Source organism: Lentzea sp. NPDC060358, from assembly GCF_042725365.1.
In the GTDB taxonomy this organism is placed as follows: Bacteria; Actinomycetota; Actinomycetes; order Mycobacteriales; family Pseudonocardiaceae; genus Lentzea.
On the sequence record NZ_JBHXCW010000005.1, the window covers coordinates 1 to 55,886 of the forward strand.

Sequence of the window (55,886 nt, forward strand, 5' to 3'; positions counted from 1 at the left end):
GTGGGGGCCTTTCTCGTGCTCTCGGGGCGTCACGGCGCCGGGCGGAACCCGGCCTTCTCCGCGTCGGCCTCGGTCCGGAACCAGACGTCGGCGCGGGTGTCGCCGAAGTTCGACGACCCCTCGGTGTAGTAGCGGCGGCCGGTCAGCGTCGCCTTCACCGAGAAGTCCGGCGCCGGGGCGTGACCGTCGGACTTCGGCAGCACCGAACCGGGACCGAACGGCGAGCGGGGGTTGAAGCCCTCCGGCTGCTGGAAGCGGGCCGAGCCGGGCGCCGCGCCGTTCGGGCGGCCGCCGGTGGACGGCGAGAAGCCGACCGGGCGCGGACGGGCCGGCAGCGCCGGGGCGGGCGGGGCCTCCGCCTTCGGCGACTCGAAGGCCTGGAACGCCGGGAAGCTCTGCTGCCGCTGCGGGGTGGTGCGCCGGGCCTCGCGGATCGGCAGGCCCGCCTCGGTCACGCGCTGGGGCAGGTCGGTCGCCACCGGCTCGGGCTCCGGCTCGGGCGGGGCGGCGAGCAGGGGCTCGCCGCTCGGCACGAACTTGGGCACGAACGGCTGGTCGTTGCTCGTGTCCGGCAGCGTGCGGGTCTGGCCGAGGGGCGGCAGCGGCTCGTCGGCCTCGAGCAGCGGCTCGAAGATCGAGCGCGAGCGTTCGACCTTCGGCGCGGCGGGGGCCGGCGCCGGGGCCGGGGTCTCCGTCGCGTGCGAGAACGCGGCACCGACGGCCCGCACCGAACGCTCCTGGGTGTCCTCGACGTCCACGCGCGGCTCGAACGCCGAGAACGGCGCGGGCGGCGGGGCGCCGGGGGCCGTGAACGGCTGCGAGTAGGCGTGCCGGGGCTCCCACAACTCGGGCTCGGGCTCGACGAACTCCTGCAGCACCGGCTCGGGCTCGGGTTCGGGCTCCGGTTCCGGCTCGGGGTCGCGCAGGGAGTGGGCGGACTCCCGCTCCTGCTCGCGCAGGGAGTGGGCCGACTCGGTCTCCTGCTCGTCCTCGTCCGTGCGCTCCTCGGCCAGCGTCGACTCGAAGACGCCGTTGCGCGAGTGCGGCTCGTCGGCGTCGATCGGCTCGATCAGGCCGGTCTGCTCGGCGGGCGTCTCGGGCTCGGTGAACCCGTCCAGGTCACCGGAGATCTCGTCGCGCAGGCCGGGGTACTCGCCGGTGAGGTCGTTGTCGGGCCAGCTGCTCTCCTCGACGGCGATGAACGTCGTCTGCTCGGAGCGCGTGCCCGCGGGCTCGTCCTCCTGCTCGGCGGCCTCGTCGAGGAACGTCTCCTGCTCGTCGTGCGCCCAGACCTCGCGCGGCTGGTAGACGAAGTCGTCGGCCGGCTCGTGGACCTCCGGCGGCGCGGTCGGCCTGCTGACCGTCTCCCCCACCTCGGCGACGGGCTCGACCGTCGGCACGTACGACGTCTGCTCGGCGGGGAGCTCGGGGTGCTCGTCCTCGAAGTCGGCGGCCCCTAGACCGGAGCGCGGCAGGACCGTCGTCATCTCCGCCGGCGTCTCGGCGGGGACCTCGTCCTCCGGCGCGAGGCGCTCGAAGAGCGAACGCGGGCGGTCGTCCTCGGAGTCGGCCAGCGCCTTCTGCTCGGCGAGCTGCTCCTCGAAGCGGCGCTGCGCCTCCTCCGGCTCCAGGTACTGGCGCACCGGAGCGGCGGGCTCCTCGTGCTCCTCCTCGTGCTCCTCCTCGACCTCTGCCTCGGCCTCGGCCGGCTCCTCCACGACGGGGGCGAGCGGGGGCGGCAACGGCACCGGGAGGGGCGCGGGCGCCTTCACCGGCTCACCGAAGTAGGCGGGCGGCTCCGAGTAGGGCGCGGGAGCCGGTGCGGGGGCGGGAACCGGCACCGGGGGTGCCAGGACGGGCGTGGGCGGCGTCAGCACGTCGTCGCTCAGTGACCGCGGCGGCGTGTCCTCCCACTCGTCGACCTCGAAGTCGTCGACGCGGTTCTGCGAGGCGATCGGCGGCGCGGACTTGCGCGCGTCCCGAAGTTGATCTTCGAGGGAGGCGATCTGCTTGCGCGCCGGGCGGACCAACACCACCTGGGTGAGGACCACCCCCGCGACGAACGCCAGCAGAGTCCACAGCCAGACCTGCCCGAAGATGTTCACGGGTAAGACCCTTCTACGACCACACGCCGACCCACTCACTCGGAAGGGTGAGCATGGCCAAACTACAGTGCCTTTGATGATGCTCCGTCACTACGCCGTTCAGCGCAAACAGCCAGCGGAAAGCCCAGCGTAGAGTGGGATTTTGTGCCCCCTCTGACGACCTCGGCCACCACTTCGCCAGAAGTTCACACCCAGGGGCGAGGGGTCACCTACGGCGTACTGGCCTACGTCCTCTGGGGACTGTTCCCGGCGTACTGGCCACTCCTCGTACCCGCCCAGCCGATCGAGGTGCTCGCGCACCGGATCGTCTGGTCGTTCGTCACTCTCGCCGTCGCCGTCGTGCTCCTCCGGCGCTGGCGCCCCCTTCTGGACCTGTCCGGAAGGGGCTGGCTCATCGTCACCGCGGCCGCCGTGCTGATCACGGTGAACTGGGGTGTCTACATCTACGCGGTCAACAGCAACCACGTCGTCGAATCGGCACTCGGGTACTTCATCACGCCGTTGGTCAGCGTGGCACTAGGCATGATCTTCCTCAAGGAACGATTGCGTCTCGCTCAGGTCATCGCGATCGGAGTGGTCGTCGTCGCTGTGATCGTGCTCACCGTCGACTACGGCAGGCTTCCCACGATCTCCCTGGTCCTGGCCGTCTCGTTCGGCGTCTACGGACTGCTCAAGAAGAAGGTCCCGCTCGACGCCGTTTCGAGTCTCACCGCGGAGAGCGCCGTGATCGCCCCGGTCGCACTCGTCTACCTGCTCACACTGGGCGGCGCGAACACGTTCGCGAGCGAGGGCGCCGGACATGCGCTGCTGCTCCTGAGCACCGGCATCGTCACGGTGATCCCGCTGCTGCTCTTCGGCGCGGGCGCCCGGCTCATCCCGTTGACCACCATGGGGATGCTGCAGTACCTCGCGCCGATCCTGCAGTTCGCGTGGGGCGTGTTCGTGGTGCACGAGCCCATGCCGGCCAGCCGGTGGGCCGGGTTCGCCCTGGTGTGGCTCGCCCTCGCGATCTTCATCACCGACGCGCTGAGGAACCGGCGCAGGCAGCAGCCCGCGCCGGTCGCCGACTAGCGGGTGCGCTCGACGCAGTAGGTCGCGAGCTCCTCGAGCGCGTCGCGCGCGGCGCACGGCGGCAGCTTGTTCAGCTCCGTGCGGGCCCGGTCCGCGTACTCCTCGAGCGTCTCGCGCGCCCGGTCCATGCCGGAGGACTTGCGCAGCAACGCCAGCGCCTCGTCCACGAGCTCGTCGTCGGTGATCGGTCCCGCCAGCAGCTCGGCGAGCCGCGTCTCGGCCGGGTCGGTGAGCGCGTAGAGCATCGGCAGCGTCTTCACGCCCTCGCGCAGGTCGGTGCCGGGGGTCTTGCCGGACTCGACCGACGGCGAGGCGATGTCGATCACGTCGTCGGAGATCTGGAAGGCCGCGCCGATCACCTCGGCGTACGCGCGCAGGGCGTCGATCTGCTCGTCGGTGGCGTCGGAGAACATGCCGCCGAACCGCGCCGCGGTCGCGATCAGGACGCCGGTCTTCTCCTCGATCACCTTGAGGTAGTGGGAGATCGGGTCCTCGCCCGGCTTGGGGCCGACCGTCTCGCGCATCTGGCCGGTCACCAGGACCGAGAAGGTCTCCGCGATGATCCGGGCCGCGTCGGTGCCCAGGTCGGCGGTCAGCCGCGACGCGTGGGCGAACAGGAAGTCGCCCGTGAGGATCGCGATGCTGTTGTCCCACCTGGCGTTCGCGGACTCCGCGCCGCGCCGCATGGTCGCCTCGTCCATGACGTCGTCGTGGTAGAGCGTGGCGAGGTGGGTGAGCTCGACCACAGCGGCCGCCTTGATGACGTTCTCGCGGTCCCAGTCGGCACCGAACTGCGAGGCGAGCAGTGTGAAGAGCGGGCGGATCCGCTTGCCGCCCGCCTCCACGAGGTGGAGCGAGGTCTCCGTGACCGGGTGGAACTCGCTCTGCACGACGTCGTGCAGGGTGCGCTCCACCTCGGCCAGGCCGTCTTGGACTACCTCGGTGAGCACGGGGTCCACCAACGCGAACCCCGGTCCCACATGCTCGCTACTGGTCACACCAGCAGACTACGTACACCTAGCTGAGGAACGTGCCGGTACCCGCCCAATCGAGCACCAACGTGGGCCACAAACCGAGCACGAGGGTCACGACGGCACCCAGCGTGATCGCGATCGTGGTGAACGCGCCGGGCACCGTGACGGTCGGGCCGTCCGTCGCCGGGTCGCTGAAGTACATCAGCACGATCACCCGCAGGTAGAAGAACGCCGCGACGGCCGAGGCCACCAGGGCGATCACCACGAGCGGCGTCAGGCCGGCCTCGATCGCCGCGCTGAACACGACGAACTTGCCGATGAAGCCCGACGTCAGCGGGATGCCGGCGAGCGCCAGCAGCAGGAACGTGAAGGTGCCCGCCACGATCGGCGACCGCTTCGCGAGACCCGCCCACTGCGACAGGTGCGTCGCCTCGCCGTCCGAGTTGCGGACCAGCGACACGATGCCGAACGCGGCGATCGTGGTGAAGCCGTACGCCAGCAGGTAGAACATGGTCGCGCTCACACCCTCGCCGTCCGGCACGAGCGCGATCGAACCGATGAGCAGGAAGCCCGCGTGCGCCACCGACGAGTACGCGATCATGCGCTTCACGTCGGTCTGCGTGAGACCGAGCACAGCACCGATCACCATCGAGACGACGGCGACGCCGTAGAGCACGCCGCGCCACTCCCACTGGGTGTTCTCGAACGCCACCGTGAGCACGCGCAGGATGCCACCGAACGCGGCGACCTTCGTGCACGCGGCCATGAACGCCGTCACCGGCGTCGGCGCGCCCTGGTACACGTCCGGCGTCCAGGCGTGGAACGGGCCGACGGCCGCCTTGAACAGCAGGCCCACCACCAGCAGGCCGAAGCCCGCGAACAGCAGCGTGTCGGAGCGGTCTGTGCCGCCGGCGGCGGTCGCGATCGCCGAGAGCTTCACCGAACCCGCGTAGCCGTAGAGCAGGGCCACGCCGTAGAGGAAGAACGCGGACGCGAACGCGCCGAGCAGGAAGTACTTCACGGCCGCCTCCTGCGAGAGCAGGCGACGGCGGCGAGCCAGGCCGCACAGCAGGTACAGCGGCAACGACAGCACTTCCAGCGCGATGAACATCGTCAGCAGGTCGTTCGCCGCGACGAAGGTCATCATGCCGCCGAGCGCGAACAGCGTGAGCGGGAAGACCTCGGTCTGCATGCCGGTCTTCGTCGCCTGCGCGCGGTCCTGGACGGTGCCGGGACGGATCGCGGCCTGGGCCACGAACGCGCCGCCGGGCTCCACCGAGCGGTCGGCGATCAGCAGGATCGACCCGAACGCCAGCACCAGCAGCGTTCCCCACAGGAACAGCGACGGCGTGTCGACCGCGATCACACCCGCCAGCGTCGCCACGCCCTGCGCGGGCTTGCCGTCCGAGTTGGCGTAGAGGACCAGCGTGCCGGTCGCGGCGACGAGCGCCACGAGCGACAGCACGAGCTGCACGGCCCACCGCTGGTGCTTGGGCAGCAACGCTTCCAGCAACACGCTGACGCAGGCCGCGCCGAGCACGATCAGCACCGGCGCGATGGCGCCGTAGTGGATCTCCGGCGCCTCGATCTGTTGCGCCTGAGCGACGAGAAGGTTCACGTCACTTGCCTTCCTGCACGGAGACCGGGTCGGTCACGCCGACCTCGGTCAGCGTCGCCCCGACAGTCGGGGTGATGACGTCGAGCACCGGCTGCGGGTAGAACCCGAGGGCCAGCACGATGACAACGAGCGGCGCCAGCACTGCGATCTCACGCCTGTTGAGGTCGCCGATGGCCGTCTTGCGCTCCGGGTCGCCGACGGCTCCCGGACCGGCGGCGGCACCCAGGAGGGCGTCTCCGCGCAGCGGGCCGGTCATGACCCGCTGGTAGAGCCACAGCACGTACAGGGCCGCGAGCACCATGCCGACGGTCGCGATGATCGTGAACACCGGCTGCGTCGGGAACGAGCCGATCAGCACCAGGAACTCCGAAACGAACGAGTTCGTGCCCGGCAGCGACAGCGTGGTCAGGCCGGAGAGCAGCAGCATGCCCGCGAGCAGCGGCGCCACCTTCGACATGCCGCCGTAGTCGGAGATCAGCGACGAACCACCGCGCGCGATCACCATGCCGATCACCAGGATCAGCATGCCGGTCGAGATCGAGTGGTTGAGCATGTACGACACCGAGCCCACGCCGGCCTGCGACGTGAACGAGAAGATGCCGAGCGCGATGAAGCCGAAGTGGGCGATCGAGACGTAGGCGAGGAACCGCTTCATGTCCCGCTGGCCCGTGGCGAGCAGCGATCCGTAGAGGACACCCGCCACCGCCAGCACGAGCACGAACGGCGCCAGGTCCTTCGACGCCTGCGGGAACATCGGCAGCAGGTAGCGCAACATGCCGAACGTGCCGACCTTGTCGAGGATGCCGACGACGATCACCGTGACGCCGATGGGCGCCTCGGCCGCGGCGTCGGGCAGCCACGTGTGGAACGGCACGAGCGGCGCCTTGATCGCGAACGCCAGGAAGAAGCCGAGGAACAGCCAGGTCTGCGTCGTCGAGTCGGCGTCGCTGACCACCTTCACGAGCGTGGCCCAGTCGAACGTGCCCTTGCCCAGCTCGTCCGACGCCATCGCGTAGGCGCCGATCGCGGAGGCCAGCATGATCAGGCCGCCGAGGAACGAGTACAGGAAGAACTTGACCGCCGCGTACTGCCTGCGCGCGCCGCCGTAGCCGCCGATCAGGAAGTACATCGGGATGAGCATGACCTCGAAGAGGACGTAGAACAGGAAGACGTCGGTGGCGGCGAACACCGCGACCGTCACGGCCTCCTGCACCAGGATCAGCGCGAGGTAGCCGCCCTGCGACCGGCCGGCCGGCAGCTTCTCCGTCCAGCCGGCACCGATCACCAGCGGGATCAGCAGCGCGATGACCGCGATCATCACCAGCGCGATGCCGTCGATGCCGAACTGCAGCCGCACGCCGAACGCCGGGATCCAGTCGACGCCGGTGGCGAGCTGGATGCGGTCGCCGTCCGGGTCGTAGGCGGTCCACAGCAGGACCGCGAGCACGAGCTCGACGAGCGAGAACGCCAGCGCGGCGAGCTTGGCCGTGCGGTCGTTCTTGCGCAGGAACGCCACCACCAGCGCGCCGGCGAGCGGCACCACCAGCAGTGCGATCAGAACCCAGGTCACGAGAACCTCACCACCAGGAGCGCCCCGAGCACGAAGATCGAGCCCAGCAGCATGGACAGTGCGTAGGAGCGGACGAACCCGGTCTGCAGCCTGCGCAACCGGCCGGAGCTACCGCCGAGCAGCGCCGCCGTGCCGTTCACGACACCGTCGACGCCCTTGAGGTCGAGGTACACCAGCGCGCGGGTGAGCCAGGTGCCCGGCCGCGCGAAGAGGGCCTCGTTCAGTGCGTTGCCGTAGAGGTCCGCACGGGCCGCGCGCACCGGGAACGACACGCGCTCCGGGCGCTCGACGGCCTGCTTGCGGCGGCCGAAGAGCAGGAACGCGAGTCCGGCGCCGAGGACCGCGAGCACGACGGTCAGGATCCCGACCATGCCGTGGGAGATCACGCCGTGCTCCTCCTTCAGCTCGCCCAGCGAGGGCTCGAGCCAGCCGGCGAGACGCCCGCCGGAGGAGAGGAACCAGCCGCCGCCGATCGAGCCGACCGCGAGGACGATCATCGGGACGGTCATCGTCAGCGGGGACTCGTGCGGGTGGTAGTCCTTGCCGTTCTCCGCCTTCAGGTCCTTCCAGCGGGGCTGGCCGAGGAAGACGAGGATCAGCAGGCGCGTCATGTAGAACGCGGTCAGCGCGGCGCCGAGCAGTGCGACACCGCCGAAGACCCAGGGCCGCCAGCCCTCTCCGGTGAACGCCGCCGCGATGATGGCGTCCTTGGAGAAGTAGCCCGCGAACGGCGGGATGCCGATCAGGGCGAGGTAGCCGAGCGTCCAGGTGACGAAGGTGATCGGCAGGAACTTGTAGAGCCCGCCCATCCGGCGGATGTTGCCCTCGTCGTTCATGCCGTGCATGACCGAGCCGGCACCGAGGAAGAGCCCGGCCTTGAAGAAGCCGTGCGTCAGCAGGTGCATGATGCCGAGCGCGTACCCGATCGGGCCGAGGCCCACGGCGAGGATCATGTAGCCGATCTGCGAGACCGTCGAGTACGCCAGGACCTTCTTGAAGTCGTCGTAGGCGCAGCCGATGATGCAGCCGATCAGCAGCGTGACGCCACCGATGATCATGACGACCAGGCGGCCGTCCTCGCTCAGGTTGTAGAGCGGGTTCGAGCGGGCGATGAGGTACACGCCCGCGGTGACCATCGTCGCCGCGTGGATCAGGGCGGACACCGGGGTCGGGCCGGCCATCGCGTCCGGCAACCAGGCCTGGAGCGGGAACTGGCCCGACTTGCCGCAGGCGCCGAGGAGCAGCAGCAGCGTGATCGCGAGGACCTCGGCCGAGGAGAACTCGCTGACGCGGCTGAAGACCTCGGTGTACTGCGTGGTTCCGAGCTTGTTGAACATCAGGAAGATCGCGATGGCGAGGCCCAGGTCGCCGACGCGGTTCATCAGGAAGGCCTTCTTGGCCGCCGACGCCGCTTCCGGCTTGTACTGGTACCAGCCGATCAGCAGGTACGAGGCGAGACCGACGCCCTCCCAGCCGAAGTACAGGGTCACGAAGCCGTTGCCCAGCACCAGCAGGAGCATCGCGGAGACGAAGAGGTTGAGGTAGGCGAAGAACTTGCGCCTGCCCTCCTCGTGCGCCATGTAGCCGATCGAGTAGATGTGGATCAGCGAACCCACACCGGTGATCAGCAGCACGAACGTGAGCGACAGCGGGTCGATCCGCAGTCCGAACTCGACGGTCAGCGCGTTGACGTCGATCCAGTCCCACAGGTGCAAGTTCTGCACCCGCTCCTCGGCGTCGGAGATGTCGACGGTCGAGAAGAACAACGCGAGCGCGTAGCCGAACGACGCCAGCAGCGTGGCGCTGCCGAGCAGGTGGCCCCACTTGTCAGCGCGCTTGCCGCTGACCAACAGCACCGCCGCACCGAACGCGGGCAGCGCCAACAACAGCCAGGCGAGAGAAGCGACCCCGCTGGCGGCAACAGGTTCCGTCACCGGTGACCCCTCAGTACTTCAGCAGGTTCGAGTCGTCGACCGAGGCCGAGCGACGCGTCCGGAAGATGGACATGATGATCGCGAGGCCGACGACGACCTCCGCCGCGGCGACGACCATCACGAAGAACGCCATCACCTGACCGTCGAGCGAGCCGTTGATCCGCGCGAACGTCACGAGGCTCAGGTTGACCGCGTTGAGCATGAGCTCCACGCACATGAAGACCACGATGGCGTTGCGGCGCACCAGGACGCCGACCGCGCCGATGCTGAACAGCAGTGCCGACAGCAGCAGGTAGTACGTGGGGGTCACGACTCACTTCCCTTGAGCGCGTGCGAGTCGGGCTGGTGCCCGGCGCCCGCGACGCCGGAGACGTCGTCGGACAGCGTGGACCTGTCGGTCGCCTCGATGACGTCGAACAGCGACTCCTCCGCCACGGTGCCGTCGGGCAGCAGCGCGGGCGTGGCCACCGAGTTCGCGGTGGCGAAGACACCGGGGCCGGGGATGGAGCCGACCCGCTTGCCGTCCTGGAAGCGCTCCTCGACGAGCTCCTTCTGGGTCTTCTTGGCGGGCTTGCCGTCCCTGCCGACGAAGGCCAGGATCATCGCGCCGAGCGCGGCGGTGATCAGCAGTGCCGAGGTGAGCTCGAACGCGAACAGGTAGTCCGTGAAGAGCTTCTGGCCGATGTTGCCGACGTTGCCGCCGTTGGTGGTGTTGGCCTCCGCGAGACCGGCGGGCTCGACCGAGGTGAGCGCGCGGCCCACGGAGCCGACCATCAGCACGGCGAAGCCGATGCCGAGCAGCGCGGCCGCGAGCCGCTGGCCGCGGATGACCTCGACGACCGAGTCCGAGCTGTCGCGGCCGACCATCATCAGCACGAACAGGAACAGCATCATGATCGCGCCGGTGTAGACGATGATCTGCACGAAGCCGAGGAACGGCGCCTGCTGGATCATGTAGAGCACACCGAGGCTGAGCATCGTGACGACGAGCCACAGCGCGGAGTGCACGGCGTTGCGCGCGAACAGCATGCCGAGCGCGCCGGCCAGCGCGAGCGGGCCGAGGACCCAGAACGCGACGGCCTCGCCCGTGGTGACGGTGTCGACCACGCGCTGCACGGGCTCCGGCTGCTGGGCGAGGAAGGTCAGGAGGCTCACTGCTGAGCCTCCTTGCCCTCGTGGGCCACCTTCGCGAGCTGCGGGCCGTTCACGTAGTAGTCCTGCTCGTTGTCGCCGAGCCGCATCGGGTGCGGCGGCTGCTCCATGCCGGGCAGCAGCGGGGCGAGCAGGTCCTCCTTCGTGAAGATCAGGTCCTGGCGGTTGTCGTCGGCGAGCTCGTACTCGTTCGTCATCGTGAGCGACCGGGTCGGGCACGCCTCGATGCACAGGCCGCAGCCGATGCAGCGCAGGTAGTTGATCTGGTAGTCGGCGCCGTAGCGCTCACCGGGGGAGAACCGCGCTTCCTCGGTGTTGTCGCCACCCTCGACGAAGATCGCGTCCGCGGGGCAGGCCCACGCGCACAGCTCGCAGCCGACGCACTTCTCCAGCCCGTCCGGGTGCCGGTTCAGCTGGTGACGGCCGTGGAACCGCGGCGCGGTCACCTTCTTGACCTCGGGGTACTCCTCCGTCACCACCTTCTTGAACATGGTGCCGAAGGTGACGCCGAAGCCTTTCAGGGACTCGAACATCCCTACTCAGCCTCCTTACCGGTGGTGACGGCTGCCGTCTCCTTGGGGAGGGTGGCGACCTTGACCTTGCGCTTGGGCGCTGACTTGGGGACGACGAGGTCGAGCGGCGGCACGGGGAAGCCGGAACCCGCGAGCGGAACGCCCTTGGTGTCCTGGACCTTCTTGTCCGGCAGCAGGAACGAGACCAGCAGCACGAGACCGACGACCACGCCGAGCGCGATGAGCCGCTGCGCCGTGGAGAGCTGCTGGATGGCACCGGTGCGGATGACCGCGACGGCCATGATCCAGACGAGGCTGGTCGGGACCAGCACCTTCCAGCCCAGCTTCATGAACTGGTCGTAGCGCGTGCGGGGAAGCGTGCCGCGCAGCCAGATGAAGAGGAACAGGAAGCCCAGCGTCTTGACGATGAACCAGAGCAGGCCCCACCAGCCGGTGTTCATGAACTCGCCGCTCCACGGGGCGTGGTAGCCGCCCAGGAACAGCGTGGTCGCGAGCGCCGAGACGGTCACCATGTTCACGTACTCGGCGAGGAAGAACAGCGCGAACTTCAGCGAGCTGTACTCCGTGTGGAAACCACCGACCAGCTCCGACTCGGCCTCGGGGAGGTCGAACGGGGCGCGGTTGGTCTCGCCGACCATCGACACGACGTAGATCGCGAAGCTGGGGAACAGCAGGAGGCCGAACCAGCCGGGGAACACCCCGAGCACGGTCGAGGCCTGCGCGTTCACGATGTCGCCGGTCGACATCGAGCCGGTGAACATGATCACCGCGACGATCGACAGGCCCATCGCGATCTCGTAGGAGATCACCTGCGCGGCCGAGCGCAGCGCGGCGAGCAGCGGGTACGGCGAGCCGGAGGACCAGCCCGCCAGCACGATGCCGTAGACGCCGATCGAGGAGCAGGCCAGCACCACCAGGACGCCGACCGGGAGGTCGACGAGCTGCAGCGCGGTCTGCTGCCCGAACAGGTTGACCTCACCCGCGAGCGGGATCACCGAGAACGCGAGGAACGCGGGGATGCAGGAGATCACCGGGGCGAGGAAGAAGACCCACTTGTCCGCGAGGACCGGGCGGATGTCCTCCTTGAACGCGAGCTTCAGGCCGTCCGCGAGCGACTGCAGCCAGCCGTTCGGGCCCACGCGGTTGGGGCCGGGACGCTGCTGCATGCGCGCGACGACCTTGCGCTCCCAGTTGATCATGAACAGGGTCATGACCACGAGGAAGGCGAAGATCCCGACGACCTTGACCAGGACCAGCCAGACCGGGTCGTCGGCGAGGAGCTTGGCGGTCTCGCCGTTCTCCGCCGCGAAGACGTGCTGGATCATTGCTTCACCCCAGAGGACGATCCGCCGCTGACGGAGACGATCGAGCCGTGGCCCGCGCCGAGCGTGGCCCGGACGGTCACGTCACCCGAGTTGGTGGGCAGCCAGATGACGCCCTCGGGCAGGTCGTCGGTCTCGACCGGGAGCGTGATCGCGCCACGCTCCGTGGAGACCGTCACGTGGCCGCCGGTCACGAGGCCGAACTGCGCCGCCGTGGCCTCCGCGATCTTCGCGACGACCGGGCGCGCGGTGCCGGCCAGGTGCGGCTCGTCGACCTGCAGCGAGCCGTTGCCGATCAGGCGGTGCCAGGTGGCGAGCACGACCTTGCCCGGTCCGGCCGGGGACTGCAGCGGCGCGGCGACGTTCAGCGAGGAACCGGTGACGGCGCCCTCGCCGAGACGGGCCAGGTCGGCGGCCGAGGCGGCGGGCGTCTGCGTGAACAGGTCCGCGTCCATCTCCACCGCGAGGGTGTCGAGCACGCGGCAGTCCGGCAGCGCACCGGTGCCTTCGAGCGTCAGGCCGAACTCGCGGCGGCGGCCCTCCCAGTTGAGGAAGCTGCCGGCCTTCTCGACCGCGGGAGCGATCGGGAGGACGACGTCGGCGTGCGCGGTGACCGCGCTCGGCCGCATCTCCAGGCTGACCACGAAACCGGCCCCGGCCAGCGCCTTCTCCGCGAGCCGCGGGTCGGGCAGGTCGAACGGGTCGACGCCGCCGACCACCAGGCCGGACAGCTGACCGGCCGCGGCGGCGGAGAGGATGCCCGTGGTGTCGCGGCCGGGCGTCGCGGGCAGCGAGCCCTCCTCGACGCCCCAGGTGCGCTCGACCTCGGTGCGGGCCGCGGCGTTGCTGACGTGGCGGCCACCGGGCAGCAGGTTCGGCGTGGCACCGACCGCGAGCGCGCCGCGCTCACCGGCACGGCGGGGAATCCACGCGACCTTGGCGCCGGTGCGCTCCGCGAGCCTCGCGACCGCGGTGAACGCGCCGGGGATCACGGCGGCGCGTTCGCCGACCAGGATCACCGCGCCGGGCTTGGACAGCAGCTCGACGACGTCGGAGGCGTGCTCCGGCAGCGCGTTGATGGCGTTCGCCTCGGCACCGGGCACGCAGGCGAGCAGCGTGCCGAAGGTCTTCTCGACGGCCGGGGTCGTGAACTGGCCGAGGTGGAAGACCTTCGTGGTGCCCTTGCGGGCGGCCTTGCGCAGGCGCAGGAAGACGATCGGCGCCTCCTCCTCGGGCTCGAACGCGACCAGCAGCGCGGCCGGTGCGGACTCGATGCCTCCGAAGGTGACTCCGTTGTCCGGGTTGGTGAACACGGTGGTCCCGGACAGGAACTCCAGCTCCTCGGCCGAGTGCGGCCGGGCGCGGAAGTCGATGTCGTTGGTGCGCAACGCGATCCGGGCGAACTTCGAGTACGCGTAGGCGTCCTCGACGGTCAGCCGGCCGCCGGGCAGCACGCCGACGCCGTTCGCCTCGCGCGCCGCCGTCAGCCCCGCCGCCGCGACCTGCAGCGCCTCGGTCCACGACGACTCGCGCAGCTCGCCGCTCTCCGCGTCCCGCACCAGGGGCCGCCTGATGCGGTCACCGGTCGTGGCGTAGCGGAAGGCGAACCGGCCCTTGTCGCAGATCCACTCCTCGTTGACCTGCGGGTCGTCACCGGCGAGCTTGCGCTGCACCTTGCCGCGCCGCCAGTCCGTGCGCTCGGCACACCCGGAGGAGCAGTGCTCGCAGACGCTCGGCGTCGACACGAGGTCGAACGGCCGGGCGCGGAAGCGGTAGGCGGCCGACGTGAGCGCGCCGACCGGGCAGATCTGGATGGTGTTGCCGGAGAAGTAGCTCTGGAACGGCTTCTCCTTGGCCACACCGATCTGCTGCTGCGCACCGCGCTCGAGCAGTTCGATGAACGGGTCGCCGGCGATCTGCGCGGAGAACCGCGTGCAGCGCTGGCAGAGCACGCAGCGCTCGCGGTCGAGCAGCACCTGCGTGGAGATGTTGATCGGCTTCGGGAACGTCCGCTTGTGCTCGTGGAAGCGGGAGTCGCTGCGGCCGTGGGCGATCGCCTGGTTCTGCAGCGGGCACTCACCGCCCTTGTCGCAGATCGGGCAGTCCAGCGGGTGGTTGATGAGCAGCAGCTCCATCACACCCTGCTGGGCCTTGTCCGCGACCGGCGAGGTCAGCTGGGTCTTCACGACCATGCCGTCCGCGACCGTCATCGTGCAGGAGGCCTGCGGCTTCGGCATCGGCCGGCCGCCCATCTCGACCTCGACGAGGCACTGGCGGCAGGCGCCCGCGGGCTCCAGCAGCGGGTGGTCGCAGAAGCGCGGGATGACCGTGCCGAGGCGCTCGGCCGTGCGGATCAGCAGCTCACCCTTGGGCGCCACCACTTCGACGCCGTCGATGACGAGCTTGACGTGACCCTCGGGCACGACGACCTCGGAGGTCGTGCTCTTGTCAGGGGCGATGGTCATGCGTTCGCTCCAGCCAGGACCTTGGAGTTCTGGTCGCAGAGAGCCAGGAACTCGTCCTTGAAGTACTTGATGCCACTGGTGATCGGGCTGACGGCACCGTCACCGAGCGCGCAGAAGGAACGGCCGAGGATGTTGTCGCAGACGTCGAGCAACGTGTCGATGTCGCTCGCCGTGCCGTTGCCCGCCACCATCCGCTGCAAGATCTGCACCAGCCAGTACGTGCCCTCGCGGCACGGCGTGCACTTGCCGCACGACTCGTGCTTGTAGAACTCCGTCCACTTCATGACGGCCCACGGCACGGACACGGTCTCGTTGAAGATCTGCAGGGCGGTGGTGCCCAGCATCGAACCGGCCTCGGCGGCGCCCTCGAAGTCGAGCGGCACGTCGAGGTGCTCGGCGGTGAACAGCGGGGTGGACGAGCCGCCCGGCGTCCAGAACTTCAGCGGGATGCCGTCCTTCATGCCACCGGCCATGTCGAGCAGCTGCCGCAGGGTCGTGCCCATCGGCGCCTCGTACTGGCCGGGGTTCGTCACGTGGCCCGACAGCGAGTAGATCTTCGGGCCGGGCGACCGGTCGCGACCCATCGCGCGGAACCAGTCCGCACCGCCGTTGACGATGAAGGGAACCGAAGCGATCGTCTCGACGTTGTTCACCACGGTGGGCGACGCGTACAGACCCGAGGTGGCGGGGAACGGCGGCTTGAGCCGCGGCTGGCCGCGCCGGCCCTCCAGCGAGTCGAGCAGCGCGGTCTCCTCGCCGCAGATGTACGCGCCGGCGCCGGCGTGGACCACGAGGTCCAGGTCGAACCCGCTGCCGAGGATGTCCTTGCCCAGGTAGCCCTTGGCGTACGCCTCGCGCACCGCCGCGTTGAGGCGGCGGATGCAGTGCAGGACCTCGCCGCGGACGTAGATCGCCGCGAAGTTCGCGCGGATCGCGTACGACGTGATGATCACGCCCTCGATCAGCGAGTGCGGGTCCGCCATCATCGTGGGGATGTCCTTGCAGGTGCCCGGCTCGCCCTCGTCGGCGTTGATGACGAGGTAGTGCGGCTTGCCGTCGCCCTGCGGGATGAAGCCCCACTTCATGCCGGTGGGGAACCCCGCGCCGCCCCGGCCGCGCAGGCCGGAGTCCTTGCACTGCTGGATGAGCTGGTCCGGGTGGGCCTTGAGGGCCTTCGGCAGCGCGGTGTAGCCACCGGTGCGCTCGTAGGTCTCCATGGTCCAGGACCTGGGCTCGGTCCAGCGCTTGGTGAGAACGGGAGTCAGCGGGTCAACCATCTTGTGCCCCCTACTTCTTTTCCGGCAGGGCGGGGAACTCGGCGTCGGACGGCATCTCCGGCGCGTCCCAGCCGCGTTCCTGGGCGATCTTGGCGCCGCGCAACGACTCCGGCGCCGCCGACGGGCCGTCGAGGTCGGCGTCGCGCCCCTCGAAGAACCCGGCGAGCTGGAGCTCGGCCTGCTTGAAGTCGGTGAGCGGGGCACCGCGGGTGGGGTCGGGCTTCTCCCCCGCCTGCAGCGCCTGCACGAGTCCCAGCGCCTTCTCGGGCGTCTGGTTGTCGTAGAACTCGTAGTTCACCTGCAGCACCGGGCCGAGGTCGCACGCGGCGAGGCACTCGGCGTGCTCCAGCGTGATCGAGCCCGGCGTGCCCGGCTCGCCCGCGGTCTCCTCGTGGCCCACACCCAGGTGGTCCTTGAGCTTCTTGTAGATGTCGTCGCCACCGAGGGCCGCGCACAGCGTGTTGGTGCACACGCTCACGAGGTGCTCACCGCAGGGACGGCGCTTGTACATCGTGTAGAACGTCGCGACCGCGCTGACCTCGGCCTCGGTCAGGTCGAGCTGCCCGGCGCAGAACCGGATGCCCTCCTGCGAGACGTACCCCTCCACCGACTGCACGAGGTGCAGCATCGGCAGCAGGGCGCTGCGGGCCTGCGGGTAGCGGGCGACGATCGCCTGCGCGCGGTCCGCGGTGGCCTGGTCGAAGACGACGTTCTCTGGAGCCTGGGTCATCGGTCACAACCACCCATCACCGGGTCGATCGAGGCGACGGACGCGATCACGTCGGCGACCATGCCGCCCTCGCACATCGCGGGCATCGACTGGAGGTTCACGAAGCTCGGTTCGCGCAGGTGCACGCGCATCGGCCGGGTGCCGCCGTCGGAGACGACGTGGTAGCCGAGCTCGCCGCGCGGCGACTCGACGGGCACGTACACCTGGCCCGGCGGGACCTTGAAGCCCTCGGTCACCAGCTTGAAGTGGTGGATGAGGGACTCCATGGACTGGCCCATGATCTTGCGGACGTGCTCGAGCGAGTTGCCCATGCCGTCGCTGCCGATCGTGAGCTGCGCGGGCCACGCGATCTTCGCGTCCTCGACCATCACCGGACCGGTCGGCAGGCTCTTCACGACCTGCTTGACGATCTTGAGCGACTGGTGGATCTCCTCGAGGCGCAGCAGGTACCGCGCGAAGCAGTCCGCCGCGTTCGAGGTCGGCACGTCGAAGGTGTAGTTCTCGTAGCCGCTGTACGGCTCGATCTTGCGCAGGTCCCAGGCGAGGCCCGCGGAGCGCAGGATCGGGCCGGTGACGCCGAGCGCGAGGCACGCGTCGACGGGCAGGTAGCCCACGCCCGCGAGGCGGTTGCGCCAGATCGGCTGGCCGGTGAGCAGCTTGTCGTAGTCCGGGAGCCGCTTCTCCATGATCTTGACGAACGACGTGATCTTCTCGACCGCGTCGTCCGGCAGGTCCTGAGCGAGGCCGCCGGGACGGATGAACGCGTGGTTCATCCGCAGGCCGGTGAGGTGCTCCAGCAGGTGCAGGACCTCTTCGCGCTCGCGGAAGCCCGCGGTCATGCCGGTGAGGGCGCCGAGCTCCATGCCGCCGGTGGCGAGCGCCACGAGGTGCGAGCTGATCCGGTTGAGCTCCATCAGCAGCACGCGGACGGCCTGCGCCTTGTCCGGGACCGTGATCCCGAGCAGCTTCTCGACGCTCATGCAGTACGCCGCTTCGTGGTGCAGCGGCGCCAGGTAGTCCGTGCGCGTGATGAACGTGACGCCCTGGACCCAGTTGCGGTACTCGAGGTTCTTCTCGATGCCTGTGTGCAGGTACCCGATGACGCTGCGCGCGTGGGTGACCGTCTCGCCCTCGAGCTCCAGGACCAGGCGGAGCACGCCGTGGGTCGAGGGGTGCTGCGGGCCGAGGTTCATGACGATGCGCTCGTCCTGGACCGCGTCCGCGAGCACCTCGTCCCAGTCGCCGCCGGTCACCGTGTAGACGGTGCCCTCGGTGGTCCTGCGGGAGTCCGCGACCTCCGCGCTGCCGGTGCTGGTGCGGGTGTCGACGTCGTCCGTGCTGTCACTGCCGGTCGAGCTGGTGTTCGTCCCGGTGGTGACGTCGGAAAGCCGCTCGGTCATGAGTACGACCGCCTCTGGTCCGGCGGAGGAATCTCCGCGCCCTTGTACTCGACCGGAATGCCGCCCAGCGGGTAGTCCTTGCGCTGCGGGTGGCCGTCCCAGTCGTCCGGCATGAGGATGCGGGTCAGTCCGGGGTGACCGTCGTAGATGATCCCGAACATGTCCCAGGTCTCGCGCTCCTGCCAGTCCGCCGTCGGGTAGACCTCGACGAGGCTCGGCACGTGCGGGTGCTCGGCGTCGACGGCGACCTCCAGCCGCACGCGGCGGCGGTAGGTCATCGACGTGAGGTGGGTGACCGAGTGCAGGCGCTGCGGCACGTCGGCGCCGTAGTCGACACCGGACACCGAGCTGCAGAGCTCGAAGCGCAGCGACGGGGTGTCGCGGAAGATCCGCGCGACCTCCAGCAGCGTCTCCGGCTTGAGGTAGAAGGTGATCTCGCCGCGGTCGACGGTGACCTGCTGCACGGTGTCGGCGGGCAGGCCCTTCTCGCCGATCGCGGCGAACAGCTCGTCCGCGACCTCGTCGAACCAGCCGCCGAACGGGCGCTCGGACGGAGCGGCCACGTGGGCGGGCAGGCGCAGGCCGCCGAAGCCGGACGTGTCGCCGGAGCCGGTGACGCCGAACAGGCCCTGGCGTTCCTTGCCCGCGAGGATCGGGGCCTTGGCCTTCGCCTCGTCCCCGTTGGTCTTGTCGAGGTCCTCTCCCGCGCGGTTGACGCTGGAGTGCTCTCCCCCTGGCTCGGTCACTTCTTCCTCGCAAAGCGCTCGGACGACGGGATCAGGTCGGTGCGGTAGCCCGAGTCGGCGAGCGCCTTGGCGCGCACGGCGCCGAGCGGCTCGTCCATGATCTTGGCGTGGATCTTGAGGATCGCGTCCATCAGCATCTCCGGCCGCGGCGGGCAGCCCGGCAGGTACATGTCGACGGGGACGACGTGGTCGACGCCCTGCACCACCGCGTAGTTGTTGAACATGCCGCCACTGCTGGCGCACACGCCCATGGCCAGCACCCAGCGCGGCTCGGGCATCTGGTCGTAGATCTGCCGCAGCACCGGCGCCATCTTGTTGGTGACGCGGCCGGCCACGATCATCAGGTCCGCCTGGCGCGGTGAGGCCCGGAAGACCTCCATGCCGAAGCGGGCCAGGTCGTACCGCGGCGCACCTGTCGTCATCATCTCGATGGCGCAGCAGGCCAGGCCGAAGGTGGCAGGCCACAGCGAGGACTTGCGGGTCCAGTTGACCAGCTTCTCGACACTGACCAGCAGGACGCCGTTCGGGAGCTTCTCCTCGAGACCCATGACTTCCTCAGTTCCAGTCGAGGCCGCCGCGACGCCACACGTAGACGTACGCGAAGCCGACCGTGGCGACGAACAGGACGATCTCCACCAGCCCGAACAGGCCGAGCTTGTCGGCAGCCACGGCGAACGGGTAGAGGAACACCATTTCGATGTCGAACAAGATGAAGAGCATCGCCGTCAGGTAGTAGGCGACGGGCATGCGCCCACCACCCACGACCGGCTGCGGGCTCGGCTCGATGCCGCACTCGTAGGCGTCGAGCTTCGCCTTGTTGTAGCGGCGGGGTCCGATGTAGGGCGCTGCGGTCACCGAGAACAGTGCGAACGCCCCGGCTAGCGCGAACATCAATACGAGGGGGAGGTAAGGGTCAAGCACGCTCCGTCGTCCTTTCCTCGCGGTCGACCGCACCCTAAGGGTGTTGTTCTGCGACTCGTTTGTTAGGCGGGCCTAACAAACGCTTGTGAAACAGTTCACAAGCCTGTGCACACTGTTGTGAAGTGATTCACAAGGTCGCTCGCCAGTGTAGAACGCCTGTAAATGACCTAGATCACAGGGTCTGACCTGGGGCTTTTACATGGCGGACACAAACGAAACGGCACCGGCTCGTATTGAGCCGGTGCCGTCACCTGATCGGAGTAATTCAGGCAGTCGGAGCGAGCTTTGTGGCGGCCACGATGAGGCGGTCCATTGAGTCGCCGTCCTTGGGGTCGTAGAGGCCCGCCAGCAGCTTGAGCACGAGTTTCATCAGGCGCTTTCGCGGCATTCCGTACTTCGTTGCGGTCCGCATGATCGCCGGGTTGCCGATCAGCTTGGAGAAGACGTTGCCGAGCCGGTAGTAGCTGCCGAGCGCTTCCTCGATCCGCACCGGGTAGCCGTGCAGCGCCCGTTCACGGTTGACGCCGGTCCGCGCGAGGGCCTGGACGATCGACTCGGACGCGATCTTGGCCGACTCCATGGCGTAGCCGATGCCCTCGCCGTTGAAGGGGTTGACCATGCCGCCGGCGTCGCCGACGAGCACGAGGCCCGCCCGGTAGTGCGGCTTGCGGTTGAGACCCATGGGCAGCGCGGCGCCACCGATGCGGCTGGTGGCGTTCTCCTCGCGGAAGCCCCACTCCTCCGGGGTGCCGTCGAGCCAGGAGCGCAGCAGCTGCCGGTAGTCGGTGGTGCCGTAGGCCTTCGAGGTGCTGAGGATGCCGAGCCCGACGTTCACGCTGCCGTCGCCCATGCCGAAGATCCAGCCGTAACCGGGCAGCAGCTGCCCGTCCGGCGCCCACAGCTCGAGGTGCGACTCGAGGTAGTCGTCCTTGGTGCGCGGGCTGGTGTAGTAGCGGCGCACCGCCACGCCCATCGGCTTGGCGTCGTCCTTCTGCAGGCCGACGCTCAGCGCCAGGCGCGCGGACACGCCGTCGCAGCCGACGACGATCGGTGCCCGGTAGGTGACCGGGTTGCGCTCCGGCCCCTGCTTGGCCTCGACGCCGACCACGCGGCCGTTCTCGATGATGGCCTTGGTGACCGTCGTGTGCTCGTGCATGCGCGCGCCGGCCGCCTTCGCGGCGTTGGCGAGCATCTCGTCGAAGTCCATGCGCGGCCGCACGACGCCGTAGTTCGGGAACGTGGCCAGGTCAGGCCAGTCGAGCTCCATCGTGACGCCGCCACCGACCACGCGGAGGCCCTTGTTGTGCAGCCAGCCGTTGGACTCGCGGGTGTCGATGCCGAGGTCGATGAGCTGCTTCACGCCCCGGGGCGTGAGGCCGTCGCCGCAGACCTTCTCCCGGGGGAAGGTGCTCTTCTCGAGGAGGAGGACGTCGAGGCCCGCCCTGGCGAGGTAGGTCGCCGCGGTCGAGCCCGCCGGTCCCGCACCCACCACGATGACGTCGGCGTCCTCGTTGATCCCGCGCCTGCTCATCCAGACTCCCTAACGTGTACCGGTCACAGCTCACAGCTCTGTTCGCGACTCTAACCGGCGTTCGCTGAGGGTTCCGGGGACGGTTCGGGGACCAGGCAGGTCGGGCGTGATCGCGGGGTCTGGGCTGGGTGGGGTTGCGGCGTGATCGCTCGACGCGGGGTGTCCGGCCGCCCAGGAGTGTCAGACCCGCTGAGTACGTTGGGTCGCGGGGGGTCCCGATCCCGGGGGGACCCCTGCGTCAGCCTGCCGCTTGCCGGACACAGGCCCGGGGTCGGGTCAGGCGCCCTGCCCGGCGTCCTTCGGCTTCGCGCCGGTGGGCATGGCCTCGCCCGCACCCGCCGCGCCCGAACTCGCCGCGCCCGAACTCGCCACGTCAGCGCCCGCCACGTCAGCGCCCGCACCGGCCGCGCTCGCGCCTGCGGCATCTGCGCCCGCACCCGCAGCGTCCGGACCCGCAGCGTCAGCAGCCACCGCGTCCGCTGCCTTCGGCTTGGGCTTCGTCGCGCGGTGCAGCGCCACCATCCCGCCGGTCAGGTTGAACCACGCCACGTCCTCCCAGCCCGCCTTCGAGATGAGCTCGGCCAGGGAGCGCTGGTCCGGCCACGAGGCCATCGACTCGGCGAGGTAGGAGTAGGCCACCGGGTTCGACGAGACGAACCGGGCGATGAACGGCAGCAGTTTGAGCAGGTAGCGCATGTAGACGAAGCGGAACGGCGGGAAGACCGGGGTGGAGACCTCGCAGATCACCATGCGGCCGCCGGGCTTCACGACGCGGGCCATCTCGCGGAGGGCCACGACCGTGTCGTTGAAGTTGCGGATGCCGAAGGACACCGTGACGGCGTCGAACGAGTTGTCCTTGAAGGGCAGGCGCAGGGCGTCGGCGGCCACCTTCGGGACTCGGCGGTGCGATCCCGAGGCGAGCATGCCCACGGAGAAGTCGGCGGCCACGCACCAGGCGCCCGACTCGGCATACTCCACCGTAGACACGGCGGTGCCGGCGGCCAGGTCCAGGACCTTCTCGCCGGGGCGGGCGTCGAGCACGCGCCTGCTCCACTCCCGCCAGCGGCGGTCGAAGCCCAGCGTCATGACCGAGTTCGTGCGGTCGTAGCCCTTGGCCACGCCGTCGAACATCTCGGCGACCTCGCGGGGGTTCTTGTCCAAGCCGGCTCGCGACATGCCTAGAGACTAAGTCAGGGTCGCCGAGATCATCTTCAGGGCACCTTCAGGGCGGTGAGCATGCCGTCGACCGCCGCGTGCCACGGGTACTGCTCCGCGCGCGCCCTCGCCGCCTCCCGCGAACCCGACGCGAGCAGGTGCCGGGCCGCGGAGGCGAACGCGGTCGCGTCGTCGGGGACGGCCGCGCCGCACGACGGCTGGACGATCTCCTTCAGCGCGCTGCTGCTGCTCACGACCACCGGTGTGCCGCTCGCCAGGGCCTCCAGGGCGGCCAGGCCGAACGTTTCGTTCGGGCCCGGCGCCAGCGAGAGGTCGGAGGAGGCGAGGAGCGCGGCGACGTCCGAACGCGACTTCACGAAGCCCAGGAACGTCACCGGCAGGCCCGCCGCGCGTTTCTCCAGCGCCGCTCGGCGGGGACCGTCGCCCGCGATCACCAGGCGGGCCGAGTGGCCCTGCTCGTGGAGTTCGGCGAGCGTGTCGACGGAGCGTTCGACGTGCTTCTCCGGCGAAAGTCGTCCACAGTGGACCAACAGCTTCTCCCTGCCCTGCAACAGGTCCCGGCGCAGGTCGGCGGAGTGGCGTCGTGGGGTGAACGTGGTCAGGTCGACGCCCAGCGGCACCTGGGTGACGTTGCGCGCGCCGATGCGGTCGAACTCCTCGCGGGCGAACGCCGTCGTGCACACGACCGTGTCGTAGGAGGCGGCCATGCGGCGGTTCGCCCAGTCGGCGCCGCGTTCGGCGGGGCGTTCGGGCAGCACGAACCGCAGCAGCCGGTCGAGGCGTTCGTGGGAGATCACGACGCTGGGGATGCCGCGGTCGCCCGCCCACGCGCCCATGCCGCGCAGCGTCAGCCGGTCGGACACCTCCAGGCGGTCGGGGCCGAGGCGTTCGACCAGCGACTTCACCCGCCACGGGTCCACGACGCGGTAGCCGCCGGTGTACGGGATCTTCACCGCGGGCAGCGTGATCCGCCGCACGCCGCCGGGCAGCACCTCGTCGGCGTGGCGGTCGCCGGGGACCACCAGCACGACCTCGTGGCCCGACTGCGCGTAGCCGGTGCCGAGGTGGTGCAGCGCCGTGCGGAGGCCGCCCGACTTCGGTCCGTAGAAGTTGGCCAGCTGGACGACCCTCAAGCCGCCGCCCGGTGGGTGAGGCCCAGCACGGCGGCGTAGTGGCCCATCAGCTCGTCGCAGATCGCGGGCCAGGTGCGGGAGAGCACCGACCTGCGGGCGGCGACGCCGAACCGCCTGCGCCGCAGCGGGTCGCGCAGCAGGTCGACGTACTGGGCGAGGTCTGCCTCGAACAGGTACCCGGTCCGGCCGTGCGCCACGAGGTCGCGCGGGCCGCCCGCGTTCGGCGCGAGCACCGGCAGGCCGGTCGCGAGCGCCTCCTGGACGGCCTGGCAGAACGTCTCGTGCGGGCCGGTGTGGACGAAGACGTCGAGCGAGGCGTAGGCGTCCGCGAGGTCCTGACCGGTGCGGAAGCCGAGGAACTCCGCGTTCGGCAGGTCGCGTTCCAGCTGCTCGCGGTCGGGGCCGTCGCCGACGATCCGCAGGTGCACGCCGGGCAGGTCGTGCAGCTCCTTCAGGCGGTGGACCTGCTTCTCCGGCGCGAGGCGGCCGACGTAGCCGATGGTGAGCACGTCGTTCTGCCTGGCGCGCGGGCGGAACAGGTCGACGTCGACACCGCGGCCCCACCGGTGCACGCGCGGCACCCCGTGCCGCTCCAGCGCCTCGACGGCCGAACTGGACGGTGCCAGCGTGCGGTCGGCGAGCGTGTGCAGGTGTTTCGTCCAGCGCCACGCCGCCCGCTTGGTCAGCCCCAGCCCGTAGTTGCCGGCGAACCCGGCGACGTCGGTCTGGTAGACCGCGACCGTCGGCACGTCGATCTTGCGCGCGGCTCTCAGGCCGTACGCGCCCAGCACGAACGGCGACGCGAGGTGCACGACGTCGGGCCGGAAGCCGGCCAGCGCGTGGAGCACCCTCGGGCTCGGCACGCCGACCGGCAGGCTGGTCACCCCCGGCACGTCGACGGAGGACACCCGGACGACGGGTGTGCCGTGGTGGTCCTCGGCGCCGGCACCGGGCGCGACCACCAGAGCCTGGTGGCCGCCTCGCCGCAGGTGCTCGAGCACGCGGAGAACGGAGTTGGTGACCCCGTTCACCTGGGGCAGGAAGCTCTCGGTCACGATCGCTACGCGCACGAACGACACCTTGTAGTGCGCGCGTGAAGTCCGAATGACACCCAATTTGACGTGGTCAGAACACCTCACGTCGTGGCCAGGTGATCGTCGGTTCGTCATCTCCGCGTCGGTTTCCGGACACACGACGCGGTGAAACTAGGCCAGCATGACCGTCTTGTCGTCCCGTCCCGCGCAGCCAGCCGACCCCGGACTGGTCTCCATCGCGCTGGAAGTGGCCGGTCGCCTCGCGAACGACGCCTCGGACGTCATCATGGCCACCGCCGGCCGCGGCGTGCGTCCCGACTCCGGCGAGTCGCCGTTCGACTGGGTCACCGACACCGACCGCACCCTGGAGCGCCACACCCGGCGCGTGCTCACCGCCGAGTTCCCGTCGATCCCCGTGTTCTGCGAGAACTCCGACGTCCCCGCCGCGGCCGACTCCGAGTTCCGCTGGGTCGTCGACCCGGTGGACGGCACGGCGAACTACACCGCGGGCATGCCGTGGTGCGCCTACAGCCTCGCCCTGGTCGACCGCTGGGGCCCGGTCGTGGGCGTCGTGGCCGACCCGTACCGCTCGCAGATCTACGCCGCCGCCCGCGGCCGTGGCATGCGGGCCAACGGCACCCCGGTGCGGTTGACCGAACGCCAAGGCGACTCCCTGGTCGTGTGCACCGAGATGACCCGCACGGGCCCGTGGCCGGGCATGGGCGAGTTCATCTCCACGGCAGCGACAGCGGGCACGGGCGTGCGCGTCCTCGGTTCGAAATGCCTCGCCGTCGCACAGGTGGCGTTGGGACACGTGGCCGCCGCCGTGCTGCACGGCTACCACGAGTGGGACGTGGCCGGTGCCGTGTCGCTGGCCGTGGAGTCGGGTGCGGTCGTGCTCGACAGACGCGGCGAGGGGGCCCAACTACCCGTGGACGGCCTTCTGGTCGCCGCTCCGGACGCGGCCGACGAGGTGCTGGGCTGGTGGCAGTCCGCGCTTCAGGTGGACAGCTGAGGCAGCTGCTTCTCGAGCACCTCGAGGTGCGTGCGCGCCTCGTGGAGCTCGGGGTGGTCGAACATCTGCAGCGCGACCCGCCCGACCTCGTTCTCGAACTGGTGGAAGTCGTGCGTGGCCTTGAGCAGCCGCTGGTAGACGGGGTGCTGCCGGTCGACGGCCCCGAGCGCCCTGCCGAGCTGCGCGATGCCGCGCACGTCGTCGAGCTCCCCGGCGAGCTGCCCGCTGATCCGCTCGAGCCACTCCTTGGCGGGCGAGTCCGGCACGGTCTGCACGGCGGCGGCAACTCTCCTGGTGGACGCGGCACACCGTTCGACCAGGTCGGACCACATGTCGTAGGGCCGCTGCGGGTGCGGCGGCGCGTAGACCGGCCGCGGCACGGCGGGCCGCTGGGCCGAGCGGCGGACAAAGCCGACGCCGGTGCCGACCAGGGCGCCGGGGACGCCGCCGACGGTCAGCGCCAGGATCAGGATCGCGATGATCGTGGCGAGGACCGAGGACGGTTTGTCGCTCGCGATCGACAGCTCGAGGAGCGTCATGAGGGCGCCCATCACCAGGGTGCCGATCCCGGCACCCCAGAGCATCGAGCGGATCACGACCCCCATGACACCGATCGTGCCACGTTCGGGGCGGGTTCGTCCGTCCAACCGGGGTCTCGGATTGCATGCGGCTCTGATACAGTTCTTCTTGCCGGTTCCAATAGGAGCCGGAAGTGGACCCGGTTCACCCGCCGGACGACGGGTTGCCGGGTTTCGCGCTGTCTAGGGGTTTTCCACCGACGTCACCTCAGCGATCAGCCCGGCGGTTCGACGGCGCCAGTCACCTCCCGCCCCGTACGACCAGGCGATCGCATCGCTGATCCAGAGCAGCGGGTCCTCCGCCGGCCTCAGGTGCTCGTACGTGAACGTCCCGCCGAACTTGCGGATTCCGGCCGCCAGCACGCGGCGATCAGCGGCGTCCTGGTGCTGGCAGCTCTCGAGCACGAGTCGCGAGACTCCCAGCTCGGCCAAGCGCGGGATCATGTCGAACAGGCAGGCGGAGCGGGCGGTGACGTCGTTGTTGTGCCTGCAGGTCCAGACGTGCGCACGCACACCGAGAGCAGCGATCTTCGTCAGCACGTCCTTCCGCCTGCGATCACCCTCGATGTTGAAGTGGACCCGTCGCTGCCCCTGCTTCACCAGCCCTCGCATCACCGATCGCATCGAGTCGAGATCGCGAGAACGCACGAGGGTCACCGTGACGAGGTAGGTCGAACCCCGACGCGACTCGTCCAGAAAGCCATGCCACATGACGACATGGTCTCAAAGGAGTAACGCGCTACTCCATTCAGGCGTCGAAGTCGACCGTCACGCTCTCGCTCGTCGGCAGCGCCTGGCACGTCAGCACGAACCCGGCCGCCACCTCCGACTCGTCGAGCGCGTAGTTGCGGCGCATCTCCACACTGCCCTCGGTCACCAGCGCCCGGCAGGTGCCGCACACCCCGCCCTTGCACGCGAACGGCAGGTCGGCGCGCACGCGCTGGGCCGCGTCCAGGATCGGTTCGTCGGCCGGCAGGGGCAGGGTCGTGGACTTGCCGTCCAGGACGACCGTCACGGAGGCGGCGGCGTCCACCACGGCCTCGACACGGCGCGGCGGAGGTGGTGGGGCGTCCACGTAGAAGAGTTCGTGGTGCACGCGGTCCGGGGCGATGCCGCGGTCGCGCAGCACTGCGGTGGCGTCCTGGACCATGTCGTACGGGCCGCAGAGCCACCACTCGTCGATGGCGTCGAACGGCGCGACCGAGCCGAACAGGGCCGTCAGCTTCGCGGCGGTCAGGCGGCCGGTGAAGAGTTCCACGTCGCGCGGTTCGCGGGACAGGACGTGGATCAGCTGGAACGTCGCCGGGTAGCGGTCCTTCAGGTCGGCGAGCTCGTCGGCGAACATCACCGTGTTCGTGCTGCGGTTGCCGTAGAGCAGGGTCACGCGGGCGCCCGTGGCCAGCACGGTGGCGGCGATCGACAGGGCCGGGGTGATGCCGGAGCCGGCCACGACCAGGCCGTGGTGGGTGCCCGTGCCGGACGGCGTGAACTTGCCCAGCGGCGGCAGGACCTCGACCACGTCGCCCACCGAAAGCCGGTCCACCAGCCACGTCGAGAACTGGCCGCCCTCGACCTTGCGCACGCCGATGCGCGGGGCGGCGCCGGTGGGGGCGCAGATCGAGTACGAGCGGCGTTCGTCGCCCTGGCGCAGGGTCAGGTACTGGCCGGCGGTGAAGGCGAACTCGTCCGCCAGGTCCGCCGGCACGTCGAACGTGACCGCCACGGCGTCGTCGCAGAGGCGGTCGACGTTCGCGACCGTCAGCTTGTGGAAGGCAGCGCGGCGAGCCACTCAGATCTCCTTGACGTGCTCGAACGGTTCGGAGCAGGCGTTGCAGCGGCGCAGGGCCTTGCAGGCGGTCGAGCCGAACCGGGAGATCTCGGCCGTGTTCGGCGAGCCGCACCGCGGGCAGGCGACCTGGCGCGACGGCGGCACGAGGTTCAGCGGGACCGGGCCCGCGACCTGGGGGCCGATGCGCGACGGCGGCGCGATGCCCGCGGCCGCCAGCTTCGACCTGCCCTCGGCGCTGATCCAGTCCGTCGTCCAGGCGGGCGACAGCGACAGGCGCACCTCGACCGACGCGTACCCCGCGGCGGTCAGCGAACGGCGCAGGTCGGCACCCATCTCGTCGATCGCGGGGCAGCCCGAGTAGGTCGGGGTGATGGTGACGACGACGCGGCCGTCCTGCTCGGACACCTCGCGCAGCACGCCGAGGTCCGCCAGCGTCAGGACCGGCAGCTCCGGGTCCCGCACGGCCGACGCGATCTCGAGTGCCGTCGTCACCAGACCGCCCCCGGCAGCGAGCGGTGCAGGTGCTGCATCTCGGCGAGCAGGTAGCCCATCGCCTCGGTGTGCACGCCGTCACGGCCGGCCATGCCCGCCACCCGCGCGGCCTTCGTGTCCGCCGGACGCGTCAGGCCGGCGGCCGACAGCACCGCCTCCAGCACACCGTCCACTTCGGACCGCAGCGACGCGGGGTCCACCGCGACACCGGCCAGCGCGGCCTCCACGGCGTGCGTCGCGAACAGCTCGTCCACGAACGGCCACACGCGCTCCAGACCCGCCTGCACGCGGCGGTGCGACTCGTCGGTGCCGTCGCCGAGGCGGACGGTCCACTGCGCGGCGTGGTCGCGGTGGTAGGCCAGTTCCTTCAGGCCCTTCTCGGCGATCGCGGCGAGCACCGGGTCGGCCGAGCCGCGCAGGCGGGAGAACAGGGCCAGGCGCCACGACGAGAACACCAGCAGGCGCGCGATGGTCGTGCCGAAGTCGCCGCCGGGGCCCGGACCGCAGTCGATCTCGGCCAGGTGCACGTTGCGGAACTCGCGCTCGTCGCGCAGGTACGCGAGCGCGTCCTCGTCGCGGCCCAGCACCTCGCCGGCGCGCGTGAGCAGCATGCGCGCCTGGCCGAGCAGGTCGAGGGCGATGTTGGCCAGCGCGATGTCCTCTTCCAGCTCCGGGGCGCGCGAGCACCACTCCGAGAGCCGCTGCGAGAAGATCAGCGCGTCGTCGCCGAGCATCAGGCAGTACGCGGCGAGGGCCTCGCGGTCCACTCCGGCCGGGAACTCGCGGTCGACGCCGGACAGGGCCTCGGAGAAGCCCGTCCCGAACGCCCAGTGCGCGTCCTCGTGCCCCAGCAGGGACTCGTAGGCGTTGTCGAAGCTCATAGGTGCGGCACGTCCTCGGGGATCGCGTAGAACGTCGGGTGCCGGTAGACCTTGTCCCCCGCGGGCGCGAAGAACGGGTCCTTCTCGTCCGGTGAGGACGCCGTGATCTGCGTCGCGGGCACCACCCAGATCGACACGCCCTCGTTGCGGCGCGTGTAGACGTCACGGGCGTTGCGCAGCGCCATCTCGGCGTCCGGCGCGTGCAGCGAACCGACGTGCACGTGGTTCAGCCCGCGCTTGCCCCGCACGAACACCTCCCACAGCGGCCAAGACGTGCTCACGCGGCACCTTCCTTCGCAACGGCGTTCTTGGCGGCGTGCGCGGCGGCCGCTTCACGGACCCACGAGCCGTCCTCGTGCGCCTTGCGGCGGTGGGCGATGCGCTGCTCGTTGCAGACGCCGCCGCCCTTCACGACCTGCCAGAACTCGTCCCAGTCGGGCGAGCCGAAGTCGTACTGCCCGCGCTCGGAGTTGAACTTCAGCTCCGGGTCGGGGAACGTGACGCCGAGCGCCTCGGCCTGCGGCACGCTCATGTTCACGAACTTCTGCCGCAGCTCGTCGTTGGTGTCGCGCTTGATCCGCCACGCCATCGACTGCTCGGTGTTCGTGGACTCCGCGTCCGGCGGGCCGAACATCATCAGCGCCGGCCACCACCAGCGGTTGACCGAGTCCTGCACCATGTCGCGCTGCTGCTGCGTGCCGCGCATCATCGTCATGAGCAGCTCGTAGCCCTGGCGCTGGTGGAACGACTCCTCCTTGCAGATGCGGATCATCGCGCGCGCGTACGGCCCGTAGGACGTGCGGCACAACGGCACCTGGTTGCAGATCGCGGCGCCGTCGACCAGCCAGCCGATGACGCCGACGTCCGCGAACGTCAGCGTGGGGTAGTTGAAGATCGAGGAGTACTTCTGGCGGCCCTCGATGAGCTTGGTCGTCAGGTCCTCGCGGTCGGCGCCGAGCGTCTCGGTCGCCGAGTACAGGTAGAGCCCGTGCCCGGCCTCGTCCTGCACCTTCGCCAGCAGGATCGCCTTGCGGCGCAGCGAGGGCGCGCGGCTGATCCAGTTGCCCTCCGGCTGCATGCCGATGATCTCGGAGTGGGCGTGCTGGGCGATCTGCCGGATCAGTGTCTTGCGGTAGCCGTCGGGCATCCAGTCGCGCGGCTCGATGCGCGCCTCCGCCTGCACGGTGCGCTCGAAGCGAAGCTCCAGGTCATCCGCCATGACCTCGATGTTACACCTGAGTGCCGAATCTGCGTAGAACTGTCACAACGGCGGCGATGACGATCCAGACGGACACGAGGAAGGTTCCGACGGGCAGCAGGCTCAGCGTCGCCGTCCGGCCCGCCACGCGCACCAGTTCGGGGTTCGTCTGGTCGTACTCGACCCGCACGTTGTCGCCCTCGGCGAGCCCGGACGGGTACAGCACGCCCTGGGACGGGATGATCACGCGGCCGTCCGGTGTGGCGTAGCGCACAACGGTCCTGTTGAAGGAGATGGAGTCGACCTGCGCGACGGCGTTCCCGAGGTGCTTCTCGATGGCCACGTCGTCGCGCCAGCACGCGATGGGCAGCAGCACGCACACCAGCGTGACCACGCCTCCGACGACGAACAGGACTCGGGAGGCCGCTCGGCGGACCCGCACGCCGCGCGGCGGTTTGACGACTGCGTTCTCCACCACAGCTGAGAAGTCTAGAGCCGGGCGGGTGCCGCGCTTTCAGGTCGAGGTCCATACAGTCGGGGCGTGACCTCTGCACCCACATCGCGAGCACGGCAGCGAATCCGCGTCCGGTCGAGGCGGGACACCGCCGGTGACCTGCTCGGGCTGCTGCCGACCCCGCAGCACGCGCTCGCCTGGGTGCGCGACGGGTCGGGCCTGGTCGGCTGGGGCGAGGCGGCGCGGTTCGAGGTCAGCGGCCCCGACCGCTTCGCGCAGGCGGACCGGTGGTGGCAGGAGTTCGTCTCGCACCTCGACGTGGACGACTCGCTGGGCCTGCCGGGCAGCGGTCCCGTGGCGTTCGTCTCGATGGCCTTCGCGGACTCGCCGGGCGACTCGGTGCTGATCGTGCCCGAGGTGGTGGTCGGCCGGCGGGGCGGCGAGCAGTGGATCACGACGATCGGCGCCGCGGACCCGTCACCGTTCGTCGAGCCGCTGTCGCGGCCGTCGACGGTCCGGTACGCGAACGGCCAGCTGCCGGTCACGCGGTACCGCGAGGCCGTGCGCTCGGCCGTCGCGCGGATGCGGTCCGGGGAGCTGGACAAGGTCGTGCTGGCCCACGACCTGGTGGCGGTGACGGACAAGCGGCTGGACCAGCGGTTCGTGCTGCAGGGACTGGCCAGGCGCTACCCGGAGTGCTGGTCCTACGCGGTGGACGGGCTGGTGGGCGCCACCCCCGAGCTGCTGTTGCGCCGGACCGGGCCGGTCGTGGACTCGCGGGTGCTGGCGGGGACCACCTGGCCGCACGACGGGATGTCGGACGAGGAGCTGGCCGCGGCCCTGATGTCGTCCGAGAAGAACCTCGAGGAGCACGACTACGCGATCCGGTCGCTGGCGGACACGTTGCGGCCCTTCTGCTCGACGATGTCTGTGGAGGGGCCCTCGGTCCTACGGCTGCCGAACGTGTCGCACCTGTCGAGCGACGTGATCGGCACCCTGGAGTCGCCGGTGTCGCTGCTGCACCTCGGGTCGGCCGTGCACCCGACGGCGGCCGTGGGCGGGACGCCGCGGCTGGACGCGACCCGGCTGATCTCGCAGCTGGAGGGCATGGACCGCGGGCGCTACGCCGGGCCGGTCGGGTGGATCGACGGCAACGGCGACGGCGAGCTCGGGATCGCGCTGCGGTGCGCGCAGATCTCCGGTTCGACGGCGCGGCTGTTCGCCGGGTGCGGGCTGGTGGCGGACTCGGATCCGGACATCGAGGTGCAGGAGGCGCACGCGAAGATGCGGCCTATGCGCGAGGCGCTCGAAGGGCTGTAGCGACGAACTCGGCCTTGCCCTCGGTGTAGGCCTCCCGGTCGTGGCCCGAAAGCGCGGCCAACCGGCGTTTCAGGGTTTCGTACCGTCGCGCGAGGTCCCGGTCGGCCCGGAGGGCGTCCCGGAAGCGGAGCTGGTCGGCCCACCGGTGGTGTCCCGCCGCGATCAGGTGCAGGTGGGCCTCCCGGTGCCGGTTCGTCGCGTCCGGTTTGACGTGGAAGCGGCGCCAGGGCCGGTTGTCCAGCTCCGGGGGCACGTGCACCCAGCCGCGGGCGGCGAGCCGGGCGGGGTCCACCGCGGCCAGGTCCGTCACCGAGGCCATCAGGTCGACGACCGGCTTGGCGGCCAGGCCCGGCACGGCGGTGGACCCGATGTGCTCGACGCCTCGGGTGAGCCAGGGGGCGAGGAGCTCCTCGAGCTCGGCGGCCTCGGCCGCTGCCCGGAGCGCCCAGCGCGGGTCGTGGGGGCGGAGTTCCGCTCGTTCGTGCGCCCACTCGGGCGTGCCGCCGGTCATCGCACCCGCCTCCCGCCGGTCCCCCGAACGCTGACGCAGGGGTCCCCCTGGATCGGGAACCCCTGCGTCACAACGTACTCAGCAGGTCTGACAGTCCTGCTCGCCCGGCCGGACGGCTACTTGCGCGCGTCCAGCAGCTGGTGCGTCAGCGCGATCTTGGCCCGCGACTTCGGCTCGGCCTGCACCGACAGCGACCTGGCGGCATCCGTCGCGCGGCCGGGCGCCTGCGCCGGCTTGCCCTTCGTGAACAGCCACGTCTGGAACAGCTGGTCCAGCTGCTGCCCCGACACCCGCTCGGCCAGCGCGATGAACTCCTCGACCGTGGCGTCGGAGTACTTCTTCTCCGCCACCCACGTCTTCAGGATCTCGAAGAACTTCGCGTCGCCCACGGCCACGCGCAGGGCGTGGACGGCCAGCGCGCCGCGGTCGTACACGGCGCCGTCGAAGACGTTGGCGGCACCGGGGTCGCCGGGCAGCACGTTCCAGAACGGGTCGTCCGCCGGGTAGAGGTCGTAGGTGAAGTCCGCGTTCTCCTGGGCGGTGCCCTCACCGACGTGCTCGGACCAGAGGAACTCCATGTAGGAGGCGAAGCCCTCGTTCAGCCAGATGTCGCGCCAGTGGTGCACCGACACCGCGTCGCCGAACCACTGGTGGCCCAGCTCGTGCGCGACGACGTAGGTGTTGGCGCCGCGGCGGAAGAACGCCGTGTCGTAGGTCGGGCGGGTCTGGTCCTCCAGCGCGTAGCCGAGGTCCGGGGTGACCACGCCGCCCTGCGCCTCGAACGGGTACGGGCCCACGTTCCCGGACAGGAACTCGATGACCTCCGGGGTGCGCTCGACGCTCGCGCGGGCCGCGTCGCCGTTCTCGCCCAGGCGCTCGGAGTAGGCGTTGACCACGGGCTGGCCCGACGGCGAGGTCGACTGGCGGACCTCGAACTGCCCGATCGTGAGGAATGTCAGGTAGGTGGCCTGCGGCTTGGTGCTGCGCCAGTTCCAGCGGGTGTAGCCGTTGATCTGGCGGGTGGTGCCGAGGAACGTGCCGTTCGAGATCGCCTCGACGCCGTTCGGGACGGCGACGTTGACGTCGAAGGTGGCCTTGTCGGTCGGGTGGTCGTTCGACGGGAACCACCAGGAGGCGATCTCCGGCTCGCCGATGGCGAGGGCGCCGTCGACGGTCTTGGTCCACGCCGTGAAGCCGTTGCGGTCCTTCACCGTCGAGGGCGAGTCGGCGTAGGTGACGACGATCGTGAGGTCCTGGCCCTTGCGGACGCCGCCGCGCGGGGTGAGGGTCAGCTCGCCGCCGTCGGAGACGAACGAGGCCGGCGCGTTGTTGATCCGCACCGACTGGACCTTCAGCAGGAAGTCCAGGTTGAACTGGGTGAGGTCCTCGGTCGCCTTCGCGAGGATCGTCGTGGTGCCCGACAGCCGGTCGCCGTTCGGGTTGTAGTTGAGCCTGATGTCGTAGTGGGAGACGTCGTAGCCGCCGTTGCCGTACGTCGGGAAGTACGGATCGCCGACTCCGGGTGCACCGGGAGACGCCGCCAGCGCCGTTCCCGCGAAGAGCGTCATCGCAGCCGCGGACGCCACCGCGGCCGTCGCCTTGGATCTGATCGACATGCGGCGGACGCTATCCAGACGATCAAGGACCGCCTACCGACTTCCGTATGTTTCCTACCTGGTGAAAACGATTGACACAGTCGACTTGAGACGTTCGTGCAACGAGCGCAGTTCGTCTCGTTTTGCCTGCACTTCCACCACTTGGAGGCCTTTCGGCGACGCAAGTGCGCTACGGAACTCCTCCACGTCGTCCACAGTGGAGTGCGGAATTCGGTAGCCCGCGCACAAAGCGGTCAGATCAGTCCCGTGTGGCGTGCCGAAAATGCGCTCGAAACCGTTTTCGTGCTCGGGAGCGCCCTGTTCCAGCAACGAGAAGATCCCGCCACCGTCGTCGTTGAGGACCACGATCGTGAGGTCGGGCCGGTGGTCGGCGAGCAGGCCGTTGCTGTCGTGCAGGAACGTGAGGTCGCCCATCAGCGCGTAGGCCGGTCCCCCGTGCTCGACCGCGAGCCCGATGGCCGTGGACACGCTCCCGTCGATGCCCGCCGCGCCCCGGTTCGCGTGCACGGCGACGTCCGGGCGCCGCTCGCCCACGAAGTCGACGTCGCGGATGGGGTTGGACGAGCCGACGAACAGCAGCGACCCCGCCGGCACCGCCTGCGTGAGGGCGCGGGCGACGTGCAGGCCGGTCGGCCACGGCTCGGCGTCCAGCAGGTCGTCGACGGCCTCGCTCACGCTCTTCACGGCGCTCTGCCAGGCCTGCGCCCACTCGCCGTCGACCTCGCCCGGTTCGGGCAGCCACGTCGACGCGCGGGTCGCGGTGAACGGCACGTCCGGCCACATCGCCTGCTCACCGACGGCGTGCACGACCCCGGCGCCCTTGAGCAGCGCCTGCTGGCCCCGCGACAGCGTCACGCGGCCCACGACCAGCACGGCGTCGGGCCGCAGGTGCTCCGGCAGACCCGCGTTGAGCAGCAACGACCCGTGGCGCAGGCCACCGGGGGCGGTCGGCTCGGCGATCACCGGCCAGCCCAGCCCGGCCGCCCGGGAGAGCCGCTCCGGCCGGTCGTCGCCGAGCAGCACCAGCGTGCGGGCGGGCAGGTCGGACGGCCGGGTCTCGACGGCGGACGTGCGGTCCGTCCCGGTCCACACCTCGCGCGCGGAGGTGGGCCACTCGTCGTCGTCCGGGGTCAGCGGCGGCCGGAACGGCACGTTGACGTGCGACGGGCCGCGGGTCGCGATCGCACGGCAGACCAGCGAGCGCGTGGTCGGCTCGTCGGCGCCCTCCGGCATGTGGAGGGTGGGGATGCCGAGCACGTCGTACTGGTCGATCGTCTGGCTCGCGCCGGTGCGGTAGAGGTCGACCGGCCGGTCGGCGGTCAGCGCGATCAGCGGGACCCCGGTCAGCTGCGCCTCGACCACGGCCGGGTGCAGGTTCACCACGGCGGTGCCGCTCGTGCAGGTGACGACGGCGGGCGTGCCCGTCTTCGCGAGGCCGAGCGCGAGGAACCCGGCGCTGCGCTCGTCGATGCGCACGTGCACGGTGAGCAGGCCCCTCCGCTCGGCCTGGTGCAGGGCGAACGACAGCGGGGCGTTGCGCGAGCCGGGGCACAGCACGGCGTGGCGGACACCGTTGCGGACCAGTTCGTCGACGATCAGCCGTGCCTGCGCCGTGGACGGATTCATGCGCCTAGAGTCTCAGACCGTGGCAGATCAGGACCTCTTCGACCCGTCGCTGTGGAAGCCGATCGAGGGCTTCGACTTCACCGACATCACCTACCACCGCGCGCTCGACCAGGGAACGGTCCGCATCGCGTTCAACCGGCCCGAGGTGCGCAACGCGTTCCGGCCGCACACCGTGGACGAGCTGTACCGCGCGCTCGACCACGCGCGGATGTCGCCGGACGTCGGCTGCGTGCTGCTGACCGGCAACGGGCCCTCGCCCAAGGACGGCGGCTGGGCCTTCTGCAGCGGCGGTGACCAGCGCATTCGCGGCCGCAGCGGCTACCAGTACGCCTCGGGTGAGTCCGCGGAGACCGTGGACCCGGCGCGCGCGGGCAGGCTGCACATCCTCGAGTGCCAGCGGCTGATCCGGTTCATGCCCAAGGTCGTCATCGCCGTGGTGCCGGGCTGGGCGGCCGGCGGCGGGCACAGCCTGCACGTCGTGTGCGACCTCACGCTCGCCAGCGAGGAGCACGCCAGGTTCAAGCAGACCGACGCGGACGTCGGCTCGTTCGACGGCGGGTACGGGTCGGCCTACCTCGCCCGGCAGGTCGGGCAGAAGTTCGCGCGGGAGATATTCTTCCTCGGCCGGACGTACTCGGCGCGGGAGATGCACGAGATGGGCGCGGTCAACGCCGTCGTGCCGCACGCCGAGCTCGAGACCACCGCGCTGCAGTGGGCGCGCGAGATCAACGGGAAGTCGCCGACCTCCCAGCGCATGCTGAAGTACGCGTTCAACATGATCGACGACGGACTGGTCGGTCAGCAGCTGTTCGCCGGTGAGACGACCCGTCTCGCGTACATGACCGACGAGGCCGTCGAGGGCCGGGACGCCTTCCTGGAGAAGCGCGATCCCGACTGGTCGAACTACCCGTACTACTTCTAAGCAGGTCTGCATGCTCGACGAACTGCGCGCGGCGCTCAGCGGCGGCGAACCCCTGGTCGACGGTCCCCTCGACGGCTGGGAGAAACGGGCCGTGCTCGGCGTGCCCACCTCGGGGTCCACGGGCGAGCCCAAGACCGTGCTGCTCGACGCCGACGCGCTGACCTCGTCGGCGCACGCCACCCACGAACGGCTCGGCGGGTCCGGCACATGGCTGCTCGCGCTGCCCACGAACCACATCGCGGGCGTGCAGGTGCTCGTGCGGTCGATCATCGCGGGCACCACGCCCGGTGTGCTCGACCCGACGGGCGGCTTCCGCGCCATGGGGTTCGCCCAGGCGGCCCGGCCGGTGCTCGAGGTGCCGGGCCGGCACTACACCGCGCTCGTGCCGACGCAGCTGTCCCGGCTCGTCGTGGGCGAGGGGCCGGGGCTCGAGGCGCTGCGGCAGTTCGACGGCGTGCTGATCGGCGGGGCCGCCACCCCGCCGAAGCTCCTGCAGCAGGCGCGGGAGCTGGGCGTGCAGGTCGTCACGACGTACGGCATGAGCGAGACGGCCGGCGGGTGCGTGTACGACGGCGAACCGCTGCCCGACGTCCTGGTCCGCACCGACGACCTGATCGAGATCAGCGGGCCGGTGCTGGCGCTGGGCTACCGCGGGGACCCCGAGCCGTTCGGCGAGTGGTTCCGCACGGGTGACCTCGGCCGGCTGCGCGACGGGCGGCTGGAGGTGCTGGGCCGGGCGGACGACGTGATCGTCACGGGCGGCGAGAAGGTGCCCCCCGTGCTGGTCGAACGGGCCCTGGCGACGGTCGAGGGCGTGCTGGAGGCCTGTGTCGTCGGCGTGCCCGACGACGAGTGGGGCCAGGTCGTCGCGGCGGTCGTCGTCACGCGCGGCGAGCAGCCGTCGCTCGACGAGCTGAAGGCCGTCGTGGCGCGGGCCGTGGGCAGGGCGGCGACGCCCAAGCTCGTGAAGTTCGTGCACGAACTGCCGTTGCGGGGACCGGGGAAGGTCGACCGGACGGCCGTCGCCGACTCTTTTAGGTGAACCTTTACCGCTGAGGACAACCCTTCCGGCGAAGCGCGCGGAACCTGACCGTGCGCGTTCGGCGATGGGGGTATCTCATGCGCTACTTGTCACCGCTGGTCGCGGCTGCCGCCCTGGTGGCCGGACTGGCGTCGCCCGCTCAGGCGGAACCCGCCTCGAACCGGTGGACGGCCGACGTCAGCGGCCTGTCCCCCACCTGGGGCGGGTCGCCGCGGATCGGGCTGATCCCGCTCGGCACCCACCGGCTCGCCCGTCCCGCCAACGCGGTCACGGCGGCGGTGACCGGCGACGGCGTCGTGGACGTGCGCGGCCTGCGCGAGGACGGCCGGTGGACCGAGTGGTACGAGACCTCCGCGACGGCACCGGTCACCCTGCCGGTGACCACCTCGACGATCGAGGCGCGCGTGGTCCTGAGCAGCGGCACGGCGGCGAGGGTGCCGGTGTCGGGCGTGACGGTGTCGGCCACCACCGGCAAGGCCGCGTCCGGCGACGTCACCGCCGCCGCCGCGGGCCTGGCGTACCGCGTCTACGCGACGCGCGAAGGCCTGGTCGGCGGCACCACGGCGAACGGGCACGTGATCCGGTCGCGCGACCACTTCGTGGCACTGCCCTCGCGGCGCGGCCTGGCGAACAAGAACTCCGGCAACTACAGCGTGCAGGTCTGCGCGTCGAACGGCCGCTGCGAGTGGGCGCCGGTGTGGGACGTCGGCCCGTGGAACACCAAGGACGACTACTGGAACCCGTCCTCGACCCGCGAGTCGTTCAAGGACCTGCCGCAGGGCAAGCCCGAGGCGCAGGCCGCCTACGAGGACGGCTACAACGGCGGCAAGGACGGCTCGGGCCGCAAGGTCGCGAACCCCGCGGGCATCGACCTCGCCGACGGCACGTTCTGGGACGGCCTCAAGCTCACCACCAACGCGTGGGTGACCGTGACGTACCTGTGGACGGGCTCCGGTCCTCTCGGGACGGTCCGCACCACCGACGCCGCCGGCACGGTGAACGTCCGCAGCGGCGCGACGTCCACGGCCTCGCAGGTGGGCATCGCGGCCAACCACGCCCAGGTCCGGGTGACCTGCCAGCTCACCGGCGAGTCGATCACGGGGTCGCAGGGCACGTCGAACGTCTGGTACCGCATCGCGTCCGGCAAGCACATCGCGAAGGCGTACGTGGCGGGCGTCTCCGGGGCGGCTACCTGCTGATCCACCCGTCGGCGGGTCCTCGGGGGCCATGACGGAGGATGGGGGCATGGCCTCAGTCGTCCAGTGGATCCAGGGGACCCGCCCGCGCACCCTGCCGAACTCGATCGCGCCCGTGGTCGTGGGCGCGGCGGCCGCCCACCACATCGACGAGTTCAACGCGCTCTACACGGTGCTCGCGCTGGTCGTCTCGGTCGCGTTCCAGATCGGCGTGAACTACGCCAACGACTACTCCGACGGCATCCGCGGCACCGACGACGACCGGGTGGGACCGTTCCGGCTCACGGGTTCCGGCGCGGCCGAGCCGAAGAACGTGCGGCTGGCGGCGTTCATCTCGCTCGGCGTCGGCGCGGTGGCGGGCCTCGCGCTGGTGGCGCTGTCCGGGTTCTGGTGGCTGCTCGCGCTGGGCGCGGTGTGCATCGCCGGCGCCTGGTACTACACCGGCGGCAAGCGCCCGTACGGCTACGCGGGTCTCGGTGAGATCGCCGTGTTCCTCTTCTTCGGACCGGCCGCGGTGCTGGGCACGCTCTACGTGCAGACCGGTGAGATCACCGGCATCGGCATCGGGGCGTCGATCGCGATGGGCGCGATCTCGGCGGCGGTGCTGGTGGCGAACAACCTGCGCGACATCCCGACCGACGCCGTGTCGGGCAAGCGGACGCTGGCCGTGGTGCTGGGCGACAAGGACACGCGCCGCCTGTACCTGGCGCTGATCGCCGTGCCGTTCCTGATCGCGCTGGGCATGGTCGTGCGGGTGCCCTACGCGTTGCTGGGCTTCCTCGCGGCGCCGATCCTGCTGCCCGCGGTGCGCCGCGTGGCGGCCGGCCGGGGCGGCCGGGACCTGATCCCCGTGCTGCAGTTCACCGGGATCGCCATGCTCGCGTGGGCCGTGCTGGTCAGCGTCGGACTGGTCCTCGACTGACGTTCGTCACCACGCGTCCTCGGTGAACTGCATCGGCTCGTCGTCGTCCGTGCGCGCGGGCCTGCGCGGCGGTGGCGGCGGGGCGGTCTCGCCCTTGATCAGCTCGTCCAGCTTCGCCCGGTCGGCTTCGAGGGCCTGGCGCACCAGCGGGTCGTGGCTCGCCTCGCCCGTGAGGACCTGGCGCCAGCTCAGACCCGCACCGCGCGCGATGCGGTCGGCGAGCAGGCGCATCGCCGGGGACGCCTCGCTCGACTTGGCGAACTGCATGACCCGGCGGACGTCCTCGGTGGACGGTTCCTTGCCCCGCAGACCCTGCTGGGCCGACCGCATGGCGCGGTCGACGTCGGCGACCGCGCCCGTCAGGAAGTCCTCCGCGGCGCGGATGTCGGGTGTCCGCCAGGCCGTCATCACCACTTGTCCTCCGTGAAGATGTCCGGGTCGAGCGCGTCGCCGTCGTCGGGACCGCGGCGCGGGCGCTGGGCCTCCATGATCTCCTCGGCGGTCATGCCCTCCTGCAGCATCTGGAACGCCTGCTTCATCTTCTGGACGTTCTCGGCCTGCATGGCCTGCACGTCGGGGTCCTGCGCCACCTTGCCGGAGACGACGTCCTCCCACGTGAACTCGCCCGCGTCGACCTTGCGCTTGAGCGCCTTGAGCTGCTCGGGCGCGTCGCGCTCCTGCGCGGCCCGCTCGACCTGCTGGGCGATCGCCTTGAAGTCGACCGGCGGCACCGGCGGCAGCGGCGTCTCCTTGAGGCGGTTCGCGAGGTCCTGCGCCTCCTTGAAACGCGCGTCGACCTGCGCCTCGGCGGCGCGCAGCTCCGGCGTCTTCCAGCTGTCGTTCGGGGTGGTCATGCGTTCCCCCTGCCGAAGAGCCCGCGGCGGACCGGCCTCGCGTCCCCGCGGATGTCGTTCACCTCGGCACGCTGCGCGACCGTGCGCCACTGCCGGAAGTCCACTTCGGACAGGCCGAGCTCCTGCGCCGTCTCGTGGTTCTCGCCGATGAAGTGCAGCACGGCCTGGTCGCCGAGCACACCGACGATCTCGAACTCCGCTCCCCGGTAGGTGCAGAGCGTGCGGACCAGCTGGAGGTCCTGGACGACCGCGTCCGGCACCTCGAGGAACCGGGCGCCGTTCTCCTCGGTGAAGTCGTCCGGCGCCGGCTGACCGGCCAGCGGGTGCAGCAGCACGCCGCCGGGCGTCGGTCCGAAGTCGACGTCGAAGTCCTGGTCGCGGTAGCGGCCGATCAGTCCGCGGCGGACGGTCGGCCGGTGCGGCACCGGTGCGGGCCAGTACCTGCCGGGACCGAAGCCGACGTCGCCGGTGGGGACCCACCCGACCTGGCGGTGCAGGTACTTGCCGACGCTGCGGCCCCGGCCGTCCGGCTCGAACCGCCACAGCTCCGTGCCTGCCGGGAGCTCGGCGAGGTCCATGACGTACTCGGGAACGGGGTTCTCGCTCGGCGTGTAGCCGGTGCCGGTGAACGGCGGCGGGTAGACGCGCGTGGTGCCCATCTTCCGCGCGCCGTCGAGCGTGGGCCCGCCGAAGCTCGTGTCGAACAGCTCGGTCGTGTGCGCCAGGAACCGCAGCAGGTACTGCGTGCCGCGGGGCCAGTCCGCGACCTTGTCCACGCCGAAGACCTCGGCGAACTGGTCGGAGGTGCCCTGCGGGAAGTCCTGCCCGCGCGTCACGAACCCGGCGGCGCGGTGCGGCTCGAACTTGCCCGGCACGACGACGTTGCCCAGGTAGAGCTGCGCGACGGCCGGGTGGACGATCTTCTGCAGGATCGTCTCCGGGCCGATGCCCGCGGCCTTGCGGACGGCCTGTGGGGTGCTCATCCCTGGTTCTTCTCCTTCCACCGCGCCAGGAAGTCGGTGCGGTCGACCTGCACGTCGTGGAGCTCGCCGACGTCGATCGTGGCCGTGTAGCCGTTGTACTGGTCGCCCTCGAGCCCGTTCTGCTGGGCCCACGAGTACTCGCCGCCCGCGTACCCGGCCTCCGCCTTGCCGTCACGCGTGGCGACGACGTTGAACGGCTGCCCGCGCCAGAGGGCGGTCATCCGCTCTTCGTACCAGGAGTCGAGCTCCGTGACGGGGACCGTCTTGAGCTCACGGCCGTTGTAGGTCTCGAACCGTTCGTCGTTCGTGTAGCTCACGCCGGGGATCTTGCGGATCCAGACGTGGTGCGCGTCCTCGCTGCCCGCGAAGAACACCTCACCCCGGTACTCGGCCATCTCCTGCGAGTACTGGGTCATCAGAGCTTCGTCCAGCCGAACTTGCGGTCGTACACGGCGTGCAGTTTCTCAGAGCCGTCCGCGTTCACCTGCCAGATCTCGGCACGATCCGGCAACGGCGTGCCGCCGTCGACGCGCCACTCCGGCATGCCGCCCATCGTGGAGCCGGTGCCGGTGAACGGGTCGTAGCCGTCGTGGACCTGGGCGCTCCCGCCGGCCGCCGCCATCTGCTTCTGCGACGCCTCGTAGTGCGCCTGCTCCTGCGGCGACTGGTAGTGCGACTCCGGGTACGGACCGGGCTGGGTGAAGTCGGGCACGTCCTTCTTCGGGCCGCCGAACGGCACGTTGTGGTTGCCGGCGTTCTGGTCGGTCACCTCGTACCGCAGCTGCATCGCGGACTGCGCGCCCTCGGGGATCGGCGTCCAGCCCTTGCCCTTGTCGTCGAGCGCGAGGCTGTCCCGCAGGCCCTGCGGCGTGTTGTCCACGACCACGTCCTGGCCGCGGGCGATGGAGCCACCCATCTGGTTCTGCCAGGTCTCCTGCTTGCTGCCCGGCGCGTGCGGCTGGTCGGGCAGGTACGTGCCGAGCGCGCCCTGGTTGAGGGCCTTGGTGACGATGTCGCCGCTGCCCACCTGGATCTGGTTGCGGACGTCGGCGACGTGCTGGGCCTCGCTCGGGCTGAGCTCGGTGGACAGCTTCTGGCTCAGCTCGACGTAGCGCTCGCGGGCGGCCTGGTCGGGCAGCATCTGCTCGAGCTGGTGCTGGTAGCCCTGGCCCTGCGCCGCCATCGCCGCCGCGTCGAAGTGGCCCTTGAGGTCGGGGCCGGTGGGCGGGGGCGGGGTGCCGCCGTCGCCGTTGTTGTTGTCGCTGTCCGGATGGGACGGGGTGTCGTCGTGCCTGGGGTCCGGCGTGTGGTCGGCCGGCGTGTGGTCCGGCGTGTGGTCGACGGGCGGCGTGTGGTCGACGGGCGGGGTGTCGTGCGGCTTGGAGTCGGCGCCGCTGGCGTCGGTGTCGTGGGGCTTGTGGTCGTCGCCGTGGGGCCGCGTGTCGGTGTCGTGCGGCTGGGTGCCCGTCGAGCCGGTGGGCGTCGTGTCGTGCGGACGCGAGGGCGACGGGTCGTGCGGGGCCGTGCCGGAACCGCTCGGGGCCGAGTGGTCCGTGGTCGGCGCCGGGTGCCCGGGAGGTGAGGGCAGGCCGCCGCCGGCGCTCGAGGACGGGTGTCCCGGAGGCGACGGCAGGCCGCCGCCCGAGCTCGGCGTGTGGCCCGGGCTCGGCTGGTGGCCGGGGGCCGGCGTGTGGTCCGGGGCCGGGTGTCCGGGCGGGGACGGCAGGCTGCCGCCCGTGTGGGCGGGAGCCGTGGGGGTCGCGGTGCCCGCACTGGCGCTCGGGTGGCCGGGAGGCGAGGGCAGGCCGGAGCCGCCCTGCGTCGGGTGGGTGCCCGCGGCCCCCGGCGTCGAGTGCTCGCCCGTGCCGGTGTGGCCGGGAGGCGTGGGCAGGCCGCTGCCCGCACCGGGCGTGCCCGGAGTCGGGTGGGTGCCCGCGGAACCCGGAGCGGTGTGCGAATCGGGCGTGCCGTGCGAGCCCGGCGTGCCCGGGGTGCCGTGCGAGCCCGGCGCCGGGTGCGAACCCGGCGTGCCTGGCGTGCCGTGCGAGCCCGGGGTGCCCGGCGTGCCGTGCGAGCCCGGGGTGCCCGGCGTGTTGTGCGAGCCGGAGGTGCCCTGCGTCGGGTGCGTGCCGGCCGAGCCGGGGGTCGGGTGCGTGCCGGGAGCCGTCGGCAGGCCGGAGCCGGGACGCGCGCCACCCGTGCCGGAAGCCGTGCCGGAACCCGAGCCGGAGCCCGTGTTCGCGTGGCTCGGCGGGGTCGGGAGGCCCGAGCTCGTGGACGGGGGCGTCGGCAGGCCGGTGCCGCCAGGTCGGGCGCCGGCACCCGTGCCGGACTGCGCGCCCGCCGACGGGAACGCCGGGACACCGCCCGCGCCGGGGCGCGAGCCCGAGCTCCTCGTCTGGTCGCCGCCGCCCGCGCCGCCTCCCATCGGGGCGCCCATCGGCATCGCGCCGCCCATCGGGGTGCCCTGGTGGGACGGCGGGGCCGCGGCGGGGGCCGCTGCTGCCGCGTGCGTCGTGTCCAGGCGGGGCGGGGCGCCCGTGGGGCCGTGGCCGGTCTGGGGGACGCCGCCCGACGCCGCGGGGACGTGTCCCGCGCCTGCCGGGACGTGGCCCGCGCCCGTGGGTGCGGTGCCACCGCCACCACCGCCGCCACCGGCCAGCGAGGGCGGTGCGGAGACCGACGGGCCTGCCGCGGCCGCCGCGTGCGTGGCGGGGGCGTCCGCGCCGTGCACCGCCGGGGGTGCGGAGACCGGGGCGCCGCCGGGGGCCACGGCCGAAGCCGCCGCCGGTTTGGTGCCGTCGTCCGCCGAGCCCGGTGGTGTGCGGGCCTCGCTGACCTTCGAGCCGATGTCGCGGCCGCGGTCGGCGATCTCGGTGGCCGACTCCTTGATGGACGTCATGTCGTCGCGGATGTCGTTGACCGCGTTGCGGACGTCGCGACCGGCCTCCGCCACCTCCTGGGTGGCGTTCATGGCCTCGGCGAGGGAGTCGGCGTCCTTGAGCTTGCCGATCGCCGAGAAGACCCGGCCCACGGCGTCGAAGAGCGACTTCACGTCGGCGATGAGCTTCTGGACCGTGTCGATGATGTCCATGACGCGGCGGTAGATCTGGTAGGCGTTCCAGACCATCTCGGCGGCCTTGATCCAGCCCGCCACCGGGACCCAGACGGTCGCTGCTGCCTCCAGCAGCTTGTTGACCAGGTAGTCGAGCAGGCGCGCGGCCTGCTTGCCCAGGGCCTCCGCGCCGGACGCGACCGTGTCGAAGCCCTTGGCGATCAGCTGGGCGACGCCCATCTCCGCGAGGAGACCAGCCTTCCAGCCCAGCGCGATGTACGCCTCGTGGGCACGGGCGGCGTCGCCGTCCCAGCTGTTGCGCACCTTGCCGACGGCGTCGGTGAGGTTGTACGAGACGTCGTTCATGGCGTTGCCGACCATGCGCCACGCGTCGCCGTCGGCGCGGATCTTCGACCAGTCGCCGGTGATCGGCGTGATGATCGTGGCGACCAGGCTCTCGCCCGTGACCGCCTCGAAGACCCAGTTGACGGCCTGCACGCCCCAGCCCTGGTCGCGCAGGACGTCGTTCAGCGAGGCCGTGTCGACGTCGGGCTGCTTCAGCGAGGCAGCCACCGGGCGCGGGTCCCGGTACGCGGCGGCCGTCACTTGAGGAGCCCGTCGAAGATCTTCATCTGAGCGCGGTCGACGTCCTCGTAGACCTTGGCCGTCGCGTCGACCGCGGACGCCGCGCCCTCGAGCTTCGACTTGCCGAAGTCGAGCGTCTCGTCGAAGAGGGCGCGCACGACGTCCACGCCCGGCTGCAGCAACGTCAGCAGGCCGGTGAAGCCCGCCTTGTCGCACGCCGTGGCGTGGACGTACTTGCGGATCGTCTCGAACTCTTGGGCCTCGGTGCGCAGGTACTCGGCGTACGTGCGCAACTCGGCCGCGTCGGTGAACAGCGACGACACAGGTCCCCCCTGCGGACTCAGGTGCTCAGGTCACGCTGTGACGCACGATGCTCGTCACCAGTTCCCCGTGCGGTGGAAGTTGTTCAGGCGGTCGAGGCACGGGGCGAGGTCCATGCCCTGGGCCGTTACCCATGAGTCGTCGTAGTGGGTGTTCGCGTAACGCTCCCCGCCGTCGCAGAGCAGTGTGACGACGCTCCCGCGGGTCCGCGACTGGCGCATCTCCGCGATGATCTGGAACGCGCCCCAGAGGTTCGTGCCGGTCGAGCCGCCCACGCGCCGCCCGAGCAGGTCCTCCACGTACCGGATCGTCGCGATGGACGCCGCGTCCGGCACCTTGATCATCCGGTCGATGACCTCGCCGATGAACGACGGCTCCACCCGTGGCCGGCCGATCCCCTCGATCCCGGACCCGCGCGTGGCCACGAGCGAGCGGTCGTGGTCGCGCCACGCGTCGAAGAAGACCGAGTGCTCGGGGTCCACCACCGCCAGGCGCGTGTCGCGCTTCTGGTAGTGGATGTACCGGCCGATCGTGGCCGACGTGCCACCGGTGCCGGCGCCCACGACCACCCACTCCGGGTCCGGCGACGGCTCCAGCCGCATCTGCTCGAAGATGGACTCGGCGATGTTGTTGTTGCCGCGCCAGTCCGTGGCCCGCTCGGCGTGGGTGAACTGGTCCATGAAGTGGCCGCCGAGCTCGGCCGCCAGCCGCCGCGACTCGTCGTAGAGCGCCGACGGCTCGTCGATGAAGTGGCACCGGCCACCCTGCCGCTCGATCAGCGCGACCTTCTCGGCCGAGGTCGAGCGGGGCATCACGGCGATGAACGGCAGCCCCAGCAGCCGGGCGAAGTACGCCTCGGACACCGCCGTGGAACCGGAGGAGGCCTCGATCACGGGCGTGCCGCCGGTGATCCAGCCGTTGCAGATCGCGTAGAGGAACAACGAGCGCGCCAGCCGGTGCTTCAGCGAACCCGTGGGGTGGGTCGACTCGTCCTTCAGGTAGAGGTCGATGCCCCAGTCGAGAGGGAGCGGGTAGCGCAGCAGGTGGGTGTCGGCGCTGCGGTTCGCGTCCGCCTCGATGATCCCGACGGCCTCGCGCACCCAGTGCCTGGTCCTGCTGCAACACCGGTCAACGGATGTACTCACGCGCGCACGATAACCGCGCTTTCCCAGCTAGGCCTGGGTGACGGGACCTTCGTCACCACGCAGCTCGGAGCGCAGCCTGTCGCGCTGCTCCCGGCGCTCGGCCTGGCGCTCGTTCAGCCCGGCCGCGACGCGCTCGCGCAGCCCCTTGAAGACGAACAGCGAGGCGGGCAGCGCCACGACGATCCCGACGGCGAGCGCGGGCAGCAGGGGAACCTTGAACAACATGAGCGCGCCCGTCACCACCGCGACGAGACCGAGGCGGGCGAGGACGTAGAGCGTCACATCACGAGCGAGCACCCGTTCAGGTTACGTCGCCGTCCTCGTCCACGGTGTTCGGGCGCCCCTCGAAGCGCGTGGACAGCACCACGGTCGTGCGGGTGCGGGCGACACCGGGGATGCGCCGCAACCGGCCCAGCGACCGCTCCAGGTCGTCCACGGTGGCCACCCTGACCTTGACGATGAACGACTCGTCCCCGGCCACCCGGTAGCAGGACTCGACCTCGTGCAGCTCGCCCAGGGCGACCGCGACCTCGTTGTCGTCCGCGATGTCGGTGGGGTGGATGCCGATCAGCGCGGTGACGCCCAGGCCGACGGCGCTGGGGTCGACGACGGCGTGGTAGCCGACGATCACGCCGCTGGCCTCGAGCTTGCCGACCCGCTCGTGCACGGCGGAGGCGGACAGGCCGACCTGCCTGCCGAGGTCGGCGTAGGTGGCACGCCCGTTGGCGCGCAGTGCGGCGATGATCTGTCGATCAAGGGCATCCACCCGCGTAACCCTATGCCCCACGCGTGCACACACGTCGCACAGGTCACACACGGGGCCCGCGGACGCATGTCCGAATCGCGCCGGTCGTCCCTTACTACCTCTTTACCAAAAAACAAGCGTTCGAGTACCCGATGGGTCAGATGCCACGATCGGACCTGAACGTCTGATCTGAGGAGGACGCGTGACTGCAGCCACCGAGCGCCTGTTGACGCCGGGAGAAGTCGCCAATCTGTTCCGGGTCGACCCGAAGACCGTGACCCGCTGGGCCACCGCCGGTCGGATCGGTTCGATTCGCACGCCTGGAGGACACCGCAGGTTCCGTGAGACCGAGGTGAAGGCGCTGCTCTCGGAGCTCACCACCGAGGCCACTGAACCCGTCCGGCACTGAAACCGTAGTAATCCCTGTGCCGCGGGTAATCTCGTGGCAAAGGGAGGTGGCGACACGATGATCTACCTGCTGGCGGTGATCGGTGCGCTCACCGTGGCTGTGCTCGTGTGGCGAGCTTTCGCCCCGCAGCACTCGGAGTACACCCCAGGCCGCAAGGTGATCGCACCCGACGACGACCCGGAGTTCCTGCGCAAGCTCGACGAGCAGCGCAAGCGCGACGAGTGAACGGAAAAGGGGCCCTGATCGCAGGACCCCTTTCCGTAAGACGAGCTGGTCAGGCGTGCGGGAAGTCGTCCGCGACGACCGCGGCCAGCTCGAGCAGCGCCAGACGCGTCTCCGGCGCGAGCTGGTCCAGCGCGATCTCCGCGCCCTCTTCGAGGTGCGCGTCGAACGGCAGCCGGACCACGGCCCGGCAACGCTGCTGGAAGTGGGCGACGAGCTTGTCGAGGTCGACCTTGCCCGACTTCGGGCGCACCGAGTTGATGACGCACACCGACTTGGCGACCAGGTCGCGGTAGCCGTGCGCCTCGAGCCAGTCGAGGGTGGCGGCCGAGGTCTGCGCGCCGTCGACCGACCCGGACGACACGAGCACCAGCGAGTCGGCCTCGTCGAGCACGCCCTTCATCGCGGAGTGCATGAGTCCGGTGCCGCAGTCGGTGAGCACGATGTTGTAGAAGTGCTCGAGCAGCGCGACCGTGCGCCGGTAGTCCTCTTCGCTGAACGCCTCGGACACGGCCGGGTCCTGCTCGGACGCGAGCACCTCGAGGCGCGCCGGCGACTGCGAGGTGTAGGAGCGCACGTCGCTGTACTTCGTGATCCGCGTGGCGTCGCGCAGCAGGTGCCGCACGGTCGCCGTGGTCTCCCGCGGGATCTTCAGCGCCAGCGTGCCGCGGTCGGGGTTCGCGTCGACCGCGATCACCCGGTCGCCGCGCAGCGACGAGAACGTCGAGCCGAGCGTCGTGGTCGTCGTGGTCTTGCCGACGCCGCCCTTGAGCGACAGCATCGCAATCTTGTAGCACCCGCGCAGCGGCTGGTTGATCCGCGCGATCAGCTCGCGGCGGCGGATGTCGGCGGGGCTCTCGCCGAGGTTGATCATGCCGCCGGAGAGCGAGTGCAGCGACTTGCGCCAGCCCGACGTCGGCGGCCGCTTCTCCTTCTTGATCAGCTGCTGCGACGAGACCTGCTCCGCCTGCGAGCGGTACTGCTGCTGCGGGAAGTTGTTCGGGAACTGGCCGCCGGCGAACTGGCCGTACTGGGCCGTGTTGTGCGGGCCGGACTGGCCGCCGCCCACCGGATGAGCACCCGACTGGCCGCCGCCCACCTGGTAGTTGCCGGAGCCGTCCACGGAGTAGGAGCCGGACTGCGATCCCGGCACCGGGTACGGGCCCGAGGCGCCGCTGGGCACCTGGTACGGACCGGAGGCGCCGCTCGGCACCTGGTAGGGACCCGAGGCGTTGCCCGGCACCGGGTACGGGCCGGAGGCGCCACCCGGCACCGGGTAGGAACCGGACTGCGTGCCGCCCACCGGGTACGGGCCGGACTGCGTGCCGCCGACCTGCTGCGGGGCGACCTGCTGCGGATCGGGGTAGGCCGCAGCCTGGGGGTCGACGTACTGCGGGCCGGAGCCCTGTTCCTCACCCGGTGGATGCTGCCAGTTCACCGCTGTGGCCCTCCCTGAGCACGACGGACCAGGACTACCCCGACCCCCACGTTGCGACGGTACGCAACTACCAGCGGTTCCATCGACACGGGGGCCAAGTCGTTAGAGACCCGCGTAGGAATGCAACCCGCTGGTGACCAAGTTGATGAAGAACAGGTTGAAGACGTTGAGCGCGAAGCCCGCGACGTTGATCCACGCGGCACCGCGGCCGCGCCAGCCGGCCGTCGCCCGCGCGTGCAGGTACGCCGCGTAGACCACCCACGAGACGAACGCGACCGTCTCCTTCGGGTCCCAGCCCCAGAACCGGCCCCACGCCGCCTCCGCCCAGATCGCGCCGCAGATGATGCCCGCCGTGAACAGCGGGAACGCGAGCACGGTGGTGCGGTAGGACATGCGGTCGAGCACGTCGGCGGACGGCAGCTTCGGGAAGCGCTCCGGCTTCGAGTCCTTGAGCAGGTAGAGGATCGACGTCACACCGGGGATCAGCAGCACGCCGGACGAGATCGAGATCACCGAGACGTGGATGACGAGCCAGTACGACCGCAGCGCCGGCTGCACGGGCGCGGACTCGGCGTACAGGACGGTGCCGCCGAGGAACAGCAGGACCAGGATCGGGGTCAGCACGAACGCGCCGAGGCGGCGGATGGGGAACTTCGCCATCAGCACGATCCACGTCACCACGGCCGCGAGGCACAGCAGCGACATGTACTCGTACATGTTGCCCCACGGCGCACGACCGGCGGACAGACCGCGCATCACCAGCGACCCGAGGTGCAGCACCGCGCCGAGGACGGTCAGCGCGGCACCCATGCGGCCGAAGCGCTCCGACCGGGACGGCGCCTGCTTCGGCTCGTCGACCAGCACGTTCGGCGCACCGGCGCCGACCAGCGCCTTCTTGCTCGGCGCACGGGTGAACGCCTGCTCCACCGCGTACAGCATGATCGCGAAGAGGTAGACGCCCAGCGCGCTGCGGTACAGCCAGTCGCTGTAGGTCGCGAGGGTCTCGTTGACCGGCATCAGGACTTCTCCCCACTAGCGCCACTGCTCAGGACCGCGCGGGCGAGCCGCGTGAACTCCTCGCCGTATCCTGCCTGGTCAGTGCGGGCAAGACCGCCGACCTCGACCAACGTACGCCCGTCGTCGAGGCGGGTCGCACGCACCCACACCCTGCGGCGCTTCACGGTCAGCGAGACCCCGAGGCCGAGGATGATCAGGATGGCGAACACCAGCACGTAACCCTGCGTCGGGTCGTGCGAGACCTGCAACGACACCCAGTCGCTCACGGAGTCGAAGCGCACCTTGGTGCCGTCGTCGAGCGCGATCTCCTCGCCGAGGGCGAGGTTCTTGCGCGCGACCTTCTGCAACCGGCCCTGGTCGACCATCTTCATGTCGATCGAGAAGATCGACTGGCCGCGGCCGTCGTCCACGCCCAGGTCGCCGCGGTACACGTCGACCGCGACCATCGGGTCGTTCAGGGCGGGGAACTTCGAGTTCAGGATGTTGCCGTGCAGCAACGGCGTCGGCGCGAGCAGCCCGGTCACCGCGATCTGGTTCTTGCGCCGCGTCTCGGAGTCGGTGATGCCCGGCGGGTCGAACTTGGTGGCGCCCTCGGAGGCGAGCGTGAGCTGGTCGCTCGGCAGCCACTGGATGCCCTGCGTGCGCTTCTCGCCGTTGGGGAACGTCACCGTGAACGTCGGCGTGTAGCCGTGGCCGAGCAGGTAGAGGCGGTCGCCGCCGGTGCGCAGCGGGTGGTTGACCTGCAGGTCGTACGGCTTCCAGGTGTTCGAGGCGATGTCCTCGCCCGACTGGTAGCGGATGTCGGCGCGGTAGCCGACGGGCTGGCCGTTGTCGAGGTACTCCGCGGAGAACTTGCCGATCTCGACGCAGAACGGCGTGAGGTCCGTGCCGTCGACGCGCAGGCCGGGGCGGAACGAGTCGTAGTTGAAGATGCCGCCGTTGCAGAACTGGCCGCCGTTCGCCTGGACGATGACCTGGCCCTCGTAGCTGAACATCTTGCCCAGCGCGAACGACACGAGCAGGCCCAGCAGCGCGAAGTGGAAGACCAGGTTGCCGGTCTCGCGCAGGAACCCGCGCTCGGCGCTGACCGTGCCCTCGCCGGTGTCCGAACGCCAGCCCCGCAGGACCTGCTTCGCGCGCTCGACGGCCTCGTCCGGCGTCAGGTCGAGCTCGGCCTGGGCGTGGTGCGGCATGCGGGCGAGGTTGCGCGGCGTGAGCACCGGCTTCGCGCGCATCTGCTTGAAGTACTCGACCGTGCGGGGCAGCAGGCACCCGACGAGGGAGACGAACAGCAGCAGGTAGATCGCGGCGAACCACGGCGTGGCGTAGACCTCGAAGAACCCGAGCTTGAGCAGGACGTCGCCCCACCAGCCGTGCTCGGCGACGTACTGGTCGACCTTCGCCGCGTTCAACGACAGCTGCGGCAGCAGCGCGCCGGGCATCGCCGCGAGCGCGAGCAGGAACAGCAGGGTGAGCGCGGTCCTCATCGAGGTGAGGCCGCGCCACGTGTTGCGCAGGAAGGCGATCACTAGAGCGGCAACTCCACGACGTCGACGAACGAGTAGCGCAGCCACCCGACGAACTCGCCCCAGAGACCGGTGACGAGCGCGATCCCGACCATGATCAGCAGCACGCCGCCGAAGACCTGCACCTGGCGCGCGTGCGTGCGCAGCCACCTGGTGACGCCCAGCGCCCACCGCGCGCCGAGCGCGAGCACCACGAACGGCAGCCCGAGCCCGAGGCAGTAGGCGAGGACCAGCACGGCGCCGCGGACCGTCGACGACCCGATCTCGGTGCTGCGGGCCACGGCCAGCACGCCGGCGAGCGTCGGGCCCAGGCACGGCGTCCACCCGAGCGCGAACACGGCGCCGAGCAGCGGCGCCCCGACCAGACCCGCCTTCGGCCGGGTGTGGAACCGCACGTCCCTCTGCAGGGCGGGCACGAGGCCGATGAACACGAGGCCCATCAGGATCGTGACGACACCGCCGATGCGCTGGAACATGTCCGCGTTGAGCAGCAGCGCGTCCGTGGCGCCGAGGATCGTCATCGAGGCCAGCACGAACACGACGGTGAACCCCGCCACGAACAGCAGCGACGCGCCCGCGACCCGCAACCGGCCGGCCTTCGCGGGCTCGTCGGCCTCGACCCGCGGGGCCTCGGCCCCGACCAGACCGGCGAGGTAGGCGAGGTAACCGGGCACGAGCGGGACGACGCACGGGGAGGCGAACGAGATGAACCCGGCGAGCAGCGCGACTCCGGTGGCCAGCAGCAGCGGCCCGGAGATCGCCAGATCGGTGGGGTTCACACACCTCAGGGTAGGTAGTTGCCCAGATCACGCGACCACCGGCATCCCCTTACGGCCCGGTACAAGACTTGGTCCATAAGTGCCAACGAATTGCCGCTTGTGGGTGACAACTGTGTTGCTTAGCGTCAACACATGCATCGTTCGCGGGTGATCTTCCCGGCGCTGACCCTCACCGCGTTGTCCCTCTTCGCCCAGGCCCCCGCGGGCAACGCGGAACCGGCGATGGAGTGGCGCGAGGTCTTCAACGAGGACGGCTCGATCACCCAGACCCTCACCCCGAAGGCGCCCGCCGAGGAGTCCTCCGGCTTCCGGCTGGCCGCGGCGGCCGAGGTGACCAGGGTCTTCGGCGACCGCAACCCGTCCGACGCGTTCGACCTCGTCTTCGTCGGCGACGGCTACACGAGCGCCGACCTCGCGACCTACAGCGCCAACGTGCTGAGCAAGTGGAACGAGCTCTCGGCGGTCGAGCCGTTCGCGTCGTACAAGCAGTACTTCAACGTGTGGCAGGTCAACGTCATCTCCCCCGAGTCCGGTGTGGACCACGACCCGACCAAGGGGTTGCTCAAGGACACCGCGCTGGACATGGGCTTCTGGTGCCAGGGCCGCGACGCCCAGACCGAGCGCCTGCTGTGCGTCAACGAGACCAAGGCCAAGGAGTACGCGGCCGCGGCTCCCCAGGCCGACCAGGTGATCGCGCTCGGCAACACCACGAAGTACGGCGGCGCGGGCGGATCGGTGGCCACCGCGGCGGGGTCCAACGCCCAGGCGGGCCAGATCGCGATCCACGAGCTCGGCCACTCCATCGGCGGCCTGGCCGACGAGTACGACTACCCGTACGAGACCTACACCGGCTCCGAGCCGCGCGAGATCAACGTGACCAAGGACCCGGCCGGTGCGAAGTGGGGCGCCTACCTCGGGCAGCCGTCGCCGGACGGCGGCGTGGTCGCCCCCGTCGAGGGCGCCCGGTACTACAAGTCCGGTCTGTACCGGCCGACCGCGAACTCGATCATGCGCACGCTCGGCAAGGAGTTCAACTCGATCGGCCGCGACGCGATGGTCGACGCCTTCAAGGCGAAGATCCCGTCGCTGACGTTCGAGCCCGCTCCCGGACCGATCATCCGGCCGCGCGCCCGGTAGGAATTCCCCCGCACGGCGAAAAGTTCCTCTTCCGGGTCAACTCCTGGACACTTCGCGTCCACCGTCCACTGTGTGCTGAACCTTCCGGATCACCGGGTTACGGTGTCGTGCCCAGCGCGAACCCGTGAAGGGACGTCCGGCATGGCGATCGAACACGATGTCATCGACGTGCGGGTGTGCGAGCAGAGCCTGTGGATCGGCACCGACGAGTACCCGCTGGAGACCATCTCGGGCGTCGGCACCGGGCCGTGGGAGCCGGGCCGCGGACTCCTCGTGTGGCGGTTCCTCGGGTCCGTCGCCGGCTGGTGGCTCGCCGGTCTCCTGGTCGCGTCGGCGCTCGTCGTCCTGCGCCCCGGCCAGAACGGGCCGCCCGCGCTGGCCGTGCTCGGCCTGGTAGCGGTGACCGCGGCCAAGGCCGTGCGGCTGGCCTCCTGGCTGCGGTCCACGTTCCACGGGCTCGACCTCGAGATCGCCGGCGTGCCGAGGACGGTGCTGGCGAGCAAGGACGGCTCCGTCGTGCACGAGGTCGCCGCGCTGGTCACCACCGCCCTCGGCGATCCGGGCGCCGAGTTCCACGTCAAGGTCGAGAGCTACCGCCTGCGCACGCCGGAGCCCGGCGCGCGGACGCAGGCGGCGTGACTCACTCCCGGGCGAGCTCGTCCAGCACCGGCTGCAGGTCCGACGCGAGCACCGGCACCAGGAACGCCGCCGCGACCCTGTGCTCCTTGTCCACGACGAACGTGGACGGCACGGTGTTGGCCGGGACGCCGCGGAAGACGTTGACGAAGCTGCGCGACGAGGCGTCGTAGATCGACGGGTACGTCAGCGACCTGTCCTTCATGAAGTCCCGCGGGTGGTCCTTCGAGGTCTCCTTGACGTCCACGCCGAGCACCTGCGTGCCGGCGTCGAAGAGCTTCTGCATCTCCGGCGCCTCGGTGCGGCACGGACCGCACCACGCGCCCCAGATGTTGATGACGACCGGCTTGCCCGCGAAGTCGGAGAGCCGGACGGTCTTGCCGTCCTCCAGCAGGGACTCGCCCTCGAGGCCCTTGAGCTCCTTGCGCTCGCCGGGGGCGTAGCGGATCTTGACCTGGCCACCGGGCGCGACGAGGTAGAAGTCGCCGGCGCCGATCTGGGCGGCGTCCTTGCCGGTGGAACACCCCGCGACGAGCAGCAGCAGGACGAGCAACCGCTTCATGCGCCGGTCACCCTGGGGTTCGTCACGCCCACGGGCTCGCTGTAGGCGATCCGGACCAGCTGCTCGCCCTCGAAGATCAGCGAGGTGAGCGAGGCCAGCGAGCACTCGCGGCGGCGCGGGTCGTGCCACATCCGCTTGCCCTCGAGGAACCGGCGGACCGTCCAGATCGGCAGCTGGTGCGAGACGCAGACGGCCTCGTGCCCCTCGGCCTCGGCGCG

The 55,886-nt window shown here is 70.6% G+C and carries 56 protein-coding genes and 1 pseudogene (1 of these 57 running past the window's edge); 11 read left to right on the plus strand and 46 right to left on the minus strand.

Annotated features, from left to right (window positions below; genetic code table 11):
* Positions 1–29: 29 nt before the first annotated feature.
* Complete coding sequence (locus ACFWGZ_RS01950) at positions 30–2,105, minus strand: hypothetical protein (protein WP_382449570.1); 2,076 nt, start codon at positions 2,103–2,105, stop codon at positions 30–32.
* A 144-nt stretch (positions 2,106–2,249) separates the two neighbouring features.
* Between ACFWGZ_RS01950 and rarD the strand changes: the two genes are divergently transcribed.
* Positions 2,250–3,176: an EamA family transporter RarD gene (rarD, locus tag ACFWGZ_RS01955; protein ID WP_382449571.1), complete on the plus strand. Its 927-nt coding sequence runs from the start codon at positions 2,250–2,252 to the stop codon at positions 3,174–3,176.
* Here the strand turns inward: rarD and ACFWGZ_RS01960 are convergent.
* From ACFWGZ_RS01960 to ACFWGZ_RS02050, 19 genes and pseudogenes are all read right to left on the minus strand, one after another.
* Positions 3,173–4,156 carry a polyprenyl synthetase family protein gene (locus ACFWGZ_RS01960; protein ID WP_382449640.1) on the minus strand — a complete coding sequence of 328 codons (984 nt, stop codon included), beginning with the start codon at positions 4,154–4,156 and terminating at the stop codon, positions 3,173–3,175. The two genes, rarD and ACFWGZ_RS01960, sit on opposite strands and share 4 nt — an antisense overlap.
* A gap of 37 nt (positions 4,157–4,193) precedes the next feature.
* Entirely contained in the window at positions 4,194–5,768 is a 1,575-nt protein-coding gene (gene nuoN, locus ACFWGZ_RS01965) for an NADH-quinone oxidoreductase subunit NuoN (RefSeq protein WP_382449572.1), read from the minus strand.
* Between the two features lies 1 nt (position 5,769).
* Positions 5,770–7,338 carry an NADH-quinone oxidoreductase subunit M gene (locus tag ACFWGZ_RS01970; protein WP_382449573.1) on the minus strand — a complete coding sequence of 523 codons (1,569 nt, stop codon included), beginning with the start codon at positions 7,336–7,338 and terminating at the stop codon, positions 5,770–5,772.
* A complete protein-coding gene (nuoL, locus tag ACFWGZ_RS01975; protein ID WP_382449574.1) occupies positions 7,335–9,272 on the minus strand; it encodes an NADH-quinone oxidoreductase subunit L in 1,938 nt (645 codons plus the stop codon). Before nuoL ends, ACFWGZ_RS01970 begins: the two co-directional genes overlap by 4 nt.
* Positions 9,273–9,282: 10 nt before the next feature.
* Positions 9,283–9,582: an NADH-quinone oxidoreductase subunit NuoK gene (gene nuoK / locus ACFWGZ_RS01980; protein ID WP_030473209.1), complete on the minus strand. Its 300-nt coding sequence runs from the start codon at positions 9,580–9,582 to the stop codon at positions 9,283–9,285.
* Positions 9,579–10,427, minus strand: a complete 849-nt coding sequence (locus ACFWGZ_RS01985; RefSeq protein WP_382449575.1) for an NADH-quinone oxidoreductase subunit J — start codon at positions 10,425–10,427, stop codon at positions 9,579–9,581. The genes nuoK and ACFWGZ_RS01985 overlap by 4 nt, the downstream gene beginning before the upstream one ends.
* Positions 10,424–10,957: an NADH-quinone oxidoreductase subunit NuoI gene (gene nuoI, locus ACFWGZ_RS01990; protein WP_382449576.1), complete on the minus strand. Its 534-nt coding sequence runs from the start codon at positions 10,955–10,957 to the stop codon at positions 10,424–10,426. Before nuoI ends, ACFWGZ_RS01985 begins: the two co-directional genes overlap by 4 nt.
* A gap of 2 nt (positions 10,958–10,959) precedes the next feature.
* Positions 10,960–12,282, minus strand: coding sequence for an NADH-quinone oxidoreductase subunit NuoH (gene nuoH, locus ACFWGZ_RS01995; protein WP_382449577.1), 1,323 nt, complete (start codon positions 12,280–12,282; stop codon positions 10,960–10,962).
* The gene (locus tag ACFWGZ_RS02000) at positions 12,279–14,744 is read right to left on the minus strand and encodes an NADH-quinone oxidoreductase subunit G (protein ID WP_382449578.1); all 2,466 of its coding nucleotides are present in this window, start codon (positions 14,742–14,744) and stop codon (positions 12,279–12,281) included. Before ACFWGZ_RS02000 ends, nuoH begins: the two co-directional genes overlap by 4 nt.
* Entirely contained in the window at positions 14,741–16,021 is a 1,281-nt protein-coding gene (nuoF, locus tag ACFWGZ_RS02005; protein WP_382449579.1) for an NADH-quinone oxidoreductase subunit NuoF, read from the minus strand. The genes ACFWGZ_RS02000 and nuoF overlap by 4 nt, the downstream gene beginning before the upstream one ends.
* 10 nt (positions 16,022–16,031) lie before the next feature.
* Positions 16,032–16,751, minus strand: a complete 720-nt coding sequence (gene nuoE, locus ACFWGZ_RS02010; RefSeq protein WP_382449580.1) for an NADH-quinone oxidoreductase subunit NuoE — start codon at positions 16,749–16,751, stop codon at positions 16,032–16,034.
* Positions 16,748–18,151: an NADH-quinone oxidoreductase subunit D gene (locus ACFWGZ_RS02015; protein ID WP_382449581.1), complete on the minus strand. Its 1,404-nt coding sequence runs from the start codon at positions 18,149–18,151 to the stop codon at positions 16,748–16,750. Before ACFWGZ_RS02015 ends, nuoE begins: the two co-directional genes overlap by 4 nt.
* On the minus strand, positions 18,148–18,897 hold the full coding sequence (locus ACFWGZ_RS02020; protein WP_382449582.1) for an NADH-quinone oxidoreductase subunit C: 750 nt from the start codon (positions 18,895–18,897) through the stop codon (positions 18,148–18,150). The genes ACFWGZ_RS02015 and ACFWGZ_RS02020 overlap by 4 nt, the downstream gene beginning before the upstream one ends.
* Complete coding sequence (locus ACFWGZ_RS02025; protein ID WP_330850143.1) at positions 18,894–19,445, minus strand: NADH-quinone oxidoreductase subunit B family protein; 552 nt, start codon at positions 19,443–19,445, stop codon at positions 18,894–18,896. The genes ACFWGZ_RS02020 and ACFWGZ_RS02025 overlap by 4 nt, the downstream gene beginning before the upstream one ends.
* A gap of 7 nt (positions 19,446–19,452) precedes the next feature.
* Positions 19,453–19,818, minus strand: a complete 366-nt coding sequence (locus tag ACFWGZ_RS02030) for an NADH-quinone oxidoreductase subunit A (protein WP_030478224.1) — start codon at positions 19,816–19,818, stop codon at positions 19,453–19,455.
* Positions 19,819–20,083: 265 nt separating this feature from the next.
* Complete coding sequence (locus ACFWGZ_RS02035) at positions 20,084–21,349, minus strand: geranylgeranyl reductase family protein (RefSeq protein ID WP_382449583.1); 1,266 nt, start codon at positions 21,347–21,349, stop codon at positions 20,084–20,086.
* 492 nt (positions 21,350–21,841) lie between these two features.
* Positions 21,842–22,525: pseudogene (locus ACFWGZ_RS02040) on the minus strand (demethylmenaquinone methyltransferase); the annotation flags it as partial.
* 35 nt (positions 22,526–22,560) lie between these two features.
* A complete protein-coding gene (locus ACFWGZ_RS02045; RefSeq protein ID WP_382449584.1) occupies positions 22,561–23,658 on the minus strand; it encodes a glycosyltransferase family 4 protein in 1,098 nt (365 codons plus the stop codon).
* Positions 23,655–24,728, minus strand: coding sequence for a glycosyltransferase family 4 protein (locus ACFWGZ_RS02050; protein ID WP_382449585.1), 1,074 nt, complete (start codon positions 24,726–24,728; stop codon positions 23,655–23,657). Before ACFWGZ_RS02050 ends, ACFWGZ_RS02045 begins: the two co-directional genes overlap by 4 nt.
* A gap of 145 nt (positions 24,729–24,873) precedes the next feature.
* Here ACFWGZ_RS02050 and ACFWGZ_RS02055 point away from each other — a divergent pair, with 145 nt between their 5' ends.
* Positions 24,874–25,707, plus strand: coding sequence for an inositol monophosphatase family protein (locus tag ACFWGZ_RS02055; RefSeq protein WP_382449586.1), 834 nt, complete (start codon positions 24,874–24,876; stop codon positions 25,705–25,707).
* Here ACFWGZ_RS02055 and ACFWGZ_RS02060 read toward each other — a convergent pair.
* From ACFWGZ_RS02060 to ACFWGZ_RS02095, 8 genes are all read right to left on the minus strand, one after another.
* Positions 25,692–26,312 carry a hypothetical protein gene (locus tag ACFWGZ_RS02060; RefSeq protein WP_382449587.1) on the minus strand — a complete coding sequence of 207 codons (621 nt, stop codon included), beginning with the start codon at positions 26,310–26,312 and terminating at the stop codon, positions 25,692–25,694. The two genes, ACFWGZ_RS02055 and ACFWGZ_RS02060, sit on opposite strands and share 16 nt — an antisense overlap.
* Positions 26,313–26,468: 156 nt before the next feature.
* On the minus strand, positions 26,469–26,933 hold the full coding sequence (locus ACFWGZ_RS02065; RefSeq protein WP_382449588.1) for a hypothetical protein: 465 nt from the start codon (positions 26,931–26,933) through the stop codon (positions 26,469–26,471).
* Between the two features lie 100 nt (positions 26,934–27,033).
* Positions 27,034–28,074 (minus strand): 1,2-phenylacetyl-CoA epoxidase subunit PaaE, encoded by a 1,041-nt coding sequence (gene paaE, locus ACFWGZ_RS02070; RefSeq protein WP_382449589.1) that lies wholly within the window; start codon positions 28,072–28,074, stop codon positions 27,034–27,036.
* Positions 28,075–28,566 (minus strand): 1,2-phenylacetyl-CoA epoxidase subunit PaaD, encoded by a 492-nt coding sequence (gene paaD, locus ACFWGZ_RS02075; protein ID WP_382449590.1) that lies wholly within the window; start codon positions 28,564–28,566, stop codon positions 28,075–28,077.
* Positions 28,563–29,447, minus strand: a complete 885-nt coding sequence (gene paaC / locus ACFWGZ_RS02080) for a 1,2-phenylacetyl-CoA epoxidase subunit PaaC (protein WP_382449591.1) — start codon at positions 29,445–29,447, stop codon at positions 28,563–28,565. Before paaC ends, paaD begins: the two co-directional genes overlap by 4 nt.
* Complete coding sequence (gene paaB / locus ACFWGZ_RS02085) at positions 29,444–29,728, minus strand: 1,2-phenylacetyl-CoA epoxidase subunit PaaB (RefSeq protein ID WP_382449592.1); 285 nt, start codon at positions 29,726–29,728, stop codon at positions 29,444–29,446. Before paaB ends, paaC begins: the two co-directional genes overlap by 4 nt.
* Positions 29,725–30,666 carry a 1,2-phenylacetyl-CoA epoxidase subunit PaaA gene (gene paaA / locus ACFWGZ_RS02090; protein WP_382449593.1) on the minus strand — a complete coding sequence of 314 codons (942 nt, stop codon included), beginning with the start codon at positions 30,664–30,666 and terminating at the stop codon, positions 29,725–29,727. Before paaA ends, paaB begins: the two co-directional genes overlap by 4 nt.
* A gap of 10 nt (positions 30,667–30,676) precedes the next feature.
* Positions 30,677–31,123 (minus strand): DUF3592 domain-containing protein, encoded by a 447-nt coding sequence (locus ACFWGZ_RS02095; RefSeq protein WP_382449594.1) that lies wholly within the window; start codon positions 31,121–31,123, stop codon positions 30,677–30,679.
* 63 nt (positions 31,124–31,186) lie between these two features.
* Between ACFWGZ_RS02095 and ACFWGZ_RS02100 the strand changes: the two genes are divergently transcribed.
* Positions 31,187–32,419: an isochorismate synthase MenF gene (locus tag ACFWGZ_RS02100; protein WP_382449595.1), complete on the plus strand. Its 1,233-nt coding sequence runs from the start codon at positions 31,187–31,189 to the stop codon at positions 32,417–32,419.
* Here ACFWGZ_RS02100 and ACFWGZ_RS02105 read toward each other — a convergent pair.
* From ACFWGZ_RS02105 to menD, 3 genes are all read right to left on the minus strand, one after another.
* Positions 32,391–32,930, minus strand: coding sequence for a GrpB family protein (locus ACFWGZ_RS02105; RefSeq protein WP_382449596.1), 540 nt, complete (start codon positions 32,928–32,930; stop codon positions 32,391–32,393). The genes ACFWGZ_RS02100 and ACFWGZ_RS02105 overlap by 29 nt on opposite strands.
* Positions 32,931–33,046: 116 nt before the next feature.
* On the minus strand, positions 33,047–34,546 hold the full coding sequence (locus tag ACFWGZ_RS02110) for a M1 family metallopeptidase (protein WP_382449597.1): 1,500 nt from the start codon (positions 34,544–34,546) through the stop codon (positions 33,047–33,049).
* A gap of 54 nt (positions 34,547–34,600) precedes the next feature.
* Positions 34,601–36,172 (minus strand): 2-succinyl-5-enolpyruvyl-6-hydroxy-3-cyclohexene-1-carboxylic-acid synthase, encoded by a 1,572-nt coding sequence (menD, locus tag ACFWGZ_RS02115; protein WP_382449598.1) that lies wholly within the window; start codon positions 36,170–36,172, stop codon positions 34,601–34,603.
* Between menD and ACFWGZ_RS02120 the strand changes: the two genes are divergently transcribed.
* From ACFWGZ_RS02120 to ACFWGZ_RS02135, 4 genes are all read left to right on the plus strand, one after another.
* Positions 36,171–37,094, plus strand: coding sequence for a 1,4-dihydroxy-2-naphthoyl-CoA synthase (locus tag ACFWGZ_RS02120; protein WP_382449599.1), 924 nt, complete (start codon positions 36,171–36,173; stop codon positions 37,092–37,094). The genes menD and ACFWGZ_RS02120 overlap by 2 nt on opposite strands.
* 10 nt (positions 37,095–37,104) lie before the next feature.
* Positions 37,105–38,136 carry an o-succinylbenzoate--CoA ligase gene (menE, locus tag ACFWGZ_RS02125; protein WP_382449600.1) on the plus strand — a complete coding sequence of 344 codons (1,032 nt, stop codon included), beginning with the start codon at positions 37,105–37,107 and terminating at the stop codon, positions 38,134–38,136.
* A gap of 77 nt (positions 38,137–38,213) precedes the next feature.
* Positions 38,214–39,335 (plus strand): hypothetical protein, encoded by a 1,122-nt coding sequence (locus ACFWGZ_RS02130; RefSeq protein ID WP_382449601.1) that lies wholly within the window; start codon positions 38,214–38,216, stop codon positions 39,333–39,335.
* A 46-nt stretch (positions 39,336–39,381) separates the two neighbouring features.
* Complete coding sequence (locus ACFWGZ_RS02135; RefSeq protein WP_382449602.1) at positions 39,382–40,254, plus strand: 1,4-dihydroxy-2-naphthoate polyprenyltransferase; 873 nt, start codon at positions 39,382–39,384, stop codon at positions 40,252–40,254.
* 6 nt (positions 40,255–40,260) lie between these two features.
* On the opposite strand, the gene ACFWGZ_RS02140 is transcribed toward ACFWGZ_RS02135, so the two are convergent.
* The 9 genes from ACFWGZ_RS02140 to ACFWGZ_RS02180 are packed head-to-tail and all read right to left on the minus strand — an operon-like array spanning position 40,261 to position 47,963.
* Positions 40,261–40,662, minus strand: coding sequence for a hypothetical protein (locus tag ACFWGZ_RS02140; protein ID WP_382449603.1), 402 nt, complete (start codon positions 40,660–40,662; stop codon positions 40,261–40,263).
* Positions 40,662–41,108 (minus strand): hypothetical protein, encoded by a 447-nt coding sequence (locus ACFWGZ_RS02145; protein ID WP_382449604.1) that lies wholly within the window; start codon positions 41,106–41,108, stop codon positions 40,662–40,664. The genes ACFWGZ_RS02140 and ACFWGZ_RS02145 overlap by 1 nt, the downstream gene beginning before the upstream one ends.
* Positions 41,105–42,091 (minus strand): hypothetical protein, encoded by a 987-nt coding sequence (locus ACFWGZ_RS02150; RefSeq protein ID WP_382449605.1) that lies wholly within the window; start codon positions 42,089–42,091, stop codon positions 41,105–41,107. The genes ACFWGZ_RS02145 and ACFWGZ_RS02150 overlap by 4 nt, the downstream gene beginning before the upstream one ends.
* Positions 42,088–42,507: a hypothetical protein gene (locus ACFWGZ_RS02155; RefSeq protein ID WP_382449606.1), complete on the minus strand. Its 420-nt coding sequence runs from the start codon at positions 42,505–42,507 to the stop codon at positions 42,088–42,090. Before ACFWGZ_RS02155 ends, ACFWGZ_RS02150 begins: the two co-directional genes overlap by 4 nt.
* Positions 42,507–45,719, minus strand: coding sequence for a hypothetical protein (locus ACFWGZ_RS02160; RefSeq protein WP_382449607.1), 3,213 nt, complete (start codon positions 45,717–45,719; stop codon positions 42,507–42,509). The genes ACFWGZ_RS02155 and ACFWGZ_RS02160 overlap by 1 nt, the downstream gene beginning before the upstream one ends.
* Positions 45,720–45,748: 29 nt before the next feature.
* Entirely contained in the window at positions 45,749–46,054 is a 306-nt protein-coding gene (locus tag ACFWGZ_RS02165; protein ID WP_382449608.1) for a hypothetical protein, read from the minus strand.
* Between the two features lie 54 nt (positions 46,055–46,108).
* Positions 46,109–47,197 carry a PLP-dependent cysteine synthase family protein gene (locus ACFWGZ_RS02170; RefSeq protein WP_382449609.1) on the minus strand — a complete coding sequence of 363 codons (1,089 nt, stop codon included), beginning with the start codon at positions 47,195–47,197 and terminating at the stop codon, positions 46,109–46,111.
* A 27-nt stretch (positions 47,198–47,224) separates the two neighbouring features.
* A complete protein-coding gene (locus tag ACFWGZ_RS02175) occupies positions 47,225–47,494 on the minus strand; it encodes a DUF4229 domain-containing protein (protein WP_382449610.1) in 270 nt (89 codons plus the stop codon).
* A 4-nt stretch (positions 47,495–47,498) separates the two neighbouring features.
* Positions 47,499–47,963, minus strand: a complete 465-nt coding sequence (locus ACFWGZ_RS02180; RefSeq protein ID WP_382449611.1) for an Lrp/AsnC family transcriptional regulator — start codon at positions 47,961–47,963, stop codon at positions 47,499–47,501.
* A 181-nt stretch (positions 47,964–48,144) separates the two neighbouring features.
* On the opposite strand from ACFWGZ_RS02180, the gene ACFWGZ_RS02185 reads away from it, so the two are divergent.
* Positions 48,145–48,351, plus strand: a complete 207-nt coding sequence (locus tag ACFWGZ_RS02185; RefSeq protein ID WP_030473853.1) for a BldC family transcriptional regulator — start codon at positions 48,145–48,147, stop codon at positions 48,349–48,351.
* A 57-nt stretch (positions 48,352–48,408) separates the two neighbouring features.
* Positions 48,409–48,576, plus strand: a complete 168-nt coding sequence (locus ACFWGZ_RS02190) for a hypothetical protein (RefSeq protein ID WP_086667950.1) — start codon at positions 48,409–48,411, stop codon at positions 48,574–48,576.
* 49 nt (positions 48,577–48,625) lie between these two features.
* Here the strand turns inward: ACFWGZ_RS02190 and ACFWGZ_RS02195 are convergent, their stop codons facing one another.
* From ACFWGZ_RS02195 to ACFWGZ_RS02210, 4 genes are all read right to left on the minus strand, one after another.
* Positions 48,626–50,011, minus strand: coding sequence for an AAA family ATPase (locus ACFWGZ_RS02195; protein WP_382449612.1), 1,386 nt, complete (start codon positions 50,009–50,011; stop codon positions 48,626–48,628).
* 102 nt (positions 50,012–50,113) lie between these two features.
* Entirely contained in the window at positions 50,114–51,028 is a 915-nt protein-coding gene (gene ccsB / locus ACFWGZ_RS02200) for a c-type cytochrome biogenesis protein CcsB (protein WP_382449613.1), read from the minus strand.
* Positions 51,028–52,515 (minus strand): cytochrome c biogenesis protein ResB, encoded by a 1,488-nt coding sequence (locus ACFWGZ_RS02205; protein WP_382449641.1) that lies wholly within the window; start codon positions 52,513–52,515, stop codon positions 51,028–51,030. The genes ccsB and ACFWGZ_RS02205 overlap by 1 nt, the downstream gene beginning before the upstream one ends.
* Positions 52,516–52,556: 41 nt before the next feature.
* Positions 52,557–53,333, minus strand: a complete 777-nt coding sequence (locus tag ACFWGZ_RS02210; protein ID WP_382449614.1) for a cytochrome c biogenesis CcdA family protein — start codon at positions 53,331–53,333, stop codon at positions 52,557–52,559.
* A 132-nt stretch (positions 53,334–53,465) separates the two neighbouring features.
* Here ACFWGZ_RS02210 and ACFWGZ_RS02215 point away from each other — a divergent pair, with 132 nt between their 5' ends.
* Positions 53,466–54,470 (plus strand): M64 family metallopeptidase, encoded by a 1,005-nt coding sequence (locus ACFWGZ_RS02215; protein ID WP_382449615.1) that lies wholly within the window; start codon positions 53,466–53,468, stop codon positions 54,468–54,470.
* A gap of 141 nt (positions 54,471–54,611) precedes the next feature.
* Positions 54,612–55,109 (plus strand): DUF6232 family protein, encoded by a 498-nt coding sequence (locus tag ACFWGZ_RS02220; protein WP_382449616.1) that lies wholly within the window; start codon positions 54,612–54,614, stop codon positions 55,107–55,109.
* A 1-nt stretch (position 55,110) separates the two neighbouring features.
* Here ACFWGZ_RS02220 and ACFWGZ_RS02225 read toward each other — a convergent pair whose 3' ends face one another.
* Both ACFWGZ_RS02225 and ACFWGZ_RS02230 read right to left on the minus strand, forming a co-directional pair.
* Entirely contained in the window at positions 55,111–55,668 is a 558-nt protein-coding gene (locus ACFWGZ_RS02225; RefSeq protein ID WP_382449617.1) for a TlpA family protein disulfide reductase, read from the minus strand.
* Positions 55,665–55,886: the 3' portion of a histidine phosphatase family protein gene (locus ACFWGZ_RS02230; protein WP_382449618.1), read on the minus strand. Its footprint extends 408 nt past the window's final position; only the last 222 of its 630 coding nucleotides appear in the window; the start codon falls outside the window, past its right edge; it ends in the stop codon at positions 55,665–55,667. Before ACFWGZ_RS02230 ends, ACFWGZ_RS02225 begins: the two co-directional genes overlap by 4 nt.

What these genes read in the sequence shown, in the direction of transcription:
- ACFWGZ_RS02015 (WP_382449581.1), bottom strand. Translation starts at nt 18,151, where the DNA reads ATGACCGAGCGGCTTTCCGACGTCACCACCGGGACGAACACCAGCTCG.
- ACFWGZ_RS02190 (WP_086667950.1), top strand. Translation starts at nt 48,409, where the DNA reads ATGATCTACCTGCTGGCGGTGATCGGTGCGCTCACCGTGGCTGTGCTC.
- ACFWGZ_RS02225 (WP_382449617.1), bottom strand. Translation starts at nt 55,668, where the DNA reads ATGAAGCGGTTGCTCGTCCTGCTGCTGCTCGTCGCGGGGTGTTCCACC.
- ACFWGZ_RS02060 (WP_382449587.1), bottom strand. Translation starts at nt 26,312, where the DNA reads ATGGGGGTCGTGATCCGCTCGATGCTCTGGGGTGCCGGGATCGGCACC.
- ACFWGZ_RS02055 (WP_382449586.1), top strand. Translation starts at nt 24,874, where the DNA reads ATGACCGTCTTGTCGTCCCGTCCCGCGCAGCCAGCCGACCCCGGACTG.
- nuoE (WP_382449580.1), bottom strand. Translation starts at nt 16,751, where the DNA reads ATGACCCAGGCTCCAGAGAACGTCGTCTTCGACCAGGCCACCGCGGAC.
- ACFWGZ_RS02220 (WP_382449616.1), top strand. Translation starts at nt 54,612, where the DNA reads ATGGCGATCGAACACGATGTCATCGACGTGCGGGTGTGCGAGCAGAGC.
- ACFWGZ_RS02110 (WP_382449597.1), bottom strand. Translation starts at nt 34,546, where the DNA reads ATGTCGATCAGATCCAAGGCGACGGCCGCGGTGGCGTCCGCGGCTGCG.
- paaC (WP_382449591.1), bottom strand. Translation starts at nt 29,447, where the DNA reads ATGAGCTTCGACAACGCCTACGAGTCCCTGCTGGGGCACGAGGACGCG.
- ACFWGZ_RS02120 (WP_382449599.1), top strand. Translation starts at nt 36,171, where the DNA reads ATGCGCCTAGAGTCTCAGACCGTGGCAGATCAGGACCTCTTCGACCCG.
- ACFWGZ_RS02035 (WP_382449583.1), bottom strand. Translation starts at nt 21,349, where the DNA reads ATGAGCAGGCGCGGGATCAACGAGGACGCCGACGTCATCGTGGTGGGT.
- nuoF (WP_382449579.1), bottom strand. Translation starts at nt 16,021, where the DNA reads ATGGTTGACCCGCTGACTCCCGTTCTCACCAAGCGCTGGACCGAGCCC.
- ACFWGZ_RS02025 (WP_330850143.1), bottom strand. Translation starts at nt 19,445, where the DNA reads ATGGGTCTCGAGGAGAAGCTCCCGAACGGCGTCCTGCTGGTCAGTGTC.
- ACFWGZ_RS02150 (WP_382449605.1), bottom strand. Translation starts at nt 42,091, where the DNA reads ATGAGCACCCCACAGGCCGTCCGCAAGGCCGCGGGCATCGGCCCGGAG.
- ACFWGZ_RS02140 (WP_382449603.1), bottom strand. Translation starts at nt 40,662, where the DNA reads ATGACGGCCTGGCGGACACCCGACATCCGCGCCGCGGAGGACTTCCTG.
- nuoH (WP_382449577.1), bottom strand. Translation starts at nt 12,282, where the DNA reads ATGATCCAGCACGTCTTCGCGGCGGAGAACGGCGAGACCGCCAAGCTC.
- menD (WP_382449598.1), bottom strand. Translation starts at nt 36,172, where the DNA reads ATGAATCCGTCCACGGCGCAGGCACGGCTGATCGTCGACGAACTGGTC.
- ACFWGZ_RS02000 (WP_382449578.1), bottom strand. Translation starts at nt 14,744, where the DNA reads ATGACCATCGCCCCTGACAAGAGCACGACCTCCGAGGTCGTCGTGCCC.
- paaA (WP_382449593.1), bottom strand. Translation starts at nt 30,666, where the DNA reads ATGGCGGATGACCTGGAGCTTCGCTTCGAGCGCACCGTGCAGGCGGAG.
- ACFWGZ_RS02135 (WP_382449602.1), top strand. Translation starts at nt 39,382, where the DNA reads ATGGCCTCAGTCGTCCAGTGGATCCAGGGGACCCGCCCGCGCACCCTG.
- ACFWGZ_RS02215 (WP_382449615.1), top strand. Translation starts at nt 53,466, where the DNA reads ATGCATCGTTCGCGGGTGATCTTCCCGGCGCTGACCCTCACCGCGTTG.
- ACFWGZ_RS02105 (WP_382449596.1), bottom strand. Translation starts at nt 32,930, where the DNA reads ATGACCGGCGGCACGCCCGAGTGGGCGCACGAACGAGCGGAACTCCGC.
- ACFWGZ_RS02130 (WP_382449601.1), top strand. Translation starts at nt 38,214, where the DNA reads ATGCGCTACTTGTCACCGCTGGTCGCGGCTGCCGCCCTGGTGGCCGGA.
- menE (WP_382449600.1), top strand. Translation starts at nt 37,105, where the DNA reads ATGCTCGACGAACTGCGCGCGGCGCTCAGCGGCGGCGAACCCCTGGTC.
- ccsB (WP_382449613.1), bottom strand. Translation starts at nt 51,028, where the DNA reads ATGCCGGTCAACGAGACCCTCGCGACCTACAGCGACTGGCTGTACCGC.
- ACFWGZ_RS02145 (WP_382449604.1), bottom strand. Translation starts at nt 41,108, where the DNA reads ATGACCACCCCGAACGACAGCTGGAAGACGCCGGAGCTGCGCGCCGCC.
- ACFWGZ_RS02155 (WP_382449606.1), bottom strand. Translation starts at nt 42,507, where the DNA reads ATGACCCAGTACTCGCAGGAGATGGCCGAGTACCGGGGTGAGGTGTTC.
- nuoI (WP_382449576.1), bottom strand. Translation starts at nt 10,957, where the DNA reads ATGTTCGAGTCCCTGAAAGGCTTCGGCGTCACCTTCGGCACCATGTTC.
- ACFWGZ_RS02205 (WP_382449641.1), bottom strand. Translation starts at nt 52,515, where the DNA reads ATGAGGACCGCGCTCACCCTGCTGTTCCTGCTCGCGCTCGCGGCGATG.